Raw genomic sequence first — 57,671 nt, 5'->3', positions numbered from 1 at the left:
ACTGCATGGTAATGAAGATCAGCAATATATCGACGCACTGCGTGACGTGCTGCCCGCAAACGTTGCCATCTGGAACGCATTGAGCGTCGGTGAAACTCTTCCCGCACGCGATTTTCAGCACGTCGATAAATATGTTTTCGACAACGGCCAGGGTGGAAGCGGGCAACGTTTCGACTGGTCACTGTTAAACGGTCAATCGCTTGGCAACGTCCTGCTGGCGGGGGGCTTAGGCGCAGATAACTGCGTGGAAGCGGCACAAACCGGCTGCGCCGGGCTTGATTTTAATTCTGCTGTAGAGTCGCAACCGGGCATTAAGGACGCACGCCTTTTGGCCTCGGTTTTCCAGACGCTGCGCGCATATTAAGGAAAGGAACAATGACAACATTACTTAACCCGTATTTTGGTGAGTTTGGCGGCATGTACGTGCCACAAATCCTGATGCCTGCTCTGCGCCAGCTGGAAGAAGCTTTTGTCAGCGCGCAAAAAGATCCTGAATTTCAGGCCCAGTTCAACGACCTGCTGAAAAACTATGCCGGGCGCCCAACCGCGCTGACCAAATGCCAGAACATTACGGCTGGCACGAACACCACGCTGTATCTGAAGCGCGAAGATTTGCTGCACGGCGGCGCGCATAAAACCAACCAGGTGCTGGGCCAGGCTTTACTGGCGAAGCGGATGGGTAAAACCGAAATCATCGCCGAAACCGGTGCCGGTCAGCATGGCGTGGCCTCGGCACTTGCCAGCGCCCTGCTCGGCCTGAAATGCCGTATTTATATGGGTGCCAAAGACGTTGAACGCCAGTCGCCTAACGTTTTTCGTATGCGCTTAATGGGGGCGGAAGTGATCCCGGTGCATAGCGGTTCCGCGACGTTGAAAGATGCCTGTAACGAGGCGCTGCGCGACTGGTCCGGCAGTTATGAAACCGCGCACTATATGCTGGGCACCGCGGCTGGCCCGCATCCTTATCCGACCATTGTGCGTGAGTTTCAGCGGATGATTGGCGAAGAAACGAAAGCGCAGATTCTGGAAAGAGAAGGTCGTCTGCCGGATGCCGTTATCGCCTGTGTTGGCGGCGGTTCGAACGCCATTGGCATGTTTGCTGATTTCATCAACGAAACCAACGTCGGCCTGATTGGCGTAGAGCCTGGTGGTCACGGTATCGAAACCGGCGAGCACGGCGCACCATTAAAACATGGTCGCGTGGGCATTTATTTCGGTATGAAAGCGCCGATGATGCAAACCGAAGACGGGCAGATTGAAGAATCATACTCCATCTCCGCCGGACTGGATTTCCCGTCCGTTGGTCCACAACATGCGTATCTCAACAGCATCGGTCGCGCTGATTATGTTTCAATTACCGATGATGAAGCACTGGAAGCCTTTAAAACGCTGTGCCTGCACGAAGGGATTATCCCGGCGCTGGAATCCTCCCACGCGCTGGCCCATGCGCTGAAAATGATGCGCGAAAACCCGGAAAAAGAGCAGCTACTGGTGGTTAACCTTTCCGGTCGCGGCGATAAAGACATCTTCACCGTTCACGATATTTTGAAAGCACGAGGGGAAATCTGATGGAACGCTACGAATCTCTGTTTGCCCAGTTGAAGGAACGCAAAGAAGGCGCATTTGTTCCTTTCGTCACACTCGGTGATCCGGGCATTGAGCAGTCGCTGAAAATTATCGATACGTTGATCGAAGCAGGTGCTGATGCTTTGGAGCTAGGCATCCCCTTCTCCGACCCACTGGCGGATGGCCCGACGATTCAAAACGCTACACTGCGTGCCTTTGCGGCGGGTGTGACCCCGGCGCAGTGCTTTGAGATGCTGGCACTGATTCGTCAAAAACATCCGACCATTCCTGTTGGCCTGCTGATGTACGCCAACCTGGTGTTTAACAAAGGCATTGATGAGTTTTACGCTCAATGTGAAAAAGTCGGCGTCGATTCGGTGCTGGTTGCCGATGTGCCAGTTGAAGAGTCCGCGCCCTTCCGCCAGGCCGCGTTGCGTCATAATGTCGCACCTATCTTTATCTGCCCGCCGAATGCTGATGATGATTTGCTGCGCCAGATTGCCTCTTACGGTCGTGGTTACACCTATTTACTGTCGCGTGCGGGCGTGACCGGAGCGGAAAACCGCGCGGCATTACCGCTCAATCATCTGGTCACGAAGCTGAAAGAATACAATGCTGCGCCTCCATTGCAGGGCTTTGGTATTTCCGCCCCAGATCAGGTAAAAGCAGCAATTGATGCAGGAGCTGCGGGCGCAATTTCTGGTTCTGCAATTGTTAAAATCATCGAGCAACATATTAATCAGCCAGAGAAAATGCTGGCGGCACTGAAAGCTTTTGTACAACCGATGAAAGCGGCGACGCGCAGTTAATACGAGACAAACCGCCAGAAAACATCTGGCGGTTTATTGACGGGCAAATAATTAAAAACGATAACCCGCAGAGAACATAAATACCCACGGATCAAGGCGGACATTGTCAGAGTAATGTCCTGCTGGCAGCACTGCGCCGTTGGATTTATATTTCACGTCGGTATCGATATCCATGTACCAAACCGACATATTCAGCAGCCAGTCACGGTTGATGAGGTAATCCACACCGACTTGTCCTGCCACACCCCATGAATCTTTCAGACTAAGGTCGGATAAACCAAGACCTTCACCGGTGTCATTGAAGTCATTATTAAAAAAGGTAGTGTAGTTAATACCCGCACCAATGTAAGGACGGAATTTACTGCCGGAATCGCCAAAATACCATTGTGCCATCAGTGTTGGCGGTAAATGGTGGACTGTCGCAATATCTCCGGTTGTGGCTGTGCCAACCTTATGACGAAACGGAGATGCCGCCAGCAATTCCACACCAATGTTATCAGTCGCCATATAGGTGAAGGTCAGGCCCAGTTGGGTGTTATTGGTCACGCTAAAGCCACCCAGGCTTCCCAGAGTTCCATCCGCGCCTTCCGTTGGACGTACCGTTGCCGAACCTGCACGAATAAAGAACTCGCCTGCTTCGTGAGCATAGACGCTACCAGAGAGAAGTGTACTGACTGCCAATGCCGCCACTGTTAATTTTTTCATATTCGCTCCGTCGTTATGGTTATAAAAACGTGACGAATATACCTACATTGGAGTAACAAATGATCCTGCATAGATCACATTGCATTCGCTAAATGACCATTTATTGATCTGGATTAATTTAGAAGTTGTATCGCAAATCCTGGTTAACATGATTCAAATCAATTTGAATGCTTTCCATCTCCGAAAGTATTCTTTTGCTACCTTATTGGCCTTTTAAGCAGGCGGTAAGTTGCGGTATTTATGCAAACAGCCCTTCTGCTTGTCAGGAATTTGTCGTGTCTGGAGAAAGCAATGGATCCTGTGATCGCACCCACGCACGCTGTGGATTACCTGCGCTTTACAAAGATATGCTTTTCCATACAAGTCGTGATGCTGCCACTGAAGGGATAACCAGGGTACAATTGCCCGCTAATTAACACCTGCATAAAACTCAAGGAGAGTGCATGTCTATCACGGCGCAGTCCGTATACCGTGACACCGGAAATTTCTTCCGTAATCAATTTATGACCATTCTGTTGGTATCGTTGCTTTGTGCATTTATCACAGTGGTGTTAGGACATGTTTTCTCACCCAGTGACGCACAGCTTGCGCAGCTCAATGACGGCGCGCCCGTTAGTGGCGGCGGTGGGTTGTTCGATCTGGTGCAAAATATGTCCCCGGAACAGCAACAAATTTTGCTGCGTGCTTCCGCTGCGTCCACTTTTTCAGGATTAATCGGTAACGCCATACTCGCCGGAGGCGTAATATTAATCATCCAACTGGTGTCCGCGGGTCAGAGAGTCAGTGCGCTACGCGCTATTGGTGCCAGTGCGCCGATATTGCCAAAGTTATTTATTCTGATTTTTCTGACTACCCTTTTAGTACAGATTGGCATCATGCTGGTGGTCGTTCCGGGAATTTTAATGGCCATTTTACTGGCACTGGCGCCGGTGATGTTGGTGCAGGATAAAATGGGCGTTTTCGCCTCTATGCGCAGCAGTATGCGGCTGACATGGGCGAATATGCGTCTGGTGGCACCTGCAGTACTAAGCTGGTTACTGGCAAAAACACTGTTGCTGCTGTTTGCCTCTTCGTTTGCCGCATTAACCCCGGAAATTGGTGCCGTACTGGCGAATACCTTAAGCAACCTGATTTCAGCCGTATTGCTTATCTATCTGTTCCGCCTGTACATGTTGATTCGCCAATAACCTGAAGTATTTGATTACGGAATCGTAAAATGAAGCAGTTTCTTGATTTTTTACCGCTGGTTGTCTTCTTCGCGTTCTACAAAATTTATGACATCTATGCGGCAACTGCGGCGCTCATCGTCGCCACGGCGATTGTGCTTATTTATAGCTGGGTTCGCTTCCGGAAAGTTGAGAAGATGGCCCTGATCACCTTCGTTCTGGTGGTTGTTTTCGGTGGTCTGACGCTGTTCTTCCACAATGATGAGTTTATTAAATGGAAGGTCACTGTCATCTACGCTCTGTTTGCCGGTGCTTTGTTGGTTAGCCAATGGGTAATGAAAAAGCCGCTGATTCAGCGCATGCTGGGTAAAGAACTCACTCTACCGCAGCCGGTGTGGTCGAAACTGAATCTGGCCTGGGCAGTCTTCTTTATTCTTTGTGGGCTGGCGAATATCTACATCGCATTCTGGCTACCGCAAAATATTTGGGTCAACTTCAAAGTGTTCGGTCTGACCGCCCTCACCTTAATCTTCACACTGTTAAGCGGTATTTATATCTACCGCCATATGCCTCAGGAAGATAAATCATAATCTGTCTGCCGGCCCTTCGGGGTCGGCGCTGCATATCCTCTGTTCTCATTTGGAAAATCATAGTAGCATCGCGCCTGTGATTTTCCTTTTATGTCGGTTTTACCATGTCTACAACACCTAACGTCCCTCAGGGCGATCTTGTTTTACGTACTTTAGCCATGCCTGCCGATACCAATGCCAATGGCGATATCTTTGGTGGTTGGTTGATGTCGCAGATGGATATTGGCGGTGCCATTCTGGCAAAAGAAATTGCCCACGGTCGCGTCGTGACCGTGCGGGTTGAAGGAATGACTTTCTTACGACCAGTTGCGGTTGGTGATGTGGTGTGCTGCTATGCGCGCTGTCTCCAAAAAGGGACGACATCAGTCAGCATTAATATTGAAGTATGGGTGAAAAAAGTGGCGTCTGAACCGATTGGGCAGCGCTATAAAGCGACGGAAGCGTTATTTAAGTATGTTGCCGTCGACCCTGAAGGAAAGCCTCGTGCCTTACCTGTAGAGTAATAGTCAAAAGCCTCCAGGTTGGAGGCTTTTGATTTTCAGGTTATTGAATCTCGGTGGTGCCGTTAATTTTAAACAGGATATTCACCACAATCCCACTTCCGGGTTTGCCCGGCTCATAACGCCATCTGCGCATCGCGTTTTTCACTTCGCGCTCAAACATGTTCGCCGGTTTGGCTGAAAGAATTTGTACGTTATCCACGCGACCATCCGGTGTGACGTCAAATTTAACTTTAACCTGCCCTTCAATGCGTAGTGCCTGCGCGCGCGCCGGATACTGCGGTTGATTACGGCTTAATGCCCGTGGACCAGACGCGACACTTGTGACCGGTTTGCTGGTTGCAGCCGTTGCCGTACTTGATGTCGGGCGAGCTGGTGCCGTATTTTCAAACGGTGACGCCGGACGTGACTCTACCGGTTTGACATCGCGTTTCGGCTGCTCCTGTACCTTTTTCACCGGCTTCGGTTTTGGCTTAGGTTTCGGCTTCGGCTTTTCAATGACTACCGGAGCTTCTTTTGGCGGTTCTGGTATCGGCTCAGGCTCCGGTTCTGGCTCCACCACTGGTTCCGGCGGCGGTTGAACGGCTTGTGGCGGTTCAAGCTCGGCCGGGGCAACCATGGTGACAGAAATCGGCTGCGCGGGCGCAGGTAGTTCAATAACCTGATGTACCGAGGTATAGAGTAGACCCGCCACAACAGCACCATGAATGCAGACAGAAAGTAACGTCGGCCAGGGGAAGCGGCGAGGTAAATCAAGGGTCATTGAAGTCATAATCGTTTCAGTAAAAAAACCAGGCCTCGATTTTAAATGCAAATAGCAATCATATTCAATAAGGCAAGGCGATCAGGATCAGTGAAAACGCAATTTTTGGCGCTGTTAACCTTACTTTTAGTGACGCCTTAACAAAGACATCATCTTTCCGTTGCAGATCTTCGCCCTTTCAAATAACGTACTTTATAACTTTTCCGAACAAGGAGTTGTGCCCGTGTTGTATGTTATTTACGCTCAAGACAAAGCCGATAGCCTCGAAAAGCGCCTTTCCGTTCGTCCGGCACATTTAGCGCGTTTGCAGTTACTGCATGATGAAGGGCGTCTGCTGACCGCCGGTCCAATGCCAGCGGTAGACAGTAACGATCCAGGCGCCGCAGGATTTACTGGCTCAACCGTTATTGCTGAATTTGAATCGCTGGAAGCAGCCCAGGCTTGGGCAGATGCCGATCCGTACGTGGCTGCGGGAGTCTATGAGCACGTTTCCGTGAAACCCTTTAAGAAAGTGTTCTGAATATCAACATCCAGGGGCGCGGTGACAGAAACCGTGCTCTTGTTTTTTCTTTATATTTACCGATGCCCCCAATCCACCACCACAAACAGATAATAACTTTATCTGTATCTCCCTATATACCCTCGGCATCTCCGTCTAAAAATGACAAAATTTCTCTGCCTGATTCGGTTTTGATCAATCAAAACCTTTGATTGCTGCGGATAAAGTCATCTACTATGGTTTAACACATTCACGTGCCGCATGTTTTTCACATTCTGTACGCGTGAAGATAATTAAACAAAATTGTGGTTACAGAGGTATCAGTGAGTCACTGGGCTACATTCAAGCAAACAGCGGTAAATTTATGGGTGACCCTGCGGCACGATGTTATCGCGCTGGCGGTCCTTTCAAATGGATTGCTTATTTTTAAAACAATTTATGGCATGTCGGTCAATCTGCTCGATATTTTTCATATCCAGGCGTTTTCAGAACTTGACCTCTCCTTGCTGGCCAATGCGCCACTGTTTATGCTCGGCGTCTTTCTTGTTTTGAACTCGATCGGCTTGCTATTTCGGGCAAAGCTGGCATGGGCTATCAGTATCATTTTATTGCTGATAACGCTGATTTACACCCTGCACTTTTATCCCTGGCTGAAATTCAGCATTGGTTTTTGCATCTTTACCTTGATAATTTTGTTGGTGCTGCGTAAAGACTTCTCTCACAGTAGTGCTGCAGCCGGGACAATTTTTGCTTTTATTAGTTTTACGACGTTACTGTTTTACTCTACCTACGGCGCCCTTTATTTAAGCGAAGGTTTTAATCCGCGAATAGAGAGTCTAATGACCGCGTTCTATTTTTCGATAGAAACTATGTCAACCGTGGGCTACGGCGATATCGTCCCGGTTTCTGAATCAGCGCGCCTGTTTACTATTTCGGTCATTATTTCCGGTATTACCGTTTTTGCCACCTCCATGACCTCGATTTTCGGCCCGCTTATCCGCGGAGGATTCAATAAACTTGTGAAAGGAAACAATCATACAATGCGTCGTAAAGATCACTTTATTGTTTGCGGGCATTCCATTCTGGCAATCAACACGATTCTGCAACTGAATCAACGCGGACAAAACGTCACGGTTATCAGCAACCTGCCAGAGGATGACATAAAACAGCTTGAACAAAGACTCGGTGACAATGCCGATGTTATCCCCGGTGACAGCAATGACAGTTCAGTACTAAAAAAAGCGGGAATTGATCACTGTCGGGCTATTCTGGCGTTAAGTGATAATGACGCCGATAATGCTTTTGTCGTTCTGTCGGCGAAAGATATGAGCAAAGATGTTAAAACCGTGCTTGCCGTTAGTGATAGCAAAAACCTGAATAAGATTAAGATGGTGCATCCGGATATTATTCTTTCACCGCAGCTGTTTGGTAGCGAGATACTGGCGCGTATTCTCAATGGGGAAGAAATTAATAATGATATGCTCGTCTCGATGTTGCTGAACTCCGGGCATGGTATTTTCAGCGATAACAATGACGACGAAACCAAAACTGACAACAATGAATCTGCGCAAAAATAGAATTTAACGGCGGAAAGATAATCTTAATGGGCACCGCGTTGGTGCCCAGAACATTTAGATATTGTAGATCGCAAACAATAACGAGTTTCGCTGTTTGTTTAGAAGGCACTTCCTGATGCTGTGGATACGCATATTTCGGCGTGACTGCCCCTCAAGCCAACGCGATTTCCGTCGGCTAGCCTGACGCTGCATGCGCCAGCGCCCCACTTCCGTTCTACTCCGCTTCATGTTAACTACTCTATGCAATAACAGAGCGGTCATTATACCCCCGGTCCCGACGCTGACCAGTGCTTTTACCGCGTTTTTATTTGCCAGATGAATCCATATGCGTAAACTCATAACAATGCGCTTTCAAAAGGATTTCTAATCTATGACAACCGTTTATACGTTGGTGAGTTGGTTGGCCATTCTGGGATACTGGTTGCTCATTGCAGGCGTAACTTTACGCATTCTAATGAAACGACGCGCAGTTCCCTCCGCCATGGCCTGGCTGTTGATCATTTACATTCTGCCGTTGGTCGGAATTATTGCTTATCTGGCTGTTGGCGAACTCCACTTAGGCAAACGACGCGCCGAACGCGCCAGAGCGATGTGGCCTTCCACGGCGAAATGGCTTAACGATCTTAAAGCCTGTAAGCATATTTTTGCGGAAGAAAATAGCAGCGTCGCTGGACCGTTATTCAAGCTCTGCGAGCGTCGTCAGGGGATCGCCGGGGTCAAAGGTAATCAGCTGCAACTGATGACCGAGTCTGATGATGTGATGCAGGCGTTAATCCGCGACATTCAACTCGCTCGCCATAACATTGAGATGGTGTTTTATATCTGGCAACCAGGTGGTATGGCAGACCAGGTGGCAGAATCTTTGATGGCCGCCGCACGACGCGGTATTCATTGCCGATTAATGCTCGACTCTGCGGGGAGTGTTGCTTTTTTCCGTAGCCCGTGGCCAGAGTTAATGCGAAATGCCGGTATCGAAGTGGTCGAGTCCTTAAAGGTTAACCTGATGCGCGTATTCTTACGCCGCATGGACCTGCGCCAGCACCGCAAGATGATCATGATCGATAACTACATTGCCTACACCGGCAGCATGAATATGGTCGATCCGCGCTTCTTCAAACAGGATGCGGGCGTAGGACAATGGATTGATCTGATGGCTCGCATGGAAGGCCCTATCGCCACCGCGATGGGAATTATCTACTCTTGCGACTGGGAGATTGAAACGGGAAAACGTATTTTACCACCACCGCCTGATGTCAATATTATGCCGTTCGAGCAGGCCAGCGGTCATACGATTCATACCATCGCTTCCGGCCCTGGATTCCCGGAAGACCTGATCCACCAGGCTTTGCTGACTGCGGCTTATTCAGCTCGTGAATATTTAATCATGACGACGCCCTACTTCGTCCCCAGCGATGATTTACTTCACGCAATCTGCACGGCGGCGCAACGCGGGGTTGATGTCAGTATTATTTTGCCGAGGAAAAATGACTCAATGCTGGTAGGCTGGGCCAGTCGCGCATTCTTTACAGAACTACTTGCTGCTGGGGTTAAGATTTATCAGTTTGAAGGTGGGTTACTGCATACCAAGAGCGTGCTGGTCGATGGCGAATTAAGTCTGGTTGGCACCGTTAACCTCGACATGCGTAGCCTGTGGCTGAATTTTGAAATCACGCTGGCTATCGACGATAAAGGTTTTGGTGCCGATCTGGCTGCCGTTCAGGACGACTATATTTCTCGTTCGCGTCTGCTCGATGCGCGGCTGTGGTTAAAACGTCCACTCTGGCAACGTGTCGCCGAGCGACTGTTTTACTTCTTCAGTCCGTTGCTGTAAAACGTCGCCAACAGAGATTAAACAGGTAGTGACTATGGATATGGATTTAAACAATCGCCTGACTGAAGATGAAACGCTTGAGCAGGCCTACGATATTTTTCTCGAACTGGCCGCTGATAATCTCGATCCGGCTGATGTTCTGTTGTTCAATCTGCAGTTTGAAGAGCGCGGTGGTGCAGAGTTATTTGATCCGGCGGAAGACTGGCAGGAACATGTTGATTTCGACTTGAACCCGGACTTTTTTGCCGAAGTGGTGATTGGTCTGGCAGACAGTGAAGATGGCGAAATCAACGATATTTTCGCCCGTATTTTGTTATGCCGCGAAAAAGATCACAAACTTTGCCATATTATCTGGCGGGAATAAATAATCGCTTTTGGCGTGATAAAGGGCTGACAACTGTCAGCCCTTTTTGTTTTTAAAGCGGATCGACTTTCAGGCAAGAAACGGCATGTCTGAAACTCCCCTCCAGCACAGGTCGTGTTTTGGCACACTCCGGACCGGCAATCGGGCAACGAGTGCGGAACACACAACCAGAAGGCGGGTTGATGGGCGACGGTAATTCCCCTTCCAGTAACTGGATAGATTTATTCCTCTCCAGATCAGGGTCTGGAATGGGGACTGCCGACATCAATGCTTTGGTATAGGGATGCAACGGATTGTGGTAGACCTCATCATACGTCCCCAACTCTACCGCATGGCCGAGATACATCACCAACACGCGATCGGAAATGTGTTTTACCACGGCCAGATCGTGAGCGATAAAAATTAATGACAATCCCATCTCACGTTGCAACTGCTGGAGTAAATTCACCACCTGCGCCTGGATTGACACGTCCAGCGCCGACACCGGTTCGTCACAGATAATCAGCTTCGGTTCAAGAATAAGTGCACGCGCAATCCCGATGCGCTGACACTGACCGCCGGAAAACTCATGCGGATAACGGTTAATCAGGTTAGGTAGCAAGCCGACTTTCATCATCATCACCTTCACGCGCTCGCGAACTTCCTGGCGTGACATTTTCGGATGATAGGTACGCAGCGGTTCAGCGATGATCTCGCCGATGGTCATACGCGGGTTTAGCGATGCCAACGGGTCCTGGAAAATCATCTGAATATCACTGCGAACGGCACGCCATTCATCGGGCTTCATGCCCAGCAACTCTTTACCTAACCAGGCAACATGACCGTCGGTAGCTTTGACCAAACCGATGATGGCACGGGCAAAGGTGGACTTTCCACAACCTGATTCCCCTACGACGCCCAACGTTTCCCCTTCATATAACCTGAGCGTCACACCATCAACGGCCTTAAGGGTTTTCGGCGGTTGCCAGAACCACTGTTTGCCATCTTTGATCTCAAAGTGCACTTTCAAATCGGCAATTTCGAGGAGGACTTTTCTTCCTTCGGTTACAGCATTCATAACAGTTCCTCCACCGGTTTAAAGCAGGCACGCAGTCGGCCTGGCGTGAACTCTTCCAGCGGCGGCGCGCTACTGCAAATCTCCATCGCATACGGACAACGCGGCTGGAACGGGCAACCTTTCGGCAAACGTAGCAGGTTTGGCGGGTTACCCGGGATGGTCAACATAGTTTCACCTTCCGCATCAAGACGCGGCACCGCATTGAGTAAACCGATAGAATAAGGATGAACGGGTTCATAAAAGACATCGCGCGCGTTGCCATATTCCATCGTGCGCCCAGCGTACATCACCAGAACTTTGTCACAGATCCCCGCAACCACACCGAGATCGTGGGTGATCATGATAATGGCAGTATTAAATTCCCGCTTCAGTTCATTCAATAGCGTCATGATCTGCGCCTGTACTGTCACGTCCAGCGCAGTAGTCGGTTCATCGGCAATCAGCAATTTAGGTCGACACAGCAACGCCATCGCAATCATCACACGCTGACGCATGCCACCAGAAAACTCATGAGGGAACATCTTCATGCGCTTACGCGCTTCTGGCATTTTCACCGCATCGAGCATTCGTACCGATTCTTCAAACGCTTCGGCCTTGCCCATACCTTTATGCAGCATCAGCACTTCCATCAACTGCTCGCCGACGCGCATGTATGGATTTAACGAGGTCATCGGGTCCTGAAAAATCATCGAGATTTGTTCAGCGCGCAGTTTATTAAGTTCACGTTCTGGCAGATTGAGGATTTCGCGCCCATTAAAGGTTGCCGATCCACCAATGCGTCCGTTAGCCGCCAGCAGCCCCATTAAAGCAAACGCGGTTTGCGACTTACCGGAGCCAGATTCACCAACGATACCCAGCGTTTCCCCGGCACGCAGGGAAAAATTTAAATCATTGACCGCCGTGACGTCACCGTCCGGGGTACTAAATGTCACTCGCAAATCTTTCACGTTCAGCAGTGCGTCAGCCTGTTGCTGTGCGAGCGGCACGGTTGCAGTTTCAATTACGCTCATGGCTGCACTCCTTAACGATCTTTCGGGTCGAGGGCATCACGCAAGCCATCGCCGATAAAGTTGAAACAAAACAGTGTCACCACAAGGAAACCTGCCGGAAATAGCAGCAACCACGGAGAGACTTCCATCGAGTTCGCACCATCACTGAGCAATGCGCCCCAACTACTTAATGGCTCTTGCGTACCCAGTCCCAGGAAGCTAAGAAAAGACTCAAAGAGGATCATGCTGGGTACCAGCAGAGAGGCATAGACCACCACCACACCAAGCACGTTCGGCACAATGTGGCGAATCACAATGCCGGGCGTAGATACACCGCCAACTTGTGCCGCCTCAATAAACTCTTTGCGCTTCAGACTAAGGGTTTGACCACGCACGATACGTGCCATGTCCAGCCAGGAAACCATCCCAATCGCTACGAAAATCAGCAGGATGTTTTGACCGAAAAAGGTCACCAGCAAAATGACGAAGAACATGAACGGAAAGGAGTTGAGGATTTCCAGCAGGCGCATCATTACGGAATCCACCTTGCCACCAAGATAACCGGAAAGTGAACCGTAAAGCGTTCCTACGACTACTGCCACCAACGCTGCAGCAACACCAACCATTAATGAGATGCGCCCACCAATGGCAACGCGCACCAGCAGATCGCGACCGGAAGAGTCGGTACCAAAGTAGTGACCAGATTCCATATCAGGGGCGCTGGACATCATCGCCCAGTCGGTGTCGTCATAGGCAAATTGCGAGAGCATCGGCGCCAGGATAACAAACAGTGCAATAAGCACCAGTACAATCAGACTGGCCACTGCTGCACGGTTATGCATAAAACGTCGACGTGCGTCCTGCCATAAACTGCGGCCTTCGACCTCCAGCTTTTCACTGAAATTCTCCAGCGTCTCGCTGTTTTTCTTACTTAACATCATCGCGAGCTCCAGTATCAGTAACGGATTTTCGGGTCGATAACCGCATATAGCACATCGACAATGGCATTGAACAAAATGGTTAAAGCACCAACCAGAATGGTCAGGCTTAACACCAATGAATAGTCACGGTTCAAGGCACCATTAACAAACAATTGTCCGATGCCCGGCAAACCGTAAATGGTTTCGATAACCATAGAACCGGTGATAATGCCAACAAATGCGGGTCCCATATAAGAAAGCACCGGTAGCAACGCGGGCTTTAATGCGTGGCGGAAAATAATGCGCCGCATGGGCAGACCTTTCGCGCGTGCGGTACGAATGAAGTTGGAGTGTAAAACTTCAATCATCGATCCACGGGTGATACGCGCAATACTGGCGATATAAGCCAGTGATAAGGCAACCATCGGCAGGATCATAAATTTCAGCGCCCCACCATTCCAGCCACCGCCCGGTAGCCAATGCAAAATGATCGCGAATATCATGACTAATAATGGCGCAACGACAAAGCTTGGTATAACCACTCCCGTCATAGCCAATCCCATGACGGTATAGTCCCATTTGGTGTTTTGTTTTAATGCGGCAATAACGCCAGCACTAACGCCCAGTACCACTGCGAGGAAAAATGCAGCAGCTCCCAGTTTTGCTGAAACGGGAAAACTGGATGCGACCAGGTCATTGACCGAATAATCTTTATATTTAAATGAAGGGCCGAAATCGCCATGAGCCAGTTGTTTCAGATAGCTGAAATACTGCGTCATGATGGGATCGTTAAGATGATATTTCGCTTCAATATTGGCCATTACTTCTGGCGGTAACGTACGTTCGCCGGTAAAGGGACTTCCCGGCGCGAGGCGCATCATAAAGAACGAAATAGTAATAAGAATAAATAGCGTCGGAATCGCTTCCAGACAGCGACGTAGAATAAATTTTAACATTGCCGTACCTTCTGGCCTGTGCCTTCTGTAATGCGATAAAAAGCAGACACCGTGGAGCAGGATACACCTGCCCCACGCATTGCCATTAGTGCTTCACAATGTACATATTTCGGGTGTAGGTATTATCCAACGGATCTTTACCGGTATAACCCCCAACCCACGGTTTTACCAGACGCGCGTTCACGTAGTAATAAACCGGAACAATGGCCGAATCTTTATCCAACTGTTGCTCTGCTTTCGTGTACAGCGCCGTGCGCTGTGCCTCGTCTGTAGCTTTCAGGGTTTCCGCCATAATGCTGTCAAAGGCCGGACTCTTATAATGAGCGGTGTTCATCGAACTGTTCGACAACATGGTGTTCAGGAAGGAAGTCGGTTCATTATAGTCTGCACACCAGCCTGCACGGGCCACATCAAAAGTACCCTGGTGGCGGGTATCGAGGAATGTTTTCCATTCCTGGTTAACCAGTTTAACGTTCACGCCGATATTTTTCTTCCACAGTGAAGAGGCGGCAATCGCCAGCTTTTTATGCAGATCGGACGTGTTATATAACAGATTAATCGTTAGCGGTTTGTCTGCGGTATAGCCCGCTTCTGCCAGCAGTTTTTTCGCTTCTTCGTTACGTTTTTCCTGGCTCCAGCCAAACCATTCTGGTTGCGTCAGTTTTGCGCCATCGGTATATGGCGGTGTGTAACCATAGGCCGGCATATCGCCCTGCGCTTTGACTTTATTAACAATGATATCGCGATCCATACCCAGTTTCAGTGCGGTACGCACACGCACATCATTGAATGGCGGTTTCTGGTTGTTAATCTCGTAATAGTAAGTGCACAGGTATGGATCAACGTGAACTTCGTTCGGGATTTCTTTTTTCAGTTTCTGGAACAGTTCGATCGGCATGTTGTTATAAGTCATATCGATTTCGCCACTACGATAGCGGTTAACATCAGTGACTTCAGAAGCGATCGGTAAATAGGTCACCTGGTTAATTACCGTTTTAGCGTTATTCCAGTAGGTCGGGCTGCGCTCAAGAACGATACGTTCGTTAACAACCCAATCTTTTAATGTATAGGCGCCGTTAGTAACGATATTGCCTGGCTGGGTCCATTTTTCGCCAAATTTCTCAATAGCGGCTTTTGGCACCGGGGAAGTAGATGGGTGAACCAGTAACTTATAGAAGTACGGAACAGGTTCACTTAAGGTGACTTCTAATGTGTGGTCATCGAGGGCTTTAACACCGAGATCGGTAATTGGTTTCTTCCCCTCCAGTATTTCATCAATACCCGCAATATGCCCGTATTGTAAGTAGCTTGCGTAGGGGGAAGCGGTGTTCGGATCAACAGAACGTTGCCAGCTATACACAAAGTCTTGTGCCGTGACTGGCGTGCCGTCAGACCATTTCGCATCTTTACGCAGGTGGAACGTCCAGACTTTAGCATCTTTGTTATCCCAGGATTCAGCCACGCCAGGGGCCGGATGACCATCAAGATCGCTAACCAGCAAACCTTCAAACAGGTCACGGCTGATATTAGACTCAGGAACCCCTTCAATTTTGTGCGGATCTAATGACTGAACTTCAGAACCATTGTTGCGTACCAGCGTTTGTTTTTCCGCTAGTGTGACTCCTGCGGGTACATCAGCTGCCAGTGCGATATTCCCTGCCATAAGCGCAGCCAGAACGCCTGCTGCCACTAAACTTCTCTTGGTGATGTTGGTCATTGTGTTTTGGACTCCCTCATTATAATTACTGGTTTTTACCAGCATGTGTAATCCCGGATTAGGATACCTGTACAGCTCGGAGACTTTTTGCTGCCAGGTTGCTTTATCGTTACTAATTGCTATCACCGATTTTATTTATTCTGGTGATTCAGATGACCACCTTATGTCGATTCTTACTGTGTCTCCCCTGTCGAGACACATTATTTTTTGCCGCGTCTTTTAATCGCAAATCATTCTCATTGCCAATAAAAATCGCCAAACGGTTGGCCGAAAAGTATCAAATGCCCTTCTTGCCCGCCAATACATTTTGCAAAATTGTTACGCAATTCTCTTTTACTAACCATACCAGTACGTATACCCCTCGTTATCCCATCAATAAAATAATTTAAAAACAAAGGGATAGAACTACAGAAAGCAATACTGACTTTTCCGGTTATAGTCCAGACAGAAAATTCGCACAATAATTTAACAATTGAATGCTATTTAGCACTTTTCTCTGCCAAAGGCAGTAGAATTACTAATATCATTTCAATTATTCTTCAGCAAGGCCCAGGATTATGATGTGATGAAAATAACATGATGATGCGGATCGCCAGATAAGGATAGTCTTATAACCATCTGTAAAATGGGAAAAAAATTATCTATTTCTTTTGTTAACTGCGTTGGGTTGCGGTAAAAATAATGATGAAAGAAACGGAGCATCATGACTCCGTTTCATATGAAAGGAATTAATTGAGCAGACCAGGGAAAATCCCTTTGATACCATTGACGATAAATTCAATCCCTAATGCCATTAGCAATAACCCCATAATCCGGGTAATGACGTTGATGCCAGTCTGACGCAGAACCCTCACCAGCCAGGGTGCCATGCGGAATAACCCCCAGCAACATAAAGCGAACAACGCGATTGCTACAAAAAAACCGAACAGATAACCAATGCTGTGATAACGCGTTCCCCATACGATGGTTGAACTGATTGCCCCTGGTCCTGCCATCAGAGGTAATGCGAGCGGTACAACGCCAATGCTTTCACGAATTGCGGTTTCTGATTTTTCTTGTTTGTTCTGTTTATCCTCACCAAGCTTACCGCTGATCATCGACATTGCAATTGTCACGACCAGTATGCCGCCTGCGATGCGGAACGAATCAATAGATATTCCAAAAAGTTGCAGAATCGTGTCGCCGAGAAACAGTGCGATCCACAAAATAATGGCTACAGACAAGTTGGCGGTCAGATTTGTTTTGTTTCTCGCTGCCGCAGTCTGATAGCTGGTCATACTGATGAACACGGGGATGATCCCTACCGGGTTAACCAGCGCAAATAACCCGATGAAAAACTTAAAATAAACGGGAAAATCAAAAAGTGTCTGAATCACGGTTAGCTCCGAAGCAAAAGCCGGATAATGTTATCTTTAAACAAGGGTAAAAATACGTGCTGACAATACGCCTTTTGTCAGCATTTTTCACCTCCTAACTATCTAAAATTACTATCATTCATTATTGTTATCTAGTCGTACAAAACATGCTAAGGTAGCCAACAATTAATACTACAATTTATTAACTATTAGCTATTATGGCTAAAAGCGGAGCTGAAAGGTGTCAGCTTCGCGAAATTTTGATCTGGATCACTTAATCGGTACCCAGAAGTGAGTAATCTTGCTTACGCCACCTGGAAGTGACGCATTAGAGATTAATGACTCTAATGTTTAAACTCTTTTAGTAAATCACAGTGAGTGTGAGCACGAGTAAGATTTTGATTTTCAAAGGTTAAGCAAATCATCATCGCACTGACTATACTCTCGTATTCGAGCAGATGATTTACTAAAAAAGTTTAACATTATCAGGAGAGCATTATGGCTGTTACTAATGTCGCTGAACTTAACGCACTCGTAGAGCGTGTAAAAAAAGCCCAGCGTGAATATGCCAGTTTCACTCAAGAGCAAGTAGACAAAATCTTCCGCGCCGCCGCTCTGGCTGCCGCAGATGCTCGAATCCCACTCGCAAAAATGGCCGTTGCCGAATCCGGCATGGGTATCGTTGAAGATAAAGTGATCAAAAACCACTTTGCTTCTGAATATATCTATAACGCCTACAAAGATGAAAAGACCTGCGGTGTTCTGTCTGAAGACGACACTTTCGGTACCATCACTATCGCTGAACCAATCGGTATTATCTGCGGTATCGTTCCAACAACTAACCCGACTTCAACCGCTATCTTCAAATCTCTGATTAGCCTGAAGACCCGTAACGCCATCATTTTCTCACCACACCCGCGTGCTAAAGATGCAACCAACAAAGCTGCTGATATCGTTCTGCAGGCTGCTATTGCTGCTGGTGCACCAAAAGATCTGATTGGCTGGATCGATCAACCGTCTGTTGAACTCTCCAACGCACTGATGCACCACCCTGACATTAACCTGATCCTTGCGACCGGTGGTCCAGGCATGGTTAAAGCAGCATACAGCTCCGGTAAACCGGCGATCGGCGTAGGCGCAGGCAACACCCCAGTTGTTATTGATGAAACTGCTGATATCAAACGTGCAGTTGCATCCGTACTGATGTCCAAAACCTTCGACAACGGTGTAATCTGTGCTTCTGAACAGTCTGTTGTTGTTGTTGATTCTGTTTATGATGCTGTACGTGAGCGTTTTGCCACCCACGGCGGCTACATGCTGCAGGGCAAAGAGCTGAAAGCTGTTCAGGACGTTATCCTGAAAAATGGCGCGCTGAACGCAGCTATCGTTGGTCAGCCAGCTTATAAAATTGCTGAACTGGCAGGCTTCTCTGTACCAGAAAACACTAAGATTCTGATCGGTGAAGTGACTGTTGTTGATGAAAGCGAACCATTCGCTCATGAAAAACTGTCCCCGACTCTGGCAATGTACCGTGCGAAAGATTTTGAAGACGCGGTAGAGAAAGCAGAGAAACTGGTTGCTATGGGCGGTATCGGTCACACATCTTGCCTGTACACCGACCAGGATAACCAGCCGGCACGCGTTTCTTACTTCGGTCAGAAAATGAAAACTGCCCGTATCCTGATCAATACCCCGGCTTCTCAGGGCGGTATCGGTGACCTGTACAACTTCAAACTCGCGCCTTCCCTGACTCTGGGTTGTGGTTCCTGGGGTGGTAACTCCATCTCTGAAAACGTTGGTCCGAAACACCTGATCAACAAGAAAACCGTTGCTAAGCGAGCTGAAAACATGTTGTGGCACAAACTTCCGAAATCTATCTACTTCCGCCGTGGCTCTCTGCCAATCGCGCTGGATGAAGTGATTACTGATGGCCACAAACGTGCGCTCATCGTGACTGACCGCTTCCTGTTCAACAACGGCTATGCTGACCAGATCACTTCTGTACTGAAAGCAGCTGGCGTAGAAACTGAAGTGTTCTTCGAAGTTGAAGCTGACCCGACTCTGAGCATTGTTCGTAAAGGTGCAGAACTGGCGAACTCCTTCAAACCAGACGTGATTATCGCGCTGGGTGGTGGTTCCCCGATGGATGCTGCGAAAATCATGTGGGTTATGTACGAACATCCAGAAACTCATTTCGAAGAACTGGCGCTGCGCTTTATGGACATCCGTAAACGTATCTACAAGTTCCCGAAAATGGGCGTGAAAGCGAAAATGATCGCAGTCACCACAACTTCCGGTACCGGTTCTGAAGTTACACCGTTCGCGGTTGTAACCGATGACGCAACTGGCCAAAAATATCCGCTGGCAGACTATGCTCTGACCCCGGATATGGCGATTGTTGACGCCAACCTGGTTATGGATATGCCGAAGTCCCTGTGTGCTTTCGGTGGTCTGGACGCAGTAACTCACGCCATGGAAGCATATGTTTCTGTACTGGCTTCTGAGTTCTCTGATGGTCAGGCTCTGCAGGCGCTGAAACTGCTGAAAGAATATCTGCCAGCGTCCTACCACGAAGGGTCTAAAAACCCGGTAGCGCGTGAACGTGTTCACAGTGCGGCAACTATCGCAGGTATCGCGTTTGCTAACGCCTTCCTGGGTGTATGTCACTCAATGGCACATAAACTGGGCTCTCAGTTCCACATTCCGCATGGTCTGGCAAACGCCCTGCTGATTTGTAACGTTATCCGCTACAACGCGAATGACAACCCGACCAAGCAGACTGCATTCAGCCAGTACGACCGTCCGCAAGCACGTCGTCGTTATGCTGAAATTGCAGACCATCTGGGTCTGAGCGCTCCGGGCGACCGTACTGCTGCTAAGATCGAGAAACTGCTGGCATGGCTGGAAACGCTGAAAGCTGAACTGGGTATTCCTAAATCTATCCGTGAAGCTGGCGTTCAGGAAGCAGACTTCCTGGCAAACGTTGATAAACTGTCTGAAGATGCATTCGATGACCAGTGCACCGGCGCTAACCCGCGTTATCCGCTGATCTCCGAGCTGAAACAGATCCTGCTGGACACCTACTACGGTCGTGATTACGTAGAAGGCGCAACCGTTGCTAAAGAAGCAGCTCCGGCTAAAGCAGAGAAAAAAGCGAAAAAATCCGCTTAATCGGTAGCTCTGTATAACATCATAAACGGTCCCATTCGGGGCCGTTTTTTTGTTTCAGACAAAGAACGGCTATGTAAACTCAAATAATCCAGCTGTATTAATTCATCATGTTTGCATTGTCGGAAAACGAGCACAAAGCGAGATTGTCGACAAATAACTCTACCTCGTAGGTAATGAGGCATCGACGCACTAAAATCGTTCTGTGGTACGTTGAGTGATGATTAAGAATAGAGAAAGAATGATGACTCGGAAGAAGTTAGTAAAACGGACTGACAGGAGAAAAGCGCCCTATTCACCCTGTCAGTAAAGAAAAATTTATTAGTCGTGCCGATGATTGTCCTGAATCGCCGTCAAAGAGCCGATCTCTAACGCTTCTTTATAGTGTTTACGGCAAACCGAGACGTAACGCTCATTACCACCAATAACCACCTGTTCACCTTCGTTATAAGGTCTACCCGCCAGATCAAGACGTAGCACCATGCTTGCTTTGCGGCCACAAAAACAAATAGTTTTTAATTCGACCAGTTTGTCTGACCATGCCAGTAAGTATTGGCTACCAACAAACAATTCACCGCGAAAATCGGTACGCAAACCATAACAAAGTACGGGTATATCGAGTTGATCGACAACCTCCGATAATTCATATACTTGTTGTCTGGTTAAAAACTGGCATTCATCAACAAGTACGCAATGAATTGTCTGCTGTTCGTGTTCCGTACGAATCTCATCAAATAATGATGAATTTTGGTTAAATAATTTTGCAGGTGATGACAAACCTATACGCGAGCTGACTTTCCCTGCCCCGAAACGATCATCAATTTCCGCCGTATATACGACAGTGCGCATACCGCGTTCCTGGTAATTGTATGAAGATTGCAACAATGCCGTAGACTTACCCGCATTCATTGCGGAATAGTAGAAATATAGCTGCGCCATCAGCCACAGGCCCTCAATGATATGAAATAAAGTTGGCAGGAGTTTATCATAATTCGTCAGTTTTACAGCGTAACAGTGCGCACAGAAGTAGTATATTCGTCATCCATTACGAATGGCTGGCATAATCCTTCAGAGCTATCTTTACCACGGCCTTGCTTGTTATAAACGCGTAAATGACTCTTGGTAACTATTCACAATCTTTAACCTGTTGCGCACGTAATAACCCCTGTTGGCCTCCAGGAAAGAGCAATACGAAGTCCTTGCACTTATTGCGACTGTTCTACTTTTCATCATTCGCTTAATAGGGGATTTTCATAAACAGGGCTAATACCCAAGAGTGAAAAGGCTCCAGCGCATGTTAATCTCCACATAAAATGTGACATGAATCAGGAAGTTTTAACCTTAAGTGATGCGAAAGCATCGATGTAAATAGGGCTATATGCCACGTCATTTCTGGCTAATTTTATGAAAAGATATTTATTGTCGGTACGAAATAAAGAACATTTTTGAATTCCTTACATTCCTGGCTATTGCACAACTGAATTTAAGGCTCTATTATTACCTCAACAAACCACCCCAATATAAGTTTGAGATTACTACAATGAGCGAAGCACTTAAAATTCTGAACAACATCCGTACTCTTCGTGCGCAGGCAAGAGAATGTACACTTGAAACGCTGGAAGAAATGCTGGAAAAATTAGAAGTTGTCGTTAACGAACGTCGCGAAGAAGAAAGCGCAGCTGCTGCTGAAGTTGAAGAGCGTACTCGTAAACTGCAGCAATATCGTGAAATGCTGATCGCTGACGGTATTGACCCGAACGAACTGCTGAATAGCATTGCTGCTGTTAAATCTGGCACAAAAGCTAAACGCGCACAGCGTCCGGCTAAATATAGCTACGTTGACGAAAACGGCGAAACCAAAACCTGGACTGGCCAGGGCCGTACTCCAGCTGTAATCAAAAAAGCAATGGATGAGCAAGGTAAATCCCTCGACGATTTCCTGATCAAGCAATAATCTTTTCTTGATTCTGTTTGCTTAAAATCCCGCCATTGGCGGGATTTTTTATTGTCCGTTTTAAGACTCTCTGATAAGAATACGCTATAAAAAAACGGCATTGATCACTCAATGCCGTTTCGTAGAAAACATCGTGATAGATGTTACTTCTTAATGCCTATCTCTTCTTCAAGCCAGGCTTTAAATTCAGTACCCAGAGTGTTGTGGCGAATACCGTATTCAACGAAGGCCTGCATGTAACCTAATTTATTACCGCAGTCATGGCTCTTCCCTTTCATATGATAGGCTTCAACCGTTTCTTTTTCGATTAGCATATCAATCGCGTCGGTGAGCTGAATTTCATCACCTGCTCCCGGAGGGGTTTTTGCCAGCAGCGGCCAAATATCAGCACTGAGAACATAACGGCCGACAATAGCAAGATTCGACGGCGCTACATCTGCTCTCGGTTTTTCTACCACACCGACCATCGGTACACTTTCGCCAGGCGCTAAATCCACACCTTTGCAATCCACAACACCATATGCCGTCACATCAGCAACAGGCTCCACCATTATCTGGCTGTGGCCAGTTTCATCAAAGCGACGAATCATCTCTGCAAGGTTATCCTGCGATAAATCGGATTCATATTCATCCAGAATAACGTCAGGCAAAATAACAGCCACAGGTTCATCACCAACTACCGGATGGGCACACAATACTGCGTGTCCCAAACCTTTCGCCAGTCCCTGACGAACTTGCATAATAGTCACGTGTGGTGGACAAATGGACTGCACTTCATCAAGCAACTGGCGTTTTACACGTTTTTCCAGCATTGCTTCCAGTTCAAAACTGGTATCGAAATGGTTTTCAATAGAGTTTTTAGATGAGTGAGTGACCAGCACAATTTCAGTAATGCCAGCCGCAATACATTCATTCACGACGTATTGAATTAATGGCTTATCGACAAGCGGCAGCATCTCTTTCGGGATAGCTTTCGTCGCCGGCAACATCCTGGTTCCTAATCCCGCAACGGGGATAACGGCTTTTTTGACTTTCGTATTAATGGCAGCCATTTAAATTCTCCTGGACTGTTCGTGTATTGAACGTGTTCATATTTCTGTGTCGCATCCCAGTATATCAGTACCCTGACGAGGCCTGGTTCTGAAAAGGAGGCGAGTTAACATAATTAAGACAATTACTTAAACGAATGGCGACGATAGTACCACCAGCCGACACCAGCGCGTAATGCAATTTTATCCCATATAATCGTTTGCTCATTCCGCAGACAACATCAAGCGCAGTCTTCCACCTGTTCCCCAAATTTGACATTGCCAGGCATCACATCGCTGGCTCAATTGATTCAAATAGGCGTTGCCTAATGTTCCTAACGGAACGCCATTACTGATTTGAATCTGGTGTTCACCAGCATTTAACGTTGCATTCAGACCAGCGGAAACCAAAATGAGATTTTTTAATTCACGATGATAATAGCCGACTAATAGCGGGAACTGACCAGGCAGATTGGCCTGCCGCAGTAAATGATTTACCTGCTTCAATAACGCACCCAACTCTGGCAAACGCTGATTTTGGTGGGCAATCTGTTCCTGTAATAACCCATTAAACAGCGCACGTAATAACAAGGCGGCAAGGACACCATTATGTCCGGCGCGAGTTACATCGAGACAATAAAAAGCCAGATCGTTTTCCGAAAGAGCTGCAATATCAAGCACCAGCCCCGGTTTATCAACGGCCACCAGTTGGCGATAATTAACCCGGCAATGGGAAATCACCTGCTGAACCGGAGGTTGTAATTCTTGCAATAATTTAGCAGCCGCGGTGGGATTATCCACCATCGCATCCCAGTCGCGAAAAAGCCGTTCTTCTTCCTCTACACGCGAATTAAACATGCTGGGATAGAGACACGCAAAAACCATCTCGCGCAGACGGTTGAGATCTTTAACTGGTTTTAACAAAACATCTTCCACGCCCAGACGTAACGCTTTCGCGATATCTGCCATGTTTTCCGTAGCGGAAATCACCAGGACAGGTGTTTGGTCACCCCGGTTGCGAATATGTTCCAATAGTTTCAGGCCGTTCATTCTCGGCATTGCAATATCACATATCATTAGATCGGGTGTGAAACCGCCCAGTAGCTCAAGGGCATCCACCCCATCAGCTGCCAGTACCGTTGTCGCTCCCAATGAGGAAAACCACGAATCCAGAAGCGAGCGAAATACCGCCTCATCTTCAACTATGAGAATCTGTTTTCCGACCAATGGCTGCGTCATGTTCTCTCCCCTGACTGGCTTTATTCAATAGTGGCATGCTATTGCCATCAGTGCCTGTCAGAATTAACTTAAGTGTAGATAAAAAATCAGGTCAAAACGTTAGTTCGAACTAGCGGTAAAAGCTCATCCATTTTCTTCTCAACCGCCAATTGTCCTGCCGAAATGGCAGCCTGCGCACGATGAAAATCGAGCGTGGAAATCTGTGGGCAAACGGGTTGAATCAGAATATCAGGCGGGTCCCCTGCCATACGGTTTCTTTTAAGGCGGTTTTCCAATACCTGAATAGAGGTAGTCATAATCTCTGTTGCTGTCGGTGCCGTGACGCCTCGACGCGCAGTAATACTACTTAGCCGCTCTTTCAGCCGCGCATGCCAGGGTAGATCATCTTCACTCTCGCCATTTTCAGCACTGACATTAAATGAAAGAAGATCTTGCTGCATTAAGTGAGCGTCGTGCTGGAGATCAACCGCAATTACGATATCTGCGCCCAACGCACGAGTCAGAGAGATAGGAATGGGATTAACGACTGCGCCATCAACAAGCCAGTAGCCGTTATGCGCGACCGGTGCCATCAAGCCAGGAATACTGCAGGATGCACGAATAGCGAGATGGAGATCACCTTCGGTAAACCATAATTCGCGCCCTGTGCTTAGATTGGTGGCGACTGCAGCGAAGCGGCGTGAACAATTCTCGATTTCTGTTTCTGGCATTATTTCACGATACCGATTGAACACACGCTCGCCGCGCAGCAGCCCACCGCGCTGCCAGGAGAGGTCCATCAGTCGTAAAACATCCCAATAGCTAAAAGAGGTAACCCACTCTTCCAGCGCAGATAATCGATCACAGGCATAGGCTGCGCCTACCAGCGAACCAATTGAACATCCTGCGACGATATCAATTTCAATGCCCATTTTTTTAAGCGCGTTAATGACGCCAATATGCGACCATCCTCGTGCAGCACCGGATCCCAGTGCCAGCCCTATTTTTACTTTTCTCATTGTTCCTGAAAGCGTCCCCTGGAATGCAGCCGTAGCCACATCGCTACCGCTCGGTTAACATAGTGCTACTCCGGCGGTTAAAACGCCGTTATTGTTTCCAGGGAGATTATTTGTGTCTAAGCTTTGTCCCTGTGGTAGTGCTGTCGAGTATAGCCTATGTTGCCACCCTTATGTGTCTGGTGAAAAGGTTGCACCAGATCCCGAACGTCTTATGCGTTCGCGTTACTGCGCTTTTGTGATGCACGACGCAGATTATTTAATTAAAACCTGGCATCCATCCTGTGGCGCCTCGGTGTTACGTGCTGAATTAATTGCCGGATTTGCACATACCGAATGGTTAGGTTTGACCGTATTTGAACGTTCATATCATGAAGGTGACGACGTAGGTTATGTCAGTTTTGTCGCTCGTTTTACTGAGAAGGGTAAATCCGGGGCGATTATTGAGCGTTCGCGATTTTTGAAAGAAAACGGTCAATGGTACTATATTGATGGTACACGTCCGCAGTTTGGTCGCAACGATCCCTGCCCTTGTGGTTCAGGTAAAAAATTTAAAAAGTGCTGCGGCCAATAAAGGTTGACGGTACGGTTTAGCAAACACTCTCAACAAGGTTTTTCCAGCAATGCATTCACTCCAACGTAAAGTTCTGCGTACTATTTGCCCGGATCAAAAAGGTCTGATCGCGCGTATTACTAATATTTGCTACAAGCACGAGTTAAATATCGTGCAGAACAATGAATTTGTTGACCACCGTACCGGGCGCTTTTTTATGCGCACGGAACTGGAGGGTATTTTTAATGATTCCACCCTGTTGGCGGATCTCGATAGCGCTTTGCCAGAAGGTTCGGTGCGTGAACTGAATCCCGCAGGTCGCCGCCGCATAGTCATTCTGGTGACCAAAGAAGCGCATTGCCTGGGCGATTTGCTGATGAAAGCCAACTACGGTGGACTGGATGTTGAAATCGCTGCGGTTATTGGTAACCACGAGACTTTACGTTCTCTGGTGGAACGTTTTGATATTCCGTTTGAATTGGTGAGCCATGAAGGGTTAAGCCGCAACGAGCACGATCAGAAGATGGCGGATGCCATTGAAGCGCATCAACCTGATTATGTGGTGCTGGCGAAATATATGCGCGTGCTGACGCCGGAGTTCGTGGCGCGCTTCCCGAACAAAATTATCAACATTCACCATTCATTCCTGCCAGCGTTTATCGGCGCACGTCCCTATCATCAGGCTTATGAACGCGGCGTGAAGATTATTGGCGCAACAGCACACTATGTAAATGACAATCTGGATGAAGGTCCAATCATCATGCAGGATGTCATTCATGTGGATCACACCTACACTGCCGAAGACATGATGCGTGCAGGTCGTGATGTTGAGAAAAACGTATTAAGCCGCGCGCTTTACCAGGTTTTGGCACAGCGTGTATTTGTTTACGGTAACCGGACGATTATTCTTTAATCGCTGGCAAAATAGAACTGGTTGGCTTTAATCCGTTGCGGATGAAAATTACGCAACCAGTTCATTTTTCTCAACGTAACCCTTTACAGCGGCGTGTCATTTGATATGATGCGCCCCGCTTCCCAGTGAGGGAGCAGGCCAGTAAAAAGCATTACCCCGTGGTGGGGTTCCCGAGCGGCCAAAGGGAGCAGACTGTAAATCTGCCGTCATCGACTTCGAAGGTTCGAATCCTTCCCCCACCACCATCTCAAGCATTACCTACAATATGAATTACCCCTGGTGGGGTTCCCGAGCGGCCAAAGGGAGCAGACTGTAAATCTGCCGTCATCGACTTCGAAGGTTCGAATCCTTCCCCCACCACCATCACTTCCTGATAAAACTCATTTCAAACTTATATATCGTTTCATATTCTGCCCATGCGGGGAAGGATGAGAAGCTTCGACCAAGGTTCGACTCGAGCGTCAGCGAGAGAGCGTTGCCGCAGGCAACGACCCGCAGGGCGAAGCGCGTAGCGCTGAGTAATCCTTCCTCCACCTCCATCACTTGATTCCACTCTCACTCTGACGGCTTCTCCCCCATTCGCCGTAAAAACTGCTGCTGTAGCCTCAGCAAATCCGCTAACGTCAACAACTGATAATCCAGACCTTGCTGGCTGGCAATTTGCGCGATAATGCGGCTTAACGCTGGATAATGGCGATGATGCCAGTGAGGAAAAAGATGATGGGTAAGATGCAAATTAATTCCGCCCAGCCAGTAGCCAAGCCATGCAGGTTGCGGCGTCCAGTCAAAGGTAGTGGCGAAGGTATGCGCCAGCCTGCCCACGACCATTTTGCCCTCTTCTGGCGGTAACTGCGTATGCCCCTTCGCCCAGTGCGTTCCGATAATCAACATCACAAAGATCAGTGACGCCAGCAACTGGTTGAGCAGATAAGTCAGCACGATGGTCATAAAACCAAACTCAGACAGCAGCCAGGGAAGTATCAGACACAGCGCGCAATGCGCCAGTTTCCCGGCTAAGAAATACCCCCAACCAGCAAACCCCCGCAGGGCCAGATGTCGCGTGACCGGCGTAAACCCTGCGCGATCGAGCCAGTCCACTACCCAGATATACCAGGGAAAGGTGAGCGCCGCGACCAGCGGCCAGTAGCAATGTTGGTGGCGCATAAAAGGTCGCCACTGCTGCCACGGAGTCTGGCGAAGAATGCCATTTTCTGCGGTGTCCGGATCGTAAAATTCAATATTGGTAAAGCCGTGATGAAAGCGAACGTGGCGTACTCGCCAACAGTCCGGATCAAGCCCCATAGGAATTGCAACCCACCGGTTAAGCCACGCATTGGCCTTTTTACCGCGCAAAAACGCATCATGCGACGCGTCATGCACCACATTAACCGCTAACAGCATGGCGCAAAACATCATCGTCAGATACCACAACAGATACAGCCCCCACTGGCTTTGAGACAACGCCAGTGAATAGCAGGATAAACAGGCAATAATCAGTGCCGCCATTTTGGTGAATGCCCAGCCGTCGGCATAACGATGATCGCCTGCTTTTGCGAGGTACGATTTCGTACCATTCTGCAACTGTTTCACCAGGTGCGGATCATCGGCAGGAAAAGTGATTAACCTGTCGGGCTTAAACAGGTTCATAGCGTTTCCTTAACGATTTACGTCCCACACCGGACACAAATAACAGGCAATGGGCCAGCAAAATGCCCGCTAATCCCTTCCACAGCAGAGTGCTCCATGAGCAAATATAAAGAATAAAATAGAGTAGTGACAACGTCACAGAACACCACAAAATCATACCCCAACGCTGCCCGTCGCTTATGCCCCCCAGCGCAACGGAGCCTGCCACCAGCAGAACAAATAATACGGCTTGCTCACTGGTCATAAACTCGATGCCATAGCCATATTGTTGAATGTAGCCAAGCACCAACATAAACAGCAGGATCACCCCTGCCCCCACTGCCCACGCGGAACTTTGGTAGCGACGTTCAATCGCTTTGCCAAATGAGCGAAAGCCCATTAAGCGTAAAAATGGCAGGTTACTCTCGCGCATCGGGTTACAGGACAAGCGACTATTTTTTACGCCATAGGCCACGTCATGATCCGGCCCGGCGCTATAAGAACCGAAAATTTTATCCCACAACAGAAAGGTGCCGCCGTAATTGGTATCGGCATATTGCTTTTCATTCAGATGATGGACGCGATGATGCGAAGGCGTGATCAGCACTTTTTCCAGCCAACCGAGTTTCGGCGTTAGCGCGTTATGGTTAAAAAATTGCCAACTGTAGTGAATAATAGAAACTGCCAAAAAGACCTGCAACGGCACACCAAGCAGCGCCAGCAGCATAAAAAACGGGATTGAGGTTAACGAGGAGTACCACGAGTTACGCACGCCTAATGACAGGTTGTAGTGTTCACCCTGATGATGCACCACATGAACCGCCCACAGCGGGCGCATTTCGTGATGCCAGCGATGCAGCCAGTAAAAGCCAAAATCCCACGCAAGGATAGTAAACAGCCATAGCAGGATCACCGGTGCATTATCAAACAGCCCAAGGCTGAAGTGATTGACCACCTGGCCATAGCAGAGCACTTCCAGGCAGCGAAATAACCACAGCATCATATGACCGGAGTTGATATTAAAAATAACGTCCAGCCATTCCACTTTTTGCCGCCCGGTGAATTGCAACACGCCCGCTTCGGCTAACACCAACAGCACCATCAATATGATGGGAAACAGTAAATCACTCATATTGCGTCTTCCTTTTCTCGCATATTGCGCATATCCAACCGCAAATCGACGCCAGCAACGCGCCGCCTACTAAATCGATAAATAAATGTCTGCGTAATTGCAGAATCGAAAAGGCGATCGCTATCGCCCAGGCAACACTCATCAGCGTCAGCCAACGGTTCCCCTTTTTGGCAATCGCCCATACCGCCAACAGCGTGAGCGCCGCATGTAAAGAGGGAAAACAGTTCTGACTTGAGTCAATGGCGATCAGCCCGTTTAATGCACCCGTTGAGATCCCCGACTGCACAAACGGGGGATATTGCATAGTCGTGGGCCAGAGAAGATAAAACAAGCCAGCTACAAGTGCCGAAAGTTGCATTGCGCGGGCCAGCCAGCGCAGGTGGCAAAGTGGTGTGGATAAATAACCTAACGGCACAATTAAAAAAAACGAGAGATACAGCCACACGGCAGAGGGTGAAAACGCAATCAGATTATCAATTACTGACGGCGTTAATTGATATCCCTGACCTTGCAGGTAGTCGCTAAAGTTATAGATAACCCCAACGGTTCCCCAGCCCAGCAGCATCTGTTTCAGGCGTAGTAGTAGATTGCTCATTCCCGCCCCCACTCACGCACAATTCGCCGCCGCTTGGCTGTAAAAGCAACTGGCACTGGTTGCGACTCAAGGAACCATATCAAGTGCTCCACTGCGATATTCTGGCGCATAAACAAGGCACTCAACGCTTCCCGGCACTGCCCCAGCATCCCCGGTTCGCAATCTGCTATTAGCGTTAGCTGTGCTGGCCCGGTTTGTAGCAGGCGATAATCAGCAGTTAACGGCAGCGTCATCGCCAGCACCCGACTACATGCATCGGCAAATACGGTCTGCATATCGCCAGATCTTGTCGGCAGTTGCAGTTGATCGTCCTGCCGCCCTTCGATACGCGCAATCGCCATTGCCGCACTGCCACAAGGGCATGGCTGTTCACTTGCCACCAGCACATCATCAAGTCGATAACGCACCACCGGCTGCGTGGTGCGGGTAAAGTCTGTGACGATCGGCACGAAACGGTGCTCATCCAGCCATTGCGGTTCAATGTGAACAAATTCTTCGTTGAGATGTAACGTGCCACACCGGCAGGTAGAGGCGAGAAAGCCTTCTGTCGCCTGATAAATCTCGCCCACATTGTTGAACACGCTTCGCAGTAATTCCCGATCCTGCGACTCCAGAACTTCCGCTACCGAGATCACTTTTTTGACCTTTAGCGTTAGCTCTCCGGCAATCACCGCCAGCGCCAGTGCGCGTAATACCTGAGCTGGCGCGACAATAATCGTCGGCGCTCGCTGTTCCAGTTGTTTGAGTTGCGCCTGAAATGGCGCCAGCAGATCGTAAAAGTCGAGACTTAACCAGCGGTTATTCACGCTTTGATAGAGGTTGTTGTCCGCGCGCAAAAACAGTGCCACCCGCTCTCTGGCAAATAAACCGTCGGGTAACACTTTTGCCAGCACACCGGCGGCCCAAATCTGTTGCTCGTGCGGGCTAACAACAAAAAGCCCACGACGCCCGGATGTACCTGATGAAAGCCCGACGCTGAACTTGCCAACGCAGGGTTTGAAATCACGACTCTGCTCACTGCGCATTGCACAGGCGAGAAGCTCGTCGCGCTTTAAACCCGCGGTATTCATCTCATCGAAGTGCGTCATCATTAACACTTTGTCCATCAACGGCCACTGGTTAAAGGGCAAGGCCAGATAACGCTGAAACCACGGGCTTTTAGATAAGACATTTTGCCGGAACTGATGCAGCCTTTTTGCCTGCCAGTATTCCAGCGCCTGGCGATCGGTGAAATGCAGCCTGCGGGTACGGAAGTAGCGCCAGAGTAAAGCCAGCGGGATCATAAATCCCCCTCGTGGCACAAACGAATGTCCACTGCGCCGTTTTGCCAAAGCTGATGTAATTGCCCAAGCGTGCGGTAGTAGGCGCGGCTGTCGGACATCACCAGATGCGCCAGTGGTGAAGGCCCGCGCAGTTCGCGGTAGTTTGCGGGTGCCCAAGCGGCATCGCCAGCCAGTAAAGTCCAGCCATTGTCGGTCAACACAAATGCGCCAATATGTCCGGCAGCATGACCCGCAAGCGGCACGAGGATAATTTCGCCATTGCTTTCTGGCAGCAAATAGCCACTCTCAAACGGTGCCAGTTCAGGAGGCATATTCACCAATGCGAAACTTTCAATAAAACGCAGTGAGGATTCAAAATTCTCCGGGATCAGCCCTGGCACAAAGGCCTGACGCAATGCGGCTATGCCACGCAGCGTTCTTACCTGCTGCCAACCTTCACCAGAACAGATACAGGCGACATCAGGGAAATCGCGCAGGCCAGCAATATGATCGGCGTGAAAATGCGACAGAATAATCGCATCAACATCTTTTGCCGCCAGTCCGTGTGCGGAAAGTTGCCGCACCAGCGCCTGTTGTGGATCGAAATAAACCGGCGTGACCTGGCGATAAAGACGAAATACGCCGGATTGCGTGTAGTGTTCGAACCACGATGAATAGCCGGTGTCCCACAGCCAGCGTTTCTCGCCCACTTCCAGCAGCCAGGCGCGGGCGGGGAATTTACACACTTTCAGCCCCGCCCCTTTTAGCGCAATGCAGCCAATATGGGTACACCAGCCCGTTTCAAATACGGTTATTTTTGCCATGTTCCCTCAGCCATTGTCCCGTGATTGCAATACCTTGCTCCATCGAAAAGCGCGGGTGATATCCCAACTCTGTAATGGCCTTTTGCGCACTCAGCGTCATATCAAAACAGAGTGTTCCGGCGCTGTAACGTGTGATAACAGGTTCCAGATTAACGCATTTCCCGTACAGCTCCAGGCCGCGCGCGACCAGAGAAAGCAGCGGCCAGGGAACGGCTGCAATGCGGTAATTTAAGCCCAGTTGCTGGCGCAGTAAGGCGTCAAGCATTACAGATAGCTGCTGCGGCTGGTGATTACTGATGTTGTAAATACTGCCAGAGCGTAATCCTTCAACCTGCGTTGCCAGTTGCATGGCATACACCACGTTTTGCACGAACGTGAGATCCAATAACGCTTCACCACCGCGTGGCAAACGTAAGCTGCCGCCCCCCTGTTGCAGTTGCTGCATCAGACGAGGAACAATCACCTGATCATGAGGACCAAACAAACCACGGGGACGCAAAAGAATAAACCTCGTGGCAGGATATTGCGCTACTGCCCCGGCAATAGCCTGCTCAGCGGCATATTTACTGCTGGCATAATGGCTGGAAAATGTTCGCGCAAGATAAGTTTCTTGCAGGTCATAGTGATGTTGAAAATCAAAGTAAACTGCAGGCGTGGAGATATGGATAAACCGGGGAATGTTCAGCCTGCCTGCCGCCTGTGCCAAAGTGTAGGTCGCTTTGACATTGGCAAGCCAGAATGCCGTTTTGTCTCCCCAGGGCGAAGACTTTGCCGCACAGTGCCAGACGGCATCGCAGCCTTCCATCAACCGGGCGCAGTCATCATCAGTTGCCTCGGTTAAATCGAGAGCCACAAACTGTGCACCTGCGCTTGCGAGAACTTTGCCAACCACTCGATTTCGCCCTGTTGCCACAACCGAAACACCCGATCGCAACAAATATTGCACAGCATTTCGCCCCAGGCCGCTGGTCGCCCCCGTCACGAGAATTTTCACGGTAAAAGCACCATGCCTGCCAGCGTTAATCCCGCCGCCGTGCCAATCAACATTGCAGGTTTATTCGCAGCAAAACGACCACTAATCATCGCTTCATGCAGCGCCGTGGGTATAGACGCAGCGACCTGATTACCGTAGAAACGGTAGACATCAATAAGCGCAGATTCCGGCACTCGCAGCCGTTTACGCATATGTTCAAGGGAAAGATGACTGGCCTGATGCGGAACGACCGTACCGATATCAGCCAGTTGCAGACCGCTTTTTTGCAGTAAGCGCGAAAAATAATCTTCAATAAGCGAAGAGGCAAAACGAAACAGCGGTTTCCCCTGCATATGAAAAAGGAAGTCGCTATCACTGACGCCTGAACGAGGATTACACCGCGTGCCGCCAGCGCGAATTTCACACAGCTCGTTACCTTCGGGATACATTTCGATCAGGCTGGCGATAATCCCGCTGCGACCATCGCCCCGCTCGACAATCGCACACGCCGCGCCATCACCAAAAATGAGTGACGACTCTTCATGATCCCAGTCGATACCACGTGAAGCAATATCTGCCGAGACGATGGCAATGCGCCGATATGCTCCACAGTTTAATAATCCGGCAGCAACTTCCAGAGCGGAAATAAAGCTGACACAGCTACTGTTGATATCAAATCCGGCAACGCCTGCGGGCATAGCAGCGGCTTTAAGAATATGAATTGCGCTACAGGGTAATGCCTGTACGGCAATGGCTGACGCACAAATTAACAGATCAATATCAGAAGGTTTTAAGGCAGCCGATGCTAACGCATTATGCAAAGCCTCTGCCGCCAGTTCGGCCTGGCTGGCGTCGTTGCTGGCAAAATAGCGCCAGCAAATGCCGGAACGTCGCTCAACGTAGCCCGCAGGTTTATTTAACTGAACATCCAGTTGTTGAGAGTTAACTGAACATCCAGTTGTTGAGAGGTAATTTTATCAGGGGGTAAGGCGATCCCCGTGGCGATTATTTTTAATGCCGCAGAGATCGTCGATTGATTAGGTTGATCCACGGTCAGTGCTCCTTCACTGCTCCATAGGTGGGCCAATCATATCGATGAGGTTCGTTTCTCTACAATCTGAAATATCGACAATGTGTAACTGATGATTTCAGCAGGCTGACAACGTGCGTTACGTTATGCCGGATGCGGCGTGAACGCCTTATCCGGCATACATACCACGTAATATCAATGAGTTGCATGACTCTGTAGGCCTGATAAGCGCAGCGCATCAGGCACTATGTCGTGCTTAGTGGCGAGCGCGCACCAGCTGATACTTACGTGTCAGATACTCCACCGGTACGCTCCAGATGTGCACCAGACGCGAGAACGGGAACAGCAGGAATAACGTCATCCCCAGCACCAGGTGCAGACGGAAGATAAACGCCACACCATCAAGGTGTTGAGAAGCACCACCGTGGAAGGTCACTACCGACTGCGCCCAGCCAACCAGTTTCATCATCTCGCTACCGTCCATATGCTGGGCGGAGAACGGAATGGTCAACAGGCCCAGCGCGCACTGGATAACGAGCAGCGACAGGATCAGGATATCCGCTCCGGTAGTGGTTGCACGCACGCGTGGGCTGAACAGGCGACGCTTCAGCAACAGCACGCCACCAATCAGACACAGCACGCCGCTGGCACCACCAGCAAACATCGCCATTTTTTGTTTCACTTCAATCGGCAGCCAGGCTTCATACATCCAGTGCGGCGTCAACATACCGAAGAAGTGACCGACAAAAATCCCCAGAATCCCGATATGGAACAGGTTCGACGCCAGGTTCATTCCTTTACGGTCCAGCATCTGGCTGGATGCCGCGCGCCAGGTGTACTGCCCGTAGTCATAGCGCAGCCAACTACCAATCAGGAAGACCGCCCCGGCAATGTACGGGTAGATATCAAAGAAGAACATATTCAGGAATTGCATTAGTGCTGTCCTCCGGTGGGGATATTCAGATATTGCGGCGCGACGGCACCGGCAAAGCGACGCTGATGAGCAGTGATTGCTGAATCACCACAGCCTTTGTCTGCAAAGAACTTAACCTGCTCTTCTTCCCAGACAGCATCCAGCGCCTGCGGCGTATCGTCGCGCGCTTCATCGGCAATTTTTTCCGCCACTTTGTCGCTGTCGATAGCGGTATTCGCCAGTTTCAGCAGCAGGTCAAACAGCACGGCATAACGGCTTTCACGCTGTTGCAGACGCGCGCTCAGCAATGCCAGAATCGGCGCAATGTCTTTCAAACCCTCCACGGCTTCGCTTTGCGGCAGCTGCGCCAGGTATTCCAGATACAGCGGCAGATGGTCCGGCAATTCGCGGCTGTTTAACTGCAAGCCGTGCTGCTCGTACTGCGCCAGTAAATCCACCATCGCCTGACCACGATCGCGGGATTCACCGTGAACATGTTCGAATAGCAACAGTGACGTGGCGCGACCACGGTCGAACAGTTCGCTGTACTGCGCCTGGGCATCCAGCGGATCCATCGCCGTTAAATCGCGCAGGAAAATGCCCAGCGCATGGGCATCTTCTTTCGACAAATTTTCCGACGCGGCAATCGCCTCGAACATCTCCTGTTGATGCTGCCATAAGGCAGCATCCGGATATTCAAGGAGACGCGATACAATCACGAGTTCGATCATGGATGCGGCTCCGTTTTGCTGGTCACATCGATGGCATCGATACGACGGCTGTTGAACAGATTGAATTTGGTATCTGAACCGTGGCAGCCATCACCAAAGGTAAAGCCGCAGCCATTTTTCTCCGGGAATGCTTCCCGCGCCAGTTCACGATGACTGCTTGGTACCACAAAGCGATCTTCGTAGTTAGCAATCGCCAGATAACGATACATTTCCTGTGCCTGGGCTTCGGTCAGGCCAACCTCTTCCAGCGCACGGGTATCGACTTTACCGTCAACGGTTTCAGCACGTTTGTAATGACGCATTGCCAGCATACGTTTCAGCGCACGCAGTACCGGTTGGGTGTCGCCTGCGGTCAGCAGGTTCGCCAGATACTGTACCGGAATACGCAGGCTTTCGACGTCTGGCAAAATACCGTTGCTGCCCAACTCGCCAGCGTCTGCTGCAGACTGAATCGGAGACAAAGGCGGCACGTACCAGACCATCGGCAGTGTGCGATATTCCGGATGCAGCGGCAGCGCCAGTTTCCATTCCATCGCCATTTTATAAACCGGCGACTGCTGCGCAGCTTCAATAACGCTCAGCGGGATACCGTCTTTAATCGCCTGCTCGATGACCTTCGGATCGTTCGGATCGAGGAACACGTCCAGCTGACGCTGGTAGAGATCTTTTTCGTTCTCGGTGCTGGCCGCACGTTCAATGGCGTCCGCATCGTACAGCAGCACGCCGAGATAACGGATACGACCGACACAGGTTTCTGAACACACCGTCGGCTGACCGGCTTCAATACGCGGATAGCAGAAAATGCACTTCTCAGACTTACCGCTCTTCCAGTTGAAGTAGATTTTTTTGTACGGGCATCCGGTGATGCACATACGCCAGCCACGGCATTTGTCCTGATCGATCAGGACGATGCCATCTTCTTCACGCTTGTAAATTGCACCGCTCGGGCAGGTCGCCACACATGCCGGGTTCAGGCAGTGTTCGCACAGGCGCGGCAAATACATCATGAAGGTGTTTTCGAACTGGCTATACATCGCCTTCTGGATGTTGTCGAAGTTCTTGTCTTTCGCCAGCTTGTCAAACTCACCGCCCAGGTCATCTTCCCAGTTCGGCCCTTTTTCGATTTTCGCCATCCGTTCGCCGGTAATCAGCGAACGCGGACGGGCAATCGGCTGCGATTTGCTGCCTTCCGGCGCGGTATGCAGGTTCTGATAGTCAAAATCAAACGGCTCGTAATAATCGTCGATCCCCGGCAGATGCGGGTTAGCGAAGATTTTACCCAACAGCATGGCGCGGTTACCCATGCGCGGTTGCAGTTTGCCGTTGATTTTACGGATCCAGCCGCCTTTGTATTTTTCCTGGTTTTCCCAGTCGGTCGGGAAGCCCTGGCCCGGCTTGGTTTCCACGTTGTTGAACCACGCGTATTCCACGCCTTCGCGGCTGGTCCAGACGTTTTTACAGGTAACTGAACAGGTGTGGCAGCCGATGCACTTATCGAGATTCAGCACCATGCCGACTTGTGAACGAATTTTCATTTTACGCTCTCCTGTACCTGGTCATTGCCTTCGCCATCTAACCAGTCAATGTTCTTCATCTTACGCACTACAACAAACTCATCGCGGTTAGAACCTACAGTGCCGTAGTAGTTAAAGCCGTATGCCAGATGGGCATAGCCGCCGATCATATGCGTCGGTTTCGGCGTGATACGGGTGACCGAGTTATGGATACCCCCACGCTGTTGGGTAATTTCCGAACCAGGCAGGTTAACGATACGTTCCTGCGCGTGGTACATCATGGTCATCCCTGCCGGAACACGCTGGCTGACAACCGCACGGGCAGTCAGTGCACCGTTGCTGTTGAAGACTTCAATCCAGTCGTTATCGGCGATACCCAGATCTTTGGCATCGGCTTCACTCAGCCAGACCACCGGACCACCGCGACCTAAAGTCAGCATCAGCAGGTTGTCGCTATAGGTGGAGTGGATCCCCCACTTCTGGTGCGGCGTCAGGAAGTTGAGCGCTTTTTCCGGATTACCGTTGGATTTCTGCCCCATCACTTCTTTCACCGAACGGGTGTCAATCGGCGGACGATAAACCAGCAGGCTTTCACCGAAATCACGCATCCACTGATGATCCTGATAAAGCTGCTGACGACCAGAGAGCGTGCGCCACGGGATCAGCTCGTGAACGTTGGTGTAACCGGCGTTGTAAGAAACGTGTTCATCTTCCAGACCAGACCAGGTCGGGCTGGAGATAATTTTGCGCGGCTGTGCCTGAATATCGCGGAAGCGGATCTTCTCGTCTTCTTTATTCAGCGCCAGATGCGTATGGTCACGACCAGTAAATTCGCTCAGGGCAGCCCAGGCTTTCACGGCTACCTGACCGTTGGTTTCCGGTGCCAGTGTCAGGATCATCTCTGCCGCATCAATTGCGGTGTTCAGCATCGGCTGGCCTTTCGCCGGGCCTTCCGCTTTGGTGTAGTTGAGCTTACGCAGCAGATCCATCTCGCTCTGGGTGTTCCAGGCAATCCCTTTACCACCGTTACCGATTTTCTCCATCAACGGACCGATAGAGGTAAAGCGTTCGTAAGTTGCCGGATAATCGCGCTCTACGACCATAATGTGCGGTGCAGTTTTACCGGGGATCAGGTCGCATTCGCCTTTTTTCCAGTCTTTCACATCCAGCGGCTGTGCCAGTTCAGCGGCAGAGTCGTGCTGGATAGGCAGCGTGACGATGTCGGTTTCTTTACCCAGATGACCGACGCACACTTCGGAGAATTTCCTGGCGATAGCTTTGTAGATTTCCCAGTCGCTTTTCGCTTCCCAGGCCGGATCGACCGCCGCAGACAGCGGGTGAATAAACGGATGCATATCCGAAGTATTCATGTCGTCTTTTTCGTACCAGGTCGCCGTCGGCAAAATGATGTCGGAATAGAGACAGGTGCTCGACAGACGGAAGTCCAGCGTCACCACCAGATCCAGCTTGCCTTCCAGACCATTGTCCTGCCAGTCCACTTCTTCCGGCTTCACGCCGCCCTGCTGCCCCAGATCTTTACCCTGGATACCGTGCTCCGTCCCCAGCAGGTACTTGAGCATAAACTCATGACCTTTACCGGAAGAACCGAGCAGGTTAGAACGCCAGATGAACAGGTTACGCGGGTGGTTTTTACCGTTTTCTGGTTGTTCTGCCGCAAAACGGATGGAACCGTCTTTCAGGGATTTCACGGTGTAATCTACCGGATTCATCCCGGCTTTTTCTGCTTCGCGAGCGATAGTCAGCGGGTTAGTGCCTAACTGCGGCGCAGATGGCAGCCAGCCCATGCGTTCTGCACGGACGTTAAAGTCGATCAGGTGTCCGGTATAGCGGGATTTATCCGCCATCGGCGACAGCAGTTCTTCCGCAGTCACGGTTTCATAACGCCACTGACTGGAGTGGTTATAGAAATAAGAGGTGCTGTTCATGTGACGCGCCGGACGCTGCCAGTCAAGGGCAAACGCCAGCGGCTGCCAGCCGGTTTGCGGACGCAGTTTTTCCTGACCTACATAGTGCGCCCAGCCGCCACCGCTCTGACCGACACAGCCGCAGAAAATCAGCATGTTGATCAGACCACGATAGTTCATATCGAGGTGATACCAGTGGTTCAGACCCGCACCGACGATAATCATCGAACGACCGTGCGTCTTGTCAGCGTTGTCGGCAAATTCACGGGCAATACGGATAATCTGGCTGCGAGAAACGCCAGTGATCTGCTCGGCCCACGCCGGAGTGTAAGCTTTCACATCGTCGTAGCTGGTTGCGCAGTTAACGTCGTTCAGGCCACGTTCCAGACCGTAGTTTGCCAGCGTCAGATCATAAACGGTGGTCACCAGAGCGGTGCTACCGTCGGCCAGTTGCAGGCGTTTTACCGGCAGTTTGTGCAGCAGAATGTTTTCCAGCTCCACTTTGTTGAAGTGTTCCGTGCCGTCGCCGCCAAAGTACGGGAAGCCCACTTCAGCGATCTCATCCTGGCTACCCAGCAGGCTCAGTTGCAGCTCAGTTTCTTCGCCGGTTTTACCGTCGCGCTGCTCCAGATTCCATTTGCCCTTCTCGCCCCAGCGGAAGCCAATAGAACCGTTCGGCGCAACCATTTCGCCATTGGTATTAAAGGCGACAGTTTTCCATTCCGGATTGTTTTCCTGGCCCAGCGCATCAACCAGATCGGCAGCGCGCAGCATACGACCCGCAGCGTAGTAACCGTTGCGTTCTTCCAGCATCACCAGCATCGGCATGTCGGTGTAGCGACGCACATAGTCGGTGAAATACTGACTTGGGTTATCGAGGTGGAATTCACGCAGCATCACGTGGCCCATCGCCAGCGCCATTGCCGCATCGGTGCCCTGTTTCGGTGCCAGCCACAGATCGCACAGTTTGGCGATTTCAGCGTAGTCCGGCGTGACGGCAACAGTTTTGGTGCCTTTGTAACGCACTTCAGTAAAGAAGTGAGCATCCGGGGTACGCGTCTGCGGCACGTTTGAACCCCAGGCGATGATGTAGCTGGAGTTGTACCAGTCAGCGGATTCCGGAACGTCAGTTTGCTCGCCCCAGGTTTGCGGAGACGCAGGAGGCAGGTCGCAGTACCAGTCGTAGAAGCTCAAGCAAGTACCGCCAATCAGCGAGAGATAGCGCGCACCCGATGCGTAAGAAACCATCGACATTGCCGGAATTGGCGAGAAGCCAGCGACACGGTCCGGGCCGTAGTTTTTGATGGTGTAAACGTTAGATGCGGCGATCAGTTCATTCACTTCCTGCCAGGAAGAACGAACAAAACCACCGCGTCCACGCGCCTGCTTAAAACTTTTCGCTTTATCGGCGTCTTCAATGATAGAAGCCCATGCCTCAACCGGATCGCTATGCAGCGCCTTCGCTTCACGCCACATTTTCATCAGGCGTTTGCGCATCATTGGGTATTTCAGGCGGTTGGCGCTATAGAGATACCAGGAGTAGCTGGCACCGCGTGGGCAGCCGCGAGGTTCATGGTTTGGCAGGTCCGGACGGGTACGCGGATAGTCAGTCTGCTGGGTTTCCCAGGTCACCAGACCGTTTTTAACGTAGATTTTCCAGCTACAGGAGCCGGTGCAGTTTACCCCGTGGGTAGAGCGGACGATTTTGTCATGCTGCCAACGCTGGCGATATCCATCCTCCCAGTCACGGTTGGTATTGAGAAGCTGGCCATGCCCATCGGCAAAGGTTTCGCCCTTCTGCTTGAAGTAGCGAAACCGGTCCAGGAATTTACTCATCGGTTTTCTCCTGTGGGAGCCTGTCGGCTCTCTGATAAATCGACATTGCTAATGTTTAAAGGCAAGGTAACGCTCTGAAACAACGTGGGAATTGATAACGATCAAGAGTGGTGGGGATGAAAAATAAAGTAAATTCCTAAGATACTCCTTAAGGGTAATTAATGGCTTATATCTAACAGACTGTAAATTAATGGTTTTTATGCTATCTCACATTTATACATTTCGGATTTTTATACAGGTGGGTATTAAGGAGTATCCCCCATGGATGACATATTAATGGTGCTTAATTGACGCAATTGAAAATAATTATCGCCCTCAAAGTATGTTGTAACTAAATGACAAATAAAAAAAGCGCGACATTACGCCGCGCAAAGGATAATCAAATATTACGATTTATTTTTTAGAATGCCGACCGTATACCGCCCAGGTAATCACCACGCAGGCGATATAGAAAATCAAAAATACTTTCATTGCACCGACTGGCGAACCCGTTAATGCCAGTGAGCTACCGAACGCTTTCGGGATAAAGAAGCCACCGATAGCGCCAATCGCAGAGATGAAACCCAGCGCCGCCGCTGTGTCGGTTGCCGCTTCACGCATAGCACGTTCGTCAGAACCGCCTTCTGCTTTCACACGATCCATCGTCAGTTTACGGAAGATCACGGAAATCATCTGGAAGGTGGAGCCGCTACCCAGCCCAGCGGTCAGGAACAGTGCCAGGAAGACCGCAAAGAACGCCATAAAGCTTCCGCCCTGCCCGTCAGTCGGTAAGGTGAGGAACAGCAGGCCGCTGAAAATCGCCATCAGGATAAAGTTCACCAGTGTGACACGGGTACCACCAAGACGGTCAGACAATGCACCACCAGCAGAACGCGCCAGTGCGCCAATAAACGGTCCGAAGAAGGCGTAGTGCAGAATCTGCACGTCCGGGAACTGCGTTTTTGACAACATGGCAAAGCCCGCAGAGAAACCGATGAAGGAGCCGAAGGTTGCCAGATACAGCAGGCTCATAATCCACAGATGCCCACGTTTGAGTACCGGTAACTGCTCCTTGATGGAGGCTTTCGAGGTAGCAAGGTCGTTCATGCCAAACCACGCCGCGATGGTGAAGATGGCGAGGAACGGCACCCATACCCAGGACGCGTTCGCCAGATACAGCTCGGTGCCATCAGGCTGTGTTACACCCTGGCTACCAAATGCAGCAAAAATTGACAGTGATACCACCAGCGGAGCAACCAGCTGCATGACGCTGACACCCATGTTGCCCAGACCACCATTCAGGCCCAGCGCGCCACCCTGCTTCTGCTTCGGAAAGAAGAAGCTGATGTTTGCCATACTGGAGGCGAAGTTCGCGCCAGCAAAGCCGCACAGCAGAGAGATGATGATGAAGACGCTATAAGGCGTGGAGGTATCCTGAACGGCAAAACCCAGCCAGACGCAAGGAATAATCAGAATACCGGTGCTGAATGCTGTCCAGCGACGACCACCGAAGATTGGAACCATAAAGGAGTATGGAACACGTAATAATGCGCCAGAAACTGAAGGTAGCGCAGTCAGCATAAATAGCTGATCGGTCGTAAAATTAAAGCCGACTTTCGGTAGGTTCACCGCAACGGCACTGAATAACATCCATACGCAAAACGCCAGAAGCAGGCAGGGAACGGAAATCCACAGGTTACGGCTGGCGATGCGTTGACCGCGTTGTTGCCAGAACGCAGGATCTTCCGGTCGCCAATCTGTAATGACTGCTCCAGTAGCCCTTTCGGGGGCGGATGAGTGACTCATAGACACCTCTGATACTCGTTTCGATGTCTGCCACCTTAGTGTCTGTAGCCAAAGGCAATTTGATGTAAATCAAACGACAATATAACTTTATCTATCATTGATATTTATCATTACCCATAGTGAGTACAGAGATTTCATAAAAATTTTGAGATTTTTCACGACACTGTAAAATCCCTACCCTTACTGACGTAAAGCGACTAACCACACGGCAAATAAGGAGTAACTCTTTCCGGGTATGGGTATACTTCAGCCAATAGCCGAGAATACTGCCATTCCAGAATGTATCGTCACATTCATTAAGGTTATTACTCATTCAAAGCCTGAAGGAAGAGGTTTATATGCTTAAACGTTGTCTCTCTCCGCTCACCCTGGTTAATCAGGTTGCGCTGATTGTTTTGCTTTCTACCGCCATTGGACTGGCGGGGATGGCAGTTTCTGGCTGGCTGGTGCAAGGCGTTCAGGGCAGCGCCCATGCGATCAACAAAGCGGGATCGCTGCGCATGCAAAGTTACCGTCTGCTGGCGGCTGTGCCATTAAGCGAGAATGACAAGCCCTTAATCAAAGAGATGGAACAAACGGCATTTAGCACCGAGTTAACTCGTGCGGCAGAACGAGACGGGCAACTGGCGCAATTACAGGGGCTACAGGATTACTGGCGCAATGAATTGATTCCTGCGCTGTTGCGTGCACAAAACCGCGAAACGGTGTCGGCAGACGTCAGCCAGTTTGTTGCCGGGCTTGATAAGCTGGTTTCTGGTTTCGATCGCACCACCGAAACGCGTATTGAGACAGTTGTGCTGGTCCACCGGGTAATGGCTGTCTTTATGGCGCTTTTACTGGTGTTTACCATTATCTGGCTGCGAGCGCGTTTGCTTCAACCGTGGCGACAATTACTGGCAATGGCCAGCGCTGTCAGTCATCGCGATTTTAGTAAGAGAGCGAATATCAGCGGACGAAACGAGATGGCGATGTTGGGGACTGCACTGAACAATATGTCTGCTGAACTGGCGGAAAGTTATGCCGTGCTTGAGCAGCGGGTACAGGAGAAAACTGCCGGACTAGAGCATAAAAATCAGATTCTCTCTTTTTTGTGGCAGGCCAACCGCCGTTTGCATTCCCGCGCTCCGCTGTGTGAACGCCTGTCACCTGTGCTTAACGGTCTACAAAATTTAACCCTGTTGCGTGATATCGAACTACGGGTATATGACACGGAAGATGAAGAGAATCATCAGGAGTTTACCTGTCAGCCAGATATGAGTTGCGATGATAAAGGCTGCCATCTCTGCCCACGCGGCGTTTTACCCGTTGGCGATCGCGGCACTACGTTGAAATGGCGGTTAGCGGATTCTCATATGCAGTATGGTATTTTGCTGGCTACCCTGCCACAGGGGCGTCATCTTAGCCATGATCAACAACAACTGGTGGATACCCTGGTTGAACAACTCACCGCCACGCTGGCGTTGGATCGCCATCAGGAGCGCCAGCAGCAGTTGATCGTGATGGAAGAGCGTGCCACCATTGCGCGCGAACTGCATGATTCTATTGCTCAATCGCTCTCTTGCATGAAAATGCAGGTAAGTTGTTTACAGATGCAAGGCGACGCGCTGCCAGAAAGCAGCCGCGAACTGTTAAGCCAGATCCGTAACGAACTGAATGCGTCCTGGGCGCAGTTGCGTGAGTTACTCACCACATTTCGTTTACAGCTCACCGAACCAGGATTACGTCCCGCACTGGAGGCGAGCTGCGAAGAGTACAGCGCCAAATTTGGCTTCCCGGTGAAGCTGAATTACCAATTGCCGCCACGTCTGGTGCCTTCACATCAGGCAATCCATCTGTTGCAAATTGCCCGTGAGGCATTAAGTAACGCCCTCAAACATTCGCAAGCAAGTGAGGTGGTGGTTACGGTGGCGCAAAACGATAATCAGGTAAAACTGACCGTTCAGGATAATGGCTGCGGCGTGCCTGAAAATGCCATCCGCAGCAATCACTACGGCATGATAATAATGCGCGACCGTGCGCAAAGTTTACGAGGCGATTGCCGCGTCCGCCGTCGTGAATCAGGTGGCACCGAAGTGGTGGTCACCTTTATTCCCGAAAAAACTTTCACAGACGTCCAAGGAGATACCCATGAGTAATCAGGAACCGGCTACTATCCTGCTGATTGACGATCACCCGATGCTGCGAACTGGCGTAAAACAGCTTATTAGTATGGCACCAGATATCACCGTGGTTGGCGAAGCGAGTAATGGCGAACAGGGTATTGAACTGGCGGAGTCTCTTGATCCCGATCTGATCCTGTTAGATCTCAATATGCCCGGCATGAACGGTCTGGAAACGCTGGATAAACTGCGCGAAAAGTCCCTCTCCGGCCGTATTGTGGTGTTCAGCGTCTCTAACCATGAAGAGGACGTGGTAACCGCATTGAAACGTGGTGCAGATGGCTATCTGTTAAAAGATATGGAGCCAGAAGATTTACTGAAAGCATTGCATCAGGCTGCCGCTGGCGAAATGGTCTTAAGCGAAGCGTTAACCCCTGTTCTGGCCGCCAGCCTGCGCGCTAACCGCGCTACGACTGAGCGTGATGTTAACCAGTTAACGCCACGTGAACGCGACATTCTAAAACTAATAGCTCAGGGCTTACCGAATAAGATGATTGCCCGTCGCCTGGACATCACTGAAAGCACGGTTAAAGTGCATGTGAAACACATGCTGAAAAAAATGAAGCTCAAATCTCGTGTAGAAGCTGCAGTATGGGTGCATCAGGAACGTATTTTCTGATTACGGTTCCCAGATCGGTTCGTCGTTCGACATTGCGTCGAAAGGTTCGGCAAGCGTTAGCGTGATCTCATTGGAGGAGACACGCTGCCCTTGGTTATCCTCCACCACTACCGACAATCGCCATTGATTGCTCGCCCCTTCCCCACTTTGCCAGTCCGGCATGATCAACGTCCAGCCATCCGCACTATTGGCTGTCGCTCCCGATGTCAGACTTAACATCTGCGTATCTCCCTGCCAGATCAATTGCCGAATACCGTAATGACTGCGAATTTGTAATTTCAGTGGCACGGTTTCACCAGGTTTAAGATCCCAGGGCGGCGTCGCCAGAAATACCGTTAAGGTTTTACGCTGCCGATACTCAATAGTCGGCAGATTATTTCGCTGCGGATTGTCATAGCGACTGCCGCGTAGCGACTGGCTTTCAGCAACTTCGCCAGCAGAAAGCTGTTTGTTGAGCGGCACGCCAAAACGGTAGTTAATATTCAGTCCGAGGTTATTTTGCCTTTCTCCACTTTCCCCCTGTTTATGCAGGGCGGTTACTGTAACGAGTGGGACCGGTGTGTAATTTAGTCCAAGACTCAAGGCGACGGGATTGTGATAACCCGTGCCGGTGTTAAACAAATCAACACTCTGACCAAAATATTGTTCGAGGCTAACGCTGGTGTTGATATGCTGGTAAAACGGCATCCGCATCCGGGCCGTCAAGTCGTAACCACGCGCCATTCGTTGCTCGAGCGTGGCGGTCTGTTCACGCCAGGAGGCAAAAGGCTGGTAATAGTTTGCTGACAACCGCAAATATTCCCCCCACGCTTCGGCACCGAAACCTGCTCGCTGGAGATTTTGATCCAGCAAGTTGTCATAAAAAGTGTTATATCCCACCAGCCAGTTGCCACGCGCCCAGCGTTGGCCTGCGCCAAGGTTACTGACCAGACCATCATCCTGCTGAGTGAGCCCAATCTGGCTCCATGTAAGATAACGGTCGTTATCCTGTAGCGGTACAAACCAGCTCCCCCGGCTACCTGTAAAATGTCCTTCGTTATCCACTTTGACGTCGACACTGGCGTTCCCCCACGGCGATAGCCAGGATTCCACGTGCTGATTGACCTGCTGGCTAAGCGCATCGCGGACTTTTCCCAACGCAAAAGCTCTCGCCTGCTCGCCAGTGTCCTGACCTTTATCAGTCATACTGGTTTCACCAAAATCTTTCACAATTTCAGCAAAATGTTTTTCACCGTCATGATTTTCCGCAGCCATTCCTAAGTCAGGAAGACCGTCACTGTCGTTATCAAAAGGATTTGCCGCTTGCTGCTTAAAAGAGGACTGTGCGCTAGCTATACCGCCTGCCAGCAGCAAGAGTAAACAAATTGCGATAATGCGGGGGACGAAACGGCTCAAAACGTCAGTAATTTCCAATAAAAATGAACAGCTACAGCTTTATAGAATAACGATTACTGGCAATTTTTCTTGTACTTTTGCATGCTTTAGCACAAATCCTAAAAAATGTGACGGATTGGTCAGACAGCACACAAGCTGTAAGATAGAAACTGAACATCTAATTCCCTGAATACAGGAGTAAATAATGCAAAGAATCGTGATCGTTGCCAATGGCGCACCCTACGGGAGCGAATCCTTATTTAACAGCCTGCGGCTGGCCATTGCGCTACGAGAGCAGGAAAGCTACCTGGATCTGCGTCTATTCCTGATGTCTGATGCGGTCACTGCCGGATTGCGCGGACAAAAACCTGGGGAAGGCTATAACATTCAGCAAATGCTGGAGATCCTCACGGCGCAAAATGTGCCAGTGAAATTGTGCAAAACCTGCACCGATGGTCGTGGCATCAGCACACTTCCACTGATTGATGGAGTGGAAATTGGTACTCTGGTAGAACTGGCGCAATGGACGCTGCTTGCCGATAAAGTGCTCACATTTTAACGTAAGTATGGGGCGCTCAAGATAATAGAGATGCCCCACTGCTAAAATGTTTTATCGGGCAAACCCAGGCCGTAACACACCATCCGGGTAATTTTCCGTCAGAAGTTTTTTCACCGACACCAGTAAATCACTCAGCCCGTCATCCTGCATCCCCAGTTTGTTAAGCGCTTGTTCCAGGGAAAACAAGTACTGTGCGTTGGTTCCTAATGGCCCACTCGCCGCAGCAATCAACGGGGCAATCACCTGAGCGCGGGTATCTGATTCATACTCAGGATGGCGCGGGTCCATAATGAACACCAGCGCATTGACGGTGCGGCCATCGTCAAGATGAAGCTGACACCAGGACGGCAGATAGCAGCCAGTAATCATCTCACGCTTCCACAGTAAGGTCAGCTCCTGCTCCAGAGACTCTTCCGGCAGACGATACGCAACGCCCGTGGTACGCCCGCCCTCTTTCAGTGCAAGCATCCTCCCCGGCTGGTGCGCAGTCCCCCGCCCGGCAGTCAGCCGCAAACAGAAAGCACGATGCCACCCAACCAGCGTACCGGTGCACGACTCGGTAAACTCCAGCGCCGGATTCCACATTAATGATCCATAGCCGAAGATCCACACCGGTCCCTCATCAGGTCGACAAGACAGCGTCGCCGCCAGCGAGGCCGCCCGTTGTTCTGCCGACCATAAGAGTGATTCTTCAATGGCACCAAATGCCGTTTTACAATCGGCATTCATCAAGAAATCACGCGTTATCACCTTACACCTCCGCCACTGCATACTTCCCTGCGACAACTTTTTGGTGTCTTCCGGACATTTTTACTGCTCATTTTGAAACCACTATTGGGACAATATGCAATCCACAGACCACTTGCAAGGCAACACCGCACGAATAGCTTTCACTTGCCGCTGAGTTTTACGATTTTTTATGCCATTTATCATCATCGCCTTTGGCATATTCATGTTTCACCGCGGCCCAGGCCACTTTATGCGCTGTCTCTTCGCGACTGGCATCATCACGTCGGTCTTCTTTATCTTTATATTGCTCCCAGGCGCTGTTGAATGCTTCTTTATAGATATCCTGGGCATGAGTGGGTAAAACGTGTTTTACGCTTTCCGGCAGGTCGCTTTTCGTTTTATACGGCATTGTTGACTCCTTTATTAAAATTGAACATTAAGTGTGGTCAACAATATCCCCTCTTGCCAAAACATAAGTACTCTCACATCAGACTATTCTCAAGAGACGCGAATACAAACATTGTCTAAACACGTAGCTTGTTTTTATACTCCAAAGAGTAAAAAAACGACTACGGGGTAAAATTTCGTAAAATGTTACCGATATCCTGACACTTTCTGTTATTTTTCCTGCCTATTTATTACATTTCCGACAAATTCATCTGCAAAGGATAACCATAATGACAAATGCTCACGAGGCGGTAAAAACCCGCCACAAGGAGACTTCGCTTATTTTCCCGGTTCTGGCGCTGGTAGTGCTGTCCCTGTGGGGAAGCAGCCAAACACTACCAGTGGTTATTGGCATCAACCTTCTTGCTCTTATTGGTATTTTAAGCAGTGCTTTTAGTGTTGTCCGTCATGCGGACGTACTAGCCCATCGTCTGGGTGAACCTTACGGTTCGCTTATTCTTAGCCTTTCCGTCGTTATTCTTGAAGTCAGTTTGATTTCAGCCTTAATGGCGACCGGCGATGCAGCGCCGACGTTAATGCGAGATACGCTCTATTCAATCATTATGATTGTTACCGGCGGACTGGTTGGTTTTTCATTACTGCTGGGTGGCCGTAAATTTGCTACCCAATATATGAATCTGTTTGGTATTAAACAGTATTTAATTGCTCTGTTCCCATTAGCCATAATCGTGCTGGTATTTCCGATGGCGCTGCCTGCGGCGAATTTTTCGACCGGTCAGGCGTTACTTGTGGCATTAATTTCCGCAGCGATGTACGGCGTATTTTTGCTGATTCAGACCAAAACGCATCAAAGCCTGTTTGTCTATGAGCATGAAGATGACAGCGATGATGACGATCCGCATCACGGCAAACCGTCTGCTCATAGCAGCCTGTGGCATGCCATCTGGTTAATTATCCATCTAATTGCCGTTATTGCGGTCACAAAAATGAACGCCAGCCCGCTGGAAACATTGCTCACCAGCATGAATGCGCCGGTGGCCTTTACCGGTTTCCTGGTAGCGCTATTGATTCTGTCGCCGGAAGGTTTAGGCGCGTTAAAAGCAGTTTTAAGCAACCAGGTCCAGCGCGCGATGAATCTGTTCTTTGGTTCGGTATTGGCGACGATTTCGCTTACCGTACCTGTCGTAACGCTTATCGCCTTTATGACGGGTAATGAATTGCAGTTTGCTCTGGGCGCACCAGAGATGGTGGTAATGGTAGCCTCTTTGGTACTGTGCCATATTTCATTTTCGACTGGCCGTACTAACGTACTCAACGGCGCGGCGCATCTGGCACTGTTTGTAGCTTATTTAATGACAATATTTGCCTGACATTTATATCTCCTCCGATGGCGGAAATCGGAGGAGAATTTTTACTCCCTCATACAGAGAACCATATTAGGCCAAATACTGGCGAATATCGGAAGGTGCATAATTTTTATCCCACAGCGCCTTCATCATCAACATGTAAGGTTCAACATAAGTGAAAAAAGCCTGATAGCTTTCGCAAAAATAGTTGAGTTCAGGAATGCCGCTTCGGGAAATCGCAATGCGATCTTTTGGGCAACCACCGAGACAAGTAAATTTTACATTACAATTCGTACATTCTGCTGCAAGTGGCGGTTTACACTGTTCAATTATTTGATTCTTTGCTCCTTTCCGTGCTGTGGTCGTTCGGCGACTGTTCCTCAACAAAAATTTAGAATTAGCAGAGTGTTCACTCTGGAATGAAACTGTATTTATTTTTGACGTGAACGCACTAACATCAAATGATGTAAAAGGACAGGTCGGCACTGGTAATCCACACCATGACGCAAAAGCGTGTTCAAAAATAGGAATTTTAATTGTTCCAATATCCAGACGTACCCAGGTGTAGAAAATTGTTTTCAAAAAAGTCCCCAATGCGGCCGGAGCAAGGCTTCGCGCGTTCAACCCACCTTGCGCAAGTGGTTCAAGCAAGGGAATAAACTGCATATCACGACTGCCAAGATTTTTAAGATAGTGATAGATCCGCAACGGTTGTTGACTATTGATAGAGTCAATGACTGTCAGAGTATTAAATTCAACATCATGTTTTTGCAGTAATCTCACAGCCTTTTCAATCTGTTGAATCGCTGGTTTGCCAGAAATCGTTTCGCAGAAATTATCGTGCAACGGGGGCGCGATATTCACCGAAAGGCGAATAATAAACTGATTTTTCTTGAAGAACTTGCACCAACTATCATCTAACAGGATACCGTTGATTAACACAGTATTGATAATATTCTTACCTTGCGCAATTTGCTGTTGTAGCTTGATGACTCGATTAAAGAAATTAAATTCGTCCAGCGTTAGTTCACGAGTCTGCCAGGAAAAAATCACATTGCTGGTTTCATGAGCATCAACTTGCTGACGTATAAATAACTGTAACGTTTCATCGTCTGAATCGCACATTGTAAATTCAGTATTGGATTTGATTTTATCGAAATAGCAATGCGAACAGTGTAAATTGCAGGTTCTACTGGCACATTTAATTATCATTTTTACTGCCCTATTCGTTTATTAATGATTAAAAAAATGATGCAAGCCATAAAATGGATTGCATCATGAAAAATTATTTCATATTAGTTGCTGGCGTTGACCCGCATTTCATTAATCTGTGCAGGAATTATTTTGTGTCCTGACTTCAGATAATCAATCACGACATCAGACATATTATGTCCGGCACGAACTTGCACATTCCTTCCATTTTTAAATGCCAGAAAACCATCCCCTCCCAAAGCAAGGAATGTCGTCGTTGCAATATGATAAGTCTCCGTATCCACAACATCTTTACCGTTGATTGTGAAGTACTCTATGCACTGTCCTACAGGCTTCTGCGGCATATAATGCATTTCAGCACCCTTTGACATTTGTAGTATGCCATTAGTAAGTGATGCCCCATGTTCCATTAGATTACGCAGATCTTTGCCACTGAGATCCATTTCGGTAAGCTCATTCTTAAAGGGGAACGTACTGGTAATGTCACCAAAGGTAATGGAGCCAGCGTTGATATCAGCCCTTAAACTGCCGGAGTTGATCAGCGCAATCTGTGCATTCGGTGCAGCAACAAGCATTGCATCAGTAAATAAGTTTCCAAGCTGTGATGATTCACCATAGGCTCGGGTTAACATAATTGGTGATTCACCTACCGGCTGGCGCACAATATCTGCAAGTTTTTTATTCCAGCCGTCGATAGCTTTCTGTGTTGTTGGATCAGGTTTCCATTCGTCGGCATAAAGTGTTTTCAGCTCGAAGCTTTTCACTTCATGGATTCGGGCAACCGGGTCAACGTTGAGCACCAATTTACCTACATCAATACCGCCGCTGTCAGTAGAAAGAATTAAGGTGTTTCCTACTTTGATAGGTTCTGGTGTTCCTACATGAGCGTGTCCGGTAATGAGGATATCCAGTCCTTTGACTTTGCTTGCAGTCTGAATATCTTTATCCAACGCGCGCCTGACATCGGTGTTACCAATACTGGACTGACGTGCAGGAACGCCTTCATGCATGAGTGCGACAGTAATGTCAACTTTCCCCCGCAGTTCATCCAGATAATGTTGCAGATATTTCACCTCATCGCGAGCCTCAATTCCCTGATTCTTGAGAGTAGCCGCTGATTTATCAAAGCGATTGTTGTTATCGTTATCGAGTCCCTGAATTGAGAGCTCTGAAATCGTGTCATTAAACGCATACACGCCGTGCAACCCAATAACACCAATCTTTACACCGTCCTTTTCCAGAATGGTATACGGCTTGTTCCAGAACGGTATCTCACTGTCCTTATGGAATACATTTCCTAACAAAACGGGGAAATTCGCTTTACTTAACTGTCTGAGAAGATTGTCCCAACCATGGTCAAATTCATGATTTCCGATGGATACCACATCAATAGGCATGGTATTCATAATGTCAATTATTGCCTGTCCCTTAGTCAGACTACTAATATAAGGCCCGGTAAAATAGTCACCTGCATCAAAATAAAAGGTGGCTTTATTTCTAACTTTTTCTTGTTTTACTAATGTTGTTATATTGGCAAATCCACCTATTGCTCGTTTACCGTCTGCAACATACGGAAGCTTGTATGTATCAACATGAGCATGGAGATCATTGGTATAAATAATAGTAACATCTTTTGCACAGAGCCAGGACGGTAGCGTCAGCAAAATACTCACGGCAATATATTTTATTTTCATAAATTATCCATTTTCAAAGTCATTTTATTTAAAATGCATAACCAACAGTTAAATAATATGCCCAGCCCGTTGAATCTATCGTAGTCATTTCCCCTTTACTGTTAAATGCATTACTTCCCTCATCAAATTGCCCGCCATGATAAAAATAGCGAAGAGTCGCACCATAACTCCAGTGTGCATATACAAGACTAAGTACATGAGTGGAGACTATTGAGCTATTTGTACGGGAATAAAATTGTTGTTTACCACCGGATTTTTCTTTTAAATCCGAGCCAAAATCAAAATTAGTAAAACCGACGTAATTTAATTTACCGCCCAAAACGGTAGTAATCGGAACTACATATTTTACTTTAAACCGATATCCATCCCACTCATTCGCATTAGCAGCATTATAATTATTCCCTTGATATTTAGCGTAGATGTTTGCAGACAACGTCATCGGCAGTCCTGTATCAATATCCGTCCCTAGCCCCATATACCAGGTACTCTGGCGCTGCCCCTCATTCGTTCCCGCATCGTAGATATAGTTATTAGCAAAATACCATTCTTTAAATGGACCAAAACTTAAGTCTAACCCCGTTAATTTGTCGATACTAAAACGCGGTTCTATTTCCATAAAAAATGGTGAGCCATTATCCCAAATTCCAATATCATTATCATTTCCTAAACCAAAAAATTTAGGCAAATCCGCATAGCCATAGAAATCAAACCAGTCAACATGAGCCCATGCGCGATACTCTGGATACAAATCCGATCTTTTTTGTGGACCAAAGCGAGTGGAATTGCTTCCTACTATATTAATACTTTGATGCCACCAACCCGACAGATATTCATTATCTCCAGAATCAGCAAATGTTACTATGGGCAACAATATAAATACGCCTGGCAAAAGATATTTTATTTTTTGCATAAGTGTAACTCCTTCCACTGAGGTTATTAAAAAATACATTCCTGTAATAAATAACGCACGTCATTATCTGTGATTTTTTCTATAAATATGATTAAGATATATTAATATCTCAATCATAATTGATGTCACTGCCAATTCATTGAGCCTATTTAGCCGCGCTCACATCGACTACTCTCATTTCGAGATCAGGTGTTAACGGACTATGTGCCTTAATATAATCAATAATTGACTCTGCAGATGTAGTACTGCTAATAGTTTTGACATTCGTGCCTTTTAAGAATGCTTCAAATCCATCGCCACCTGTCGCACAAAATGAGTGTGTAACGACCCGATAAGTTTTGGTTGGATCTACAGGTTGATTATTAATAGTGAATTTAATAATTCTCTGGCCTAAAGGTTTTTTACTATCGTATTCGACATGAACGTTTTTTGACACTTGCAAAATCCCATTAGTGAGATTAGTTGCATGAACCATTAAATCAATGAGTTCTTGCCCGGTGAGATCCATCTCAACAAGTTCATTATTAAATGGGAAGGTAGTAATTACATCACCATATTTTAAATTTCCTTGAGGAAAATCAGCACGCAACCCGCCGCTGTTTTGTAATCCCATAATTGCGTCTGGTGCTTTAGCCATCATGGCATCGAGGACTAAATTACCAACAGGCGATGATTCACCATAAGAACGAGTGAATGGTGCCGTTGTTGTCCCAATAACCTGCTCAGTGATACTTTTCAGCTTAGCATTCCATTTATCAATTCTGGCCTGGACTTTTGGATCAGCTTTATATTCGTCAGCAAATACAGTGATTAATTTACCGTCATAGCCATCAATTTTTCTAGTCTTAGGGTTAAAATCCAATGTTAATTTACCAATATCAGTACCATACGCATCTGTTGAAACAATAAGCGTATCATTAACTTTAATTGGCTCTGGCGTACCAACATGAGCATGTCCTGTGATTAACACATCAATACCCTCAAATTTCTTTGCGGTATCGATATCGGCTTGCAGCATCCTGGCGACATCTTTATTTCCGTAGCTTGATTGACGAGCAGGCGTCCCCTCGTGGATAAGCAGTACGATGATATCAACCTTACCCTTTAATGCATCAAGCCCTTTTTGAATATAAGGAACTTCATCGCGGGCTTCTGAACCGGCGTAAGCCTTAGCCGCAACGGTATCATAAAATGCAAATTTTTGGTGTATCCCAATTACACCAATTTTTGTGCCATTTCTTTCAACAATCGTCCAGGGTTTATTCCAAACAGGTTTGTTACTATTGGCATAAAAAACATTACCCAGCAAAACTGGGAAATTCGCTTTTGATAACTGCTTAACCATATTATCGACACCATGGTCAAATTCGTGGTTCCCCACCGACACCGCATCAAAAGGCATGGCGTTCATGATGTCAATAATGGCTTCACCTTTGGTCAGGGAGCTTATATATGGCCCGGTGAAGTAATCCCCCGCATCAAAGAAAAATACATCTTTACTTTTTTTCCTGGCATCATTAACTATAGTTGCAATTTTAGCAAAACCGCCCACCGCGCGTTCCTTGTCGACAAAGGGGAGCTTTCCTGGAGAAACATGAGCATGTAAATCGTTTGTATAATATATAGTCACATCCTTCGCATTAATTGGCAAAACTAACGTTGCGGATAAACTTAATGCAAGCAGACGAAACTTTGTTTTTATCTTCATAACCAGTCCTTTTTGTTATATAAAAATGAAGTATGTTATTCAAGGTGTTATATGGATATACGGCCTTTTTATTTTCAAATATAAATCAATTATTGCTATTAGAATTCGCAATATCTGTAACTCGTTTCGTCATATCAGGTATGACAATATCATGTTCTTTAAAATAAGTTATCAATGAACCAGAATTAGAGCTTCCAGGTATCGTTTTACGATTCTTTCCCGAGACAAAAGCCTGATAACCATCCCCTCCACTGGCACAAAAAGAGTTTGTGACAACACGATACGTTTTGCTATCTTGAATCGATTGCCCATCAATAGTAAATGAAACGATTCTTTCATTTAATGGCTTTTTACTGTTGTAGGTTACCTTTACATTTTTAGAAACTTGTAAAGCACCGTTCGTAAGATTAGTTGCATGAGTCATAAGTGATATTAAGTCCTTACCCGTTAGATCCATCTCAACTAATTCATCATTAAATGGGTAAGTGCTGATTACATCACCAACCGTAATGTCTCCTTTAGGTATATCTGCGCGAAGACCACCACTATTCTGGAAACCTACAACGGCATCCGTTGATTGTGCCATTGATGCATCAAGCATCAAATTTCCAAGCGGAGATGATTCCCCATAAGAGCGGGTTAGTACATTCGCTGAGTGACCAATGACCTGACTGGTGATTGTTTTAAGTTTTTGTTCCCATTTGTCAATTTCTTTTTGTACGCCAGGATCAGGCTTATATTGGTCGGAAAAAAGCGTAATTAATCTACCATTATAACTTTCAATTTTTTTCGTTTCGGGGTTAAAGTTAAGCACTAATTTACCTAAATCGGTTGCATAGGCATCGGTTGAGACGATTAAAGTATTATTAGCTTTAATTGGTACAGGTGTGCCAACATGTGCATGACCGGTGATGAGTATATCTATGCCATCAACTTTTTTCGCGGTATCAATATCAGCCTGGAGTAAACGGGAAACATCATTATTACCAAAGCTAGATTGTCTACCTGGAACTCCTTCGTGGGCAAGCAATACTATTAGATCGACATTTTTTGTTTTTAATTCTGAAATAGATTGTCTTAACTCTGGTATTTCATCCCGGGCTTCAACATCTTCAATCATTTTTGCTGCAATGGTATCGTAAAAAGCAAACCGACTATGCATACCAATAACGCCGATTTTTAAATTATTTTTTTCAATGATAGTCCACGGCTTATCAATGACGCGCTTATCACTATTTTTATAATAAACATTATTCAACAACACAGGAAAATTAGTAATTTTAGCCAATTGAGCAACCATGTTAGGTGTACCATGATCAAATTCATGATTACCCACAGAGACAGCATCATAGGGCATGGTATTTAAGATATCAACTATAGCTTCGCCTTTTGTCAATATACTAATATATGGTCCTGTAAAGTAATCCCCGGCATCAAAAAAGAAAACATTTTTGTCGTTTTGTTTTGCTTGATTGACAATACCAGCAATAGTTGCAAATCCTCCGACAGGACGACTTTTATCCACAACTGTATTAACCCATGGATTAACATGAGCATGTAGATCGTTAGTATAAAAAAGAGTAATTTCTTCTG

Annotated in this window: 50 protein-coding genes, 2 tRNA genes, 1 other RNA gene and 2 pseudogenes (2 of these 55 running past the window's edge); 22 read left to right on the top strand and 33 right to left on the bottom strand. The window is 48.4% G+C overall.

The genetic code is table 11. The annotated features are described in order from the left end of the window. The 3 genes in view from trpCF to trpA are tightly spaced (at most 11 nt apart) and all read left to right on the top strand, a layout consistent with a single transcriptional unit that may run on beyond the window. Window positions 1–364, top strand: partial view of a bifunctional indole-3-glycerol-phosphate synthase TrpC/phosphoribosylanthranilate isomerase TrpF gene (gene trpCF / locus D9736_RS18675; RefSeq protein WP_205712931.1) — the final stretch only. Its footprint begins 998 nt before the window's first position; 364 of the gene's 1,362 nt are visible here — the last part of the coding sequence; its start codon lies off the left edge, out of view; it ends in the stop codon at window positions 362–364. A gap of 11 nt (window positions 365–375) precedes the next feature. Next, window positions 376–1,569: a tryptophan synthase subunit beta gene (gene trpB / locus D9736_RS18670; RefSeq protein WP_130258918.1), complete on the top strand. Its 1,194-nt coding sequence runs from the start codon at window positions 376–378 to the stop codon at window positions 1,567–1,569. Continuing rightward, on the top strand, window positions 1,569–2,375 hold the full coding sequence (gene trpA, locus D9736_RS18665; RefSeq protein WP_130258917.1) for a tryptophan synthase subunit alpha: 807 nt from the start codon (window positions 1,569–1,571) through the stop codon (window positions 2,373–2,375). The genes trpB and trpA overlap by 1 nt, the downstream gene beginning before the upstream one ends. Window positions 2,376–2,426: 51 nt before the next feature. On the opposite strand, the gene ompW is transcribed toward trpA, so the two are convergent. Then, window positions 2,427–3,080 (bottom strand): outer membrane protein OmpW, encoded by a 654-nt coding sequence (gene ompW, locus D9736_RS18660; RefSeq protein WP_130216030.1) that lies wholly within the window; start codon window positions 3,078–3,080, stop codon window positions 2,427–2,429. 201 nt (window positions 3,081–3,281) lie between these two features. Here ompW and D9736_RS23635 point away from each other — a divergent pair. The 4 genes and pseudogenes from D9736_RS23635 to yciA form a co-directional block, all read left to right on the top strand. Then, window positions 3,282–3,496, top strand: a pseudogene (locus D9736_RS23635) (YkgJ family cysteine cluster protein); the annotation flags it as partial. 27 nt (window positions 3,497–3,523) lie between these two features. Then, window positions 3,524–4,267, top strand: coding sequence for a YciC family protein (locus D9736_RS18655; RefSeq protein ID WP_130208877.1), 744 nt, complete (start codon window positions 3,524–3,526; stop codon window positions 4,265–4,267). A 29-nt stretch (window positions 4,268–4,296) separates the two neighbouring features. Beyond that, window positions 4,297–4,836: a septation protein A gene (locus tag D9736_RS18650; protein ID WP_000808667.1), complete on the top strand. Its 540-nt coding sequence runs from the start codon at window positions 4,297–4,299 to the stop codon at window positions 4,834–4,836. 104 nt (window positions 4,837–4,940) lie between these two features. Continuing rightward, window positions 4,941–5,339: an acyl-CoA thioester hydrolase YciA gene (yciA, locus tag D9736_RS18645; protein WP_130208879.1), complete on the top strand. Its 399-nt coding sequence runs from the start codon at window positions 4,941–4,943 to the stop codon at window positions 5,337–5,339. Between the two features lie 40 nt (window positions 5,340–5,379). Here yciA and tonB read toward each other — a convergent pair whose 3' ends face one another. Next, window positions 5,380–6,099, bottom strand: coding sequence for a TonB system transport protein TonB (tonB, locus tag D9736_RS18640; RefSeq protein WP_064528843.1), 720 nt, complete (start codon window positions 6,097–6,099; stop codon window positions 5,380–5,382). Between the two features lie 223 nt (window positions 6,100–6,322). On the opposite strand from tonB, the gene D9736_RS18635 reads away from it, so the two are divergent. Next, window positions 6,323–6,619 carry a YciI family protein gene (locus D9736_RS18635; RefSeq protein WP_000967595.1) on the top strand — a complete coding sequence of 99 codons (297 nt, stop codon included), beginning with the start codon at window positions 6,323–6,325 and terminating at the stop codon, window positions 6,617–6,619. Window positions 6,620–6,921: 302 nt separating this feature from the next. Continuing rightward, window positions 6,922–8,175: a voltage-gated potassium channel protein gene (gene kch, locus D9736_RS18630; RefSeq protein WP_130216028.1), complete on the top strand. Its 1,254-nt coding sequence runs from the start codon at window positions 6,922–6,924 to the stop codon at window positions 8,173–8,175. Window positions 8,176–8,229: 54 nt separating this feature from the next. Here the strand turns inward: kch and D9736_RS18625 are convergent, their stop codons facing one another. After that, on the bottom strand, window positions 8,230–8,403 hold the full coding sequence (locus tag D9736_RS18625) for a YciY family protein (protein WP_122983112.1): 174 nt from the start codon (window positions 8,401–8,403) through the stop codon (window positions 8,230–8,232). Window positions 8,404–8,545: 142 nt separating this feature from the next. Here D9736_RS18625 and cls point away from each other — a divergent pair, with 142 nt between their 5' ends. Further along, on the top strand, window positions 8,546–10,006 hold the full coding sequence (gene cls, locus D9736_RS18620; RefSeq protein ID WP_130208884.1) for a cardiolipin synthase: 1,461 nt from the start codon (window positions 8,546–8,548) through the stop codon (window positions 10,004–10,006). Between the two features lie 34 nt (window positions 10,007–10,040). Beyond that, window positions 10,041–10,370: an HI1450 family dsDNA-mimic protein gene (locus D9736_RS18615; RefSeq protein WP_000366958.1), complete on the top strand. Its 330-nt coding sequence runs from the start codon at window positions 10,041–10,043 to the stop codon at window positions 10,368–10,370. Window positions 10,371–10,422: 52 nt separating this feature from the next. Here the strand turns inward: D9736_RS18615 and oppF are convergent, their stop codons facing one another. The 6 genes from oppF to ychE all read right to left on the bottom strand — a co-directional run bounded on the left by oppF (window position 10,423) and on the right by ychE (window position 17,385). Further along, entirely contained in the window at window positions 10,423–11,427 is a 1,005-nt protein-coding gene (gene oppF / locus D9736_RS18610) for a murein tripeptide/oligopeptide ABC transporter ATP-binding protein OppF (RefSeq protein WP_130216026.1), read from the bottom strand. After that, a complete protein-coding gene (gene oppD, locus D9736_RS18605; protein WP_130208888.1) occupies window positions 11,424–12,437 on the bottom strand; it encodes a murein tripeptide/oligopeptide ABC transporter ATP-binding protein OppD in 1,014 nt (337 codons plus the stop codon). The genes oppF and oppD overlap by 4 nt, the downstream gene beginning before the upstream one ends. A gap of 11 nt (window positions 12,438–12,448) precedes the next feature. After that, a complete protein-coding gene (gene oppC, locus D9736_RS18600; RefSeq protein WP_000979659.1) occupies window positions 12,449–13,357 on the bottom strand; it encodes an oligopeptide ABC transporter permease OppC in 909 nt (302 codons plus the stop codon). Window positions 13,358–13,371: 14 nt separating this feature from the next. Next, window positions 13,372–14,292 carry an oligopeptide ABC transporter permease OppB gene (oppB, locus tag D9736_RS18595; RefSeq protein ID WP_001516507.1) on the bottom strand — a complete coding sequence of 307 codons (921 nt, stop codon included), beginning with the start codon at window positions 14,290–14,292 and terminating at the stop codon, window positions 13,372–13,374. Between the two features lie 85 nt (window positions 14,293–14,377). Continuing rightward, on the bottom strand, window positions 14,378–16,009 hold the full coding sequence (gene oppA, locus D9736_RS18590; RefSeq protein ID WP_130216024.1) for an oligopeptide ABC transporter substrate-binding protein OppA: 1,632 nt from the start codon (window positions 16,007–16,009) through the stop codon (window positions 14,378–14,380). Between the two features lie 728 nt (window positions 16,010–16,737). Next, the gene (gene ychE, locus D9736_RS18585) at window positions 16,738–17,385 is read right to left on the bottom strand and encodes an NAAT family transporter YchE (protein ID WP_000616766.1); all 648 of its coding nucleotides are present in this window, start codon (window positions 17,383–17,385) and stop codon (window positions 16,738–16,740) included. A gap of 477 nt (window positions 17,386–17,862) precedes the next feature. Here ychE and adhE point away from each other — a divergent pair, with 477 nt between their 5' ends. Beyond that, the gene (gene adhE, locus D9736_RS18580) at window positions 17,863–20,535 is read left to right on the top strand and encodes a bifunctional acetaldehyde-CoA/alcohol dehydrogenase (RefSeq protein WP_130216022.1); all 2,673 of its coding nucleotides are present in this window, start codon (window positions 17,863–17,865) and stop codon (window positions 20,533–20,535) included. Between the two features lie 318 nt (window positions 20,536–20,853). Here the strand turns inward: adhE and tdk are convergent, their stop codons facing one another. Next, window positions 20,854–21,471, bottom strand: coding sequence for a thymidine kinase (gene tdk, locus D9736_RS18575; RefSeq protein ID WP_130258916.1), 618 nt, complete (start codon window positions 21,469–21,471; stop codon window positions 20,854–20,856). A 601-nt stretch (window positions 21,472–22,072) separates the two neighbouring features. Between tdk and hns the strand changes: the two genes are divergently transcribed. Beyond that, entirely contained in the window at window positions 22,073–22,486 is a 414-nt protein-coding gene (hns, locus tag D9736_RS18570) for a histone-like nucleoid-structuring protein H-NS (RefSeq protein ID WP_105289150.1), read from the top strand. Between the two features lie 143 nt (window positions 22,487–22,629). On the opposite strand, the gene galU is transcribed toward hns, so the two are convergent. The 3 genes from galU to rssA form a co-directional block, all read right to left on the bottom strand. Continuing rightward, window positions 22,630–23,538 (bottom strand): UTP--glucose-1-phosphate uridylyltransferase GalU, encoded by a 909-nt coding sequence (galU, locus tag D9736_RS18565; protein WP_130258915.1) that lies wholly within the window; start codon window positions 23,536–23,538, stop codon window positions 22,630–22,632. Between the two features lie 201 nt (window positions 23,539–23,739). Then, complete coding sequence (gene rssB / locus D9736_RS18560) at window positions 23,740–24,753, bottom strand: two-component system response regulator RssB (protein WP_130216020.1); 1,014 nt, start codon at window positions 24,751–24,753, stop codon at window positions 23,740–23,742. Between the two features lie 86 nt (window positions 24,754–24,839). Continuing rightward, window positions 24,840–25,751, bottom strand: a complete 912-nt coding sequence (gene rssA / locus D9736_RS18555) for a patatin-like phospholipase RssA (protein WP_130216018.1) — start codon at window positions 25,749–25,751, stop codon at window positions 24,840–24,842. Window positions 25,752–25,863: 112 nt separating this feature from the next. Between rssA and D9736_RS18550 the strand changes: the two genes are divergently transcribed. The 5 genes from D9736_RS18550 (at window position 25,864) to D9736_RS18530 (ending at window position 27,753) form a co-directional block, all read left to right on the top strand. After that, window positions 25,864–26,322, top strand: coding sequence for a YchJ family protein (locus tag D9736_RS18550; RefSeq protein WP_130208902.1), 459 nt, complete (start codon window positions 25,864–25,866; stop codon window positions 26,320–26,322). A gap of 49 nt (window positions 26,323–26,371) precedes the next feature. Then, window positions 26,372–27,214: a formyltetrahydrofolate deformylase gene (gene purU, locus D9736_RS18545; RefSeq protein ID WP_130208904.1), complete on the top strand. Its 843-nt coding sequence runs from the start codon at window positions 26,372–26,374 to the stop codon at window positions 27,212–27,214. Window positions 27,215–27,374: 160 nt separating this feature from the next. Continuing rightward, window positions 27,375–27,459 (top strand) — tRNA-Tyr (locus tag D9736_RS18540). 33 nt (window positions 27,460–27,492) lie between these two features. Continuing rightward, window positions 27,493–27,577: transfer RNA gene (locus D9736_RS18535), tRNA-Tyr, on the top strand. A 44-nt stretch (window positions 27,578–27,621) separates the two neighbouring features. Beyond that, window positions 27,622–27,753, top strand: a non-coding RNA gene (locus tag D9736_RS18530) — RtT sRNA. A gap of 16 nt (window positions 27,754–27,769) precedes the next feature. Here D9736_RS18530 and D9736_RS18525 read toward each other — a convergent pair. The 12 genes and pseudogenes from D9736_RS18525 to narK form a co-directional block, all read right to left on the bottom strand. Further along, window positions 27,770–28,861, bottom strand: coding sequence for an acyl-CoA desaturase (locus tag D9736_RS18525; RefSeq protein ID WP_130258914.1), 1,092 nt, complete (start codon window positions 28,859–28,861; stop codon window positions 27,770–27,772). Continuing rightward, complete coding sequence (locus tag D9736_RS18520; protein ID WP_130258913.1) at window positions 28,848–29,972, bottom strand: sterol desaturase family protein; 1,125 nt, start codon at window positions 29,970–29,972, stop codon at window positions 28,848–28,850. The genes D9736_RS18525 and D9736_RS18520 overlap by 14 nt, the downstream gene beginning before the upstream one ends. Beyond that, the gene (locus D9736_RS18515) at window positions 29,965–30,567 is read right to left on the bottom strand and encodes a phosphatase PAP2 family protein (RefSeq protein WP_130216012.1); all 603 of its coding nucleotides are present in this window, start codon (window positions 30,565–30,567) and stop codon (window positions 29,965–29,967) included. Before D9736_RS18515 ends, D9736_RS18520 begins: the two co-directional genes overlap by 8 nt. Next, complete coding sequence (locus D9736_RS18510) at window positions 30,564–31,850, bottom strand: F390 synthetase-related protein (protein ID WP_130258912.1); 1,287 nt, start codon at window positions 31,848–31,850, stop codon at window positions 30,564–30,566. Before D9736_RS18510 ends, D9736_RS18515 begins: the two co-directional genes overlap by 4 nt. Next, window positions 31,847–32,653, bottom strand: a complete 807-nt coding sequence (locus tag D9736_RS18505; RefSeq protein ID WP_130258911.1) for an MBL fold metallo-hydrolase — start codon at window positions 32,651–32,653, stop codon at window positions 31,847–31,849. Before D9736_RS18505 ends, D9736_RS18510 begins: the two co-directional genes overlap by 4 nt. Next, entirely contained in the window at window positions 32,631–33,647 is a 1,017-nt protein-coding gene (locus D9736_RS18500) for an NAD(P)-dependent oxidoreductase (protein WP_130258910.1), read from the bottom strand. Before D9736_RS18500 ends, D9736_RS18505 begins: the two co-directional genes overlap by 23 nt. Continuing rightward, window positions 33,644–34,677, bottom strand: a pseudogene (locus tag D9736_RS18495) (3-oxoacyl-[acyl-carrier-protein] synthase III C-terminal domain-containing protein). Before D9736_RS18495 ends, D9736_RS18500 begins: the two are co-directional and overlap by 4 nt. Before the next feature lie 235 nt (window positions 34,678–34,912). Beyond that, window positions 34,913–35,590, bottom strand: coding sequence for a respiratory nitrate reductase subunit gamma (gene narI, locus D9736_RS18490; RefSeq protein WP_001160110.1), 678 nt, complete (start codon window positions 35,588–35,590; stop codon window positions 34,913–34,915). After that, complete coding sequence (narJ, locus tag D9736_RS18485) at window positions 35,590–36,300, bottom strand: nitrate reductase molybdenum cofactor assembly chaperone (protein ID WP_130258909.1); 711 nt, start codon at window positions 36,298–36,300, stop codon at window positions 35,590–35,592. Before narJ ends, narI begins: the two co-directional genes overlap by 1 nt. Further along, window positions 36,297–37,835, bottom strand: a complete 1,539-nt coding sequence (gene narH / locus D9736_RS18480; protein WP_046082940.1) for a nitrate reductase subunit beta — start codon at window positions 37,833–37,835, stop codon at window positions 36,297–36,299. Before narH ends, narJ begins: the two co-directional genes overlap by 4 nt. Further along, window positions 37,832–41,575: a nitrate reductase subunit alpha gene (locus D9736_RS18475; protein ID WP_130258908.1), complete on the bottom strand. Its 3,744-nt coding sequence runs from the start codon at window positions 41,573–41,575 to the stop codon at window positions 37,832–37,834. The genes narH and D9736_RS18475 overlap by 4 nt, the downstream gene beginning before the upstream one ends. 393 nt (window positions 41,576–41,968) lie before the next feature. Beyond that, window positions 41,969–43,360: a nitrate transporter NarK gene (narK, locus tag D9736_RS18470; protein ID WP_130258907.1), complete on the bottom strand. Its 1,392-nt coding sequence runs from the start codon at window positions 43,358–43,360 to the stop codon at window positions 41,969–41,971. 338 nt (window positions 43,361–43,698) lie between these two features. On the opposite strand from narK, the gene narX reads away from it, so the two are divergent. After that, window positions 43,699–45,495, top strand: a complete 1,797-nt coding sequence (narX, locus tag D9736_RS18465; protein ID WP_130216003.1) for a nitrate/nitrite two-component system sensor histidine kinase NarX — start codon at window positions 43,699–43,701, stop codon at window positions 45,493–45,495. Next, the gene (gene narL / locus D9736_RS18460) at window positions 45,488–46,138 is read left to right on the top strand and encodes a two-component system response regulator NarL (protein WP_000070491.1); all 651 of its coding nucleotides are present in this window, start codon (window positions 45,488–45,490) and stop codon (window positions 46,136–46,138) included. The genes narX and narL overlap by 8 nt, the downstream gene beginning before the upstream one ends. On the opposite strand, the gene D9736_RS18455 is transcribed toward narL, so the two are convergent. After that, the gene (locus D9736_RS18455) at window positions 46,139–47,533 is read right to left on the bottom strand and encodes a YchO/YchP family invasin (protein ID WP_130222811.1); all 1,395 of its coding nucleotides are present in this window, start codon (window positions 47,531–47,533) and stop codon (window positions 46,139–46,141) included. A gap of 184 nt (window positions 47,534–47,717) precedes the next feature. Here D9736_RS18455 and ychN point away from each other — a divergent pair, with 184 nt between their 5' ends. Beyond that, entirely contained in the window at window positions 47,718–48,071 is a 354-nt protein-coding gene (gene ychN / locus D9736_RS18450) for a DsrE/F sulfur relay family protein YchN (protein ID WP_064528737.1), read from the top strand. 51 nt (window positions 48,072–48,122) lie between these two features. Here ychN and chaC read toward each other — a convergent pair whose 3' ends face one another. Beyond that, window positions 48,123–48,821, bottom strand: coding sequence for a glutathione-specific gamma-glutamylcyclotransferase (gene chaC, locus D9736_RS18445; RefSeq protein WP_130216001.1), 699 nt, complete (start codon window positions 48,819–48,821; stop codon window positions 48,123–48,125). 157 nt (window positions 48,822–48,978) lie between these two features. After that, window positions 48,979–49,209 carry a putative cation transport regulator ChaB gene (gene chaB, locus D9736_RS18440; protein WP_130216000.1) on the bottom strand — a complete coding sequence of 77 codons (231 nt, stop codon included), beginning with the start codon at window positions 49,207–49,209 and terminating at the stop codon, window positions 48,979–48,981. 268 nt (window positions 49,210–49,477) lie between these two features. Between chaB and chaA the strand changes: the two genes are divergently transcribed. Then, entirely contained in the window at window positions 49,478–50,578 is a 1,101-nt protein-coding gene (chaA, locus tag D9736_RS18435) for a sodium-potassium/proton antiporter ChaA (RefSeq protein WP_130215998.1), read from the top strand. Between the two features lie 66 nt (window positions 50,579–50,644). Here the strand turns inward: chaA and D9736_RS18430 are convergent, their stop codons facing one another. From D9736_RS18430 to D9736_RS18410, 5 genes are all read right to left on the bottom strand, one after another. Beyond that, a complete protein-coding gene (locus D9736_RS18430; RefSeq protein WP_130258906.1) occupies window positions 50,645–51,766 on the bottom strand; it encodes a radical SAM protein in 1,122 nt (373 codons plus the stop codon). Between the two features lie 83 nt (window positions 51,767–51,849). Then, window positions 51,850–53,460, bottom strand: coding sequence for a bifunctional UDP-sugar hydrolase/5'-nucleotidase (locus tag D9736_RS18425; protein ID WP_130258905.1), 1,611 nt, complete (start codon window positions 53,458–53,460; stop codon window positions 51,850–51,852). Window positions 53,461–53,488: 28 nt separating this feature from the next. Continuing rightward, a complete protein-coding gene (locus tag D9736_RS18420; RefSeq protein WP_130258904.1) occupies window positions 53,489–54,370 on the bottom strand; it encodes a nucleoside-specific channel-forming protein Tsx in 882 nt (293 codons plus the stop codon). A gap of 145 nt (window positions 54,371–54,515) precedes the next feature. Continuing rightward, entirely contained in the window at window positions 54,516–56,078 is a 1,563-nt protein-coding gene (locus tag D9736_RS18415) for a bifunctional UDP-sugar hydrolase/5'-nucleotidase (protein WP_130258903.1), read from the bottom strand. Window positions 56,079–56,163: 85 nt separating this feature from the next. After that, window positions 56,164–57,671: the 3' portion of a bifunctional UDP-sugar hydrolase/5'-nucleotidase gene (locus tag D9736_RS18410; RefSeq protein WP_130258902.1), read on the bottom strand. It continues 61 nt past the right edge of the window; 1,508 of the gene's 1,569 nt are visible here — the last part of the coding sequence; its start codon lies beyond the right edge, outside the window — the gene reads right to left on this strand; its stop codon occupies window positions 56,164–56,166.

The organism is Escherichia sp. E10V10 (assembly GCF_004211985.1).
In the GTDB taxonomy this organism is placed as follows: Bacteria; Pseudomonadota; Gammaproteobacteria; order Enterobacterales; family Enterobacteriaceae; genus Escherichia.
Note: the sequence above shows the minus strand (reverse complement) of the source record. Positions and strands in the feature narration are given on the sequence as shown.

What these genes read in the sequence shown, in the direction of transcription:
- trpB (WP_130258918.1), top strand. Translation starts at nt 376, where the DNA reads ATGACAACATTACTTAACCCGTATTTTGGTGAGTTTGGCGGCATGTAC.
- trpA (WP_130258917.1), top strand. Translation starts at nt 1,569, where the DNA reads ATGGAACGCTACGAATCTCTGTTTGCCCAGTTGAAGGAACGCAAAGAA.
- ompW (WP_130216030.1), bottom strand. Translation starts at nt 3,080, where the DNA reads ATGAAAAAATTAACAGTGGCGGCATTGGCAGTCAGTACACTTCTCTCT.
- D9736_RS18655 (WP_130208877.1), top strand. Translation starts at nt 3,524, where the DNA reads ATGTCTATCACGGCGCAGTCCGTATACCGTGACACCGGAAATTTCTTC.
- D9736_RS18650 (WP_000808667.1), top strand. Translation starts at nt 4,297, where the DNA reads ATGAAGCAGTTTCTTGATTTTTTACCGCTGGTTGTCTTCTTCGCGTTC.
- yciA (WP_130208879.1), top strand. Translation starts at nt 4,941, where the DNA reads ATGTCTACAACACCTAACGTCCCTCAGGGCGATCTTGTTTTACGTACT.
- tonB (WP_064528843.1), bottom strand. Translation starts at nt 6,099, where the DNA reads ATGACCCTTGATTTACCTCGCCGCTTCCCCTGGCCGACGTTACTTTCT.
- D9736_RS18625 (WP_122983112.1), bottom strand. Translation starts at nt 8,403, where the DNA reads ATGAAGCGGAGTAGAACGGAAGTGGGGCGCTGGCGCATGCAGCGTCAG.
- cls (WP_130208884.1), top strand. Translation starts at nt 8,546, where the DNA reads ATGACAACCGTTTATACGTTGGTGAGTTGGTTGGCCATTCTGGGATAC.
- D9736_RS18615 (WP_000366958.1), top strand. Translation starts at nt 10,041, where the DNA reads ATGGATATGGATTTAAACAATCGCCTGACTGAAGATGAAACGCTTGAG.
- oppF (WP_130216026.1), bottom strand. Translation starts at nt 11,427, where the DNA reads ATGAATGCTGTAACCGAAGGAAGAAAAGTCCTCCTCGAAATTGCCGAT.
- oppD (WP_130208888.1), bottom strand. Translation starts at nt 12,437, where the DNA reads ATGAGCGTAATTGAAACTGCAACCGTGCCGCTCGCACAGCAACAGGCT.
- oppC (WP_000979659.1), bottom strand. Translation starts at nt 13,357, where the DNA reads ATGATGTTAAGTAAGAAAAACAGCGAGACGCTGGAGAATTTCAGTGAA.
- oppB (WP_001516507.1), bottom strand. Translation starts at nt 14,292, where the DNA reads ATGTTAAAATTTATTCTACGTCGCTGTCTGGAAGCGATTCCGACGCTA.
- oppA (WP_130216024.1), bottom strand. Translation starts at nt 16,009, where the DNA reads ATGACCAACATCACCAAGAGAAGTTTAGTGGCAGCAGGCGTTCTGGCT.
- adhE (WP_130216022.1), top strand. Translation starts at nt 17,863, where the DNA reads ATGGCTGTTACTAATGTCGCTGAACTTAACGCACTCGTAGAGCGTGTA.
- tdk (WP_130258916.1), bottom strand. Translation starts at nt 21,471, where the DNA reads ATGGCGCAGCTATATTTCTACTATTCCGCAATGAATGCGGGTAAGTCT.
- hns (WP_105289150.1), top strand. Translation starts at nt 22,073, where the DNA reads ATGAGCGAAGCACTTAAAATTCTGAACAACATCCGTACTCTTCGTGCG.
- galU (WP_130258915.1), bottom strand. Translation starts at nt 23,538, where the DNA reads ATGGCTGCCATTAATACGAAAGTCAAAAAAGCCGTTATCCCCGTTGCG.
- rssB (WP_130216020.1), bottom strand. Translation starts at nt 24,753, where the DNA reads ATGACGCAGCCATTGGTCGGAAAACAGATTCTCATAGTTGAAGATGAG.
- rssA (WP_130216018.1), bottom strand. Translation starts at nt 25,751, where the DNA reads ATGAGAAAAGTAAAAATAGGGCTGGCACTGGGATCCGGTGCTGCACGA.
- purU (WP_130208904.1), top strand. Translation starts at nt 26,372, where the DNA reads ATGCATTCACTCCAACGTAAAGTTCTGCGTACTATTTGCCCGGATCAA.
- D9736_RS18525 (WP_130258914.1), bottom strand. Translation starts at nt 28,861, where the DNA reads ATGAACCTGTTTAAGCCCGACAGGTTAATCACTTTTCCTGCCGATGAT.
- D9736_RS18520 (WP_130258913.1), bottom strand. Translation starts at nt 29,972, where the DNA reads ATGAGTGATTTACTGTTTCCCATCATATTGATGGTGCTGTTGGTGTTA.
- D9736_RS18515 (WP_130216012.1), bottom strand. Translation starts at nt 30,567, where the DNA reads ATGAGCAATCTACTACTACGCCTGAAACAGATGCTGCTGGGCTGGGGA.
- D9736_RS18510 (WP_130258912.1), bottom strand. Translation starts at nt 31,850, where the DNA reads ATGATCCCGCTGGCTTTACTCTGGCGCTACTTCCGTACCCGCAGGCTG.
- D9736_RS18505 (WP_130258911.1), bottom strand. Translation starts at nt 32,653, where the DNA reads ATGGCAAAAATAACCGTATTTGAAACGGGCTGGTGTACCCATATTGGC.
- narI (WP_001160110.1), bottom strand. Translation starts at nt 35,590, where the DNA reads ATGCAATTCCTGAATATGTTCTTCTTTGATATCTACCCGTACATTGCC.
- narJ (WP_130258909.1), bottom strand. Translation starts at nt 36,300, where the DNA reads ATGATCGAACTCGTGATTGTATCGCGTCTCCTTGAATATCCGGATGCT.
- narH (WP_046082940.1), bottom strand. Translation starts at nt 37,835, where the DNA reads ATGAAAATTCGTTCACAAGTCGGCATGGTGCTGAATCTCGATAAGTGC.
- D9736_RS18475 (WP_130258908.1), bottom strand. Translation starts at nt 41,575, where the DNA reads ATGAGTAAATTCCTGGACCGGTTTCGCTACTTCAAGCAGAAGGGCGAA.
- narK (WP_130258907.1), bottom strand. Translation starts at nt 43,360, where the DNA reads ATGAGTCACTCATCCGCCCCCGAAAGGGCTACTGGAGCAGTCATTACA.
- narX (WP_130216003.1), top strand. Translation starts at nt 43,699, where the DNA reads ATGCTTAAACGTTGTCTCTCTCCGCTCACCCTGGTTAATCAGGTTGCG.
- narL (WP_000070491.1), top strand. Translation starts at nt 45,488, where the DNA reads ATGAGTAATCAGGAACCGGCTACTATCCTGCTGATTGACGATCACCCG.
- ychN (WP_064528737.1), top strand. Translation starts at nt 47,718, where the DNA reads ATGCAAAGAATCGTGATCGTTGCCAATGGCGCACCCTACGGGAGCGAA.
- chaB (WP_130216000.1), bottom strand. Translation starts at nt 49,209, where the DNA reads ATGCCGTATAAAACGAAAAGCGACCTGCCGGAAAGCGTAAAACACGTT.
- chaA (WP_130215998.1), top strand. Translation starts at nt 49,478, where the DNA reads ATGACAAATGCTCACGAGGCGGTAAAAACCCGCCACAAGGAGACTTCG.
- D9736_RS18430 (WP_130258906.1), bottom strand. Translation starts at nt 51,766, where the DNA reads ATGATAATTAAATGTGCCAGTAGAACCTGCAATTTACACTGTTCGCAT.
- D9736_RS18425 (WP_130258905.1), bottom strand. Translation starts at nt 53,460, where the DNA reads ATGAAAATAAAATATATTGCCGTGAGTATTTTGCTGACGCTACCGTCC.
- D9736_RS18420 (WP_130258904.1), bottom strand. Translation starts at nt 54,370, where the DNA reads ATGCAAAAAATAAAATATCTTTTGCCAGGCGTATTTATATTGTTGCCC.
- D9736_RS18415 (WP_130258903.1), bottom strand. Translation starts at nt 56,078, where the DNA reads ATGAAGATAAAAACAAAGTTTCGTCTGCTTGCATTAAGTTTATCCGCA.